Below are 56,841 nucleotides of genomic sequence, written 5' to 3'. Positions count from 1 at the left end.
AACGCCCAGGGTCCGATGTTGAGGGTCTCGAAGCTGCGCATCTCGAGCCCGAAGAGGTTGGTCACCGGGATGCCGCCATCGGCGGTGGCCGAGACGCCGAGGATGCGCGGATCGTCGAGGGTGATCTGCAGGCCGGTCTCGCCATTGGTGATCGGGGTGAGCACCGAGTAGGCGAGGTTGTAGCTCATCTGCGCGAAGGCCAGCGTCAGGATCGAGAAGTAGATTCCCGAGCGGCGCAGCGAGACATAGCCGATCACCACCGCGAACAGGCCCGACACGATCATCGACAGCAGGATCGCCGGGATGACGTTCATGCTCAGCAGCTTGAACATCCACACCGCGGCGTAGGAGCCCACGCCGAGGAAGGCGGCGTGACCGAAGCTGAGATATCCGGTCAGGCCGAACAGGATGTTGAAGCCGATCGCGAGGATGCCGAAGATCACGAAGCGCTGCATCAGGTCGGGATAGCCCGCGTTGAACTGCGCCATGCCGCTGTCGGTGGGGAAGGGGTTGAGGATGAAGGGCGCGAACAGCGCCATCACCGCAACGATGAGAAACAGGGTGAGGTCTCTTTTGCCGAGTCCGAACATGGGTCAGTCCTCCATCACGCCCTTGCGGCCCATCAGGCCCCTCGGACGGGTCAGCAGAATGATGATGGCGACGAGGTAGATGATGATCTGGTCGATGCCGGGAAGAATGGACTTGATCTGGTTCATCGAGGCGAAGCTCTCGAGGATGCCGAGAAGGAAGCCGGCGAGCACGGCGCCCGGAAGCGAGCCCATGCCGCCGACGACCACAACCACGAAACTCAGCACCAGAAAATCCATGCCCATATGGTAGTTGGGCGAGTTGATCGGCGCGTACATCACCCCGGCAAGGCCCGCGACGGCGGCGGCGAGGCCGAACATGATGGTGAAGCGGCGGTCGATGTTGATGCCCAGTAGGCCCACGGTCTCGCGGTCGGCCATGCCGGCGCGGACCACCATGCCGAAGGTGGTGAACTGCAGGAAGGCGAAGACCGCGCCGATGATGATCGCGGCAAAGCCGAAATAGACCAGGCGCCAGTAGGGGTAGATGATCACGTTGGGATCGAAGCCCAGCATGGTGCCGAAATCGAACGAGCCGCGGAACACGTCCGGGGCCGGGGTCGGGATCGGGTTGGCGCCGAAGATCTGCTTGATGATCTCTTGCAGCACGATCGCCAGTCCGAAGGTCACGAGGATCTGGTCCGCATGCGGGCGCTTGTAGAAATGCTTGATCAGGCCGCGTTCCATGATCACGCCGAAGCCGATCATGATCGGGATCGAGAACAGGATCGCCAGCGGCACCGACCAGTCGATGATTGCGGCCCCCGTGGCCTCGCCGAAGATGTCCTGCATGTAGGGCACGTCGACCTTGAGCGGGTTGCCGAGAAAGTCGGTGCGGGTCTCGTCGACGACCTGGTGCGACAGGGTGAGCAGCCGGTTGAGGGTGACGGCGCAGAAGGCGCCGATCATGAACAGCGCGCCGTGGGCGAAGTTCACCACACCGAGCGTGCCGAAGATGAGCGTCAGACCAAGGGCGATCAGCGCATAGGCCGATCCCTTGTCGAGCCCGTTCAGGATTTGAAGGATGATTGCGTCCATGATCCGTGGCCTTCGAGGTCAAAGAATGAGTGTGCGCTCCCGGCGGAAAGCCGGGAACGCTGGGGATACGCCGCTGACAACGCGATCAGCCGACGTATTCTGGGTTTTGGATCAGACGCCCGGGTTGCAGGAGCCGAGCGCACCACCCGCGAACATCGGGTGATCGGGCGCGTATTCCACCTGGCCGCGCGGGGTGATCTCGACCACCTCGAGCAGGTCGAACTCCGAGGTCGGGTTCTCCTTGCCGCGCACCACGAGCACGTCCTTGAAACACTGGTGATCCTCGGCGCGGTAGAGGGTCGGACCGTTGCCCAGACCGTCGAACTCGTAGCCCTCGAGGGCCTCGGCCACGGCGCAGGGATCGAACGATCCCGCACGCTGCACGGCATCTGCATAGAGCAGGGTCTGCACGTAGCAGGTGTGTGCCGCCTGCGAGGGCGGGAAGCCGTACTTGGTGCCGAAGGACTTCACGAAGGCCTTGGTGCCCTCGTCCTGCAGCGACCAGTGCCAGTTGGTCGAGCCAAGGATGCCCTTGATGTTCTCGCCGGCACCTCGGGCCATCAGGCGCGAGAACAGCGGCACGACGATCTCGAAGTTCTTGCCGTTGGCCTGCTTCTCGCGAAGACCGAACTGCACGGCGTTGGTGAGCGAGTTCACCATGTTGCCGCCGTAGTGGTTGAGCACCAGCACGTCGGCGCCCGAGTTCAGAACCGGCGCGATGTAGGACGAGAAGTCGGTCTGCGCGAGCGGGGTCTTCACCGCCTCGACGGTCTCCCAGCCGAGCGCCTCGGTGGCCGCCTTGATCGACTCTTCCTGGGTCCAGCCCCAGGTGTAGTCGGCGGTCAGGTGATAGGCCTTGCGGTCTTCGCCATAGGCCTTGGCCAGCACCGGCGCGAGCGCCGCGCCCGACATGTAGGCGTTGAAGAAGTGGCGGAAACCGTTGGCCTTCTTGTCCTTGCCGGTGGTGTCGTTGGAGTGGGTGAGGCCGGCCATGAAGATCACGCCGGCCTCCTGGCAGAGACCCTGCACGGCCACGGCCACACCGGAGGACGAGCCGCCGGTGATCATGATGGCGCCGTCCTTCTCGATCATCGACTTGGCCGAGGCGCGCGCCGCATCCGATTTGGTCTGGGTGTCGCCGGTGACGTACTCGACCTTCTTGCCAAGGATGCCCGAGCCTTCCAGCGCCTTGGACGAGAAGGTCTGCATCATGCCGCCGTCGCCGCCGCCATTGAGGTGCTCGACCGCGAGCTCGTAGGCGCGCAGTTCGTCGGCGCCCTCGTCGGCATAGGGGCCGGTCTGCGGGACGTTGAAGCCCAGCGTCACCGAGCCGCCGGTGGGCTCGTTGGTGAAGGCCCGGGCCGACGAGGCGGTAAAGATCGTCGGCAGCGCGACACCGGCGCCGGCCACGGCACCCGTTCTCAGCACGCCACGGCGAGTCAGAGTCGTCTTGGACATGAAAATCCTCCCATTTTGTAAAAGTGCGCGGACGGGCTCCTCTTCCCCTCGGCGCGTGCACCCCTGAGTGCAAATTCAGTATTTCTCGGTATAGGTAAACCGATCAACAACTGCCTTGTTGAGAACAATTTTTTTGTCAACGACTGAACAGTATACTACAGTCTTCTGTAAATGAATTGATATTGCAGCGCAGAAACGCGTTGAAAGGACAGGGAAAGGCCCCATGGCGCGCGATACGCTGACCGGCTCCCGAATCCGCGAAAGGCGGATTATTCTCGGAATGAAACAGGCCGAGCTGGCCCGGCGCGTCGATATTTCGGCCTCCTATCTCAATCTGATCGAACACAACAGGCGCAGAATCGGCGGAAAATTGCTGCTCGATCTGGCCGAGATCCTCGGGGTGGAGCCCTCGGTCCTGACCGAAGGCGCCGAGGCCACTCTGATCGGGGCGCTGCGCGAAGCGGCGCTGCGCGAGGCCGATGCCGGGGCCGAGCTCGACCGGCTCGACGAGTTTGCCGGCCGCTTCCCGGGCTGGGCGCGCCTGCTGGCCGAGAGCCGGGCGCGGATCGACACGCTGGAGCGTAGCGTCGAGGCGCTGACCGACCGGCTGGCCCATGACCCGCATCTCGCCGATGCGCTGCACGAGATGCTGTCGACGGTGACCTCGATCCGCTCCACCGCCTCGATCCTCGCCGAGCCGGGCGAGATCGACCCCGACTGGCAGCGCCGCTTCCACCGCAACATCTATGAGGACAGCGCCCGGCTGGCCGAGAGCAGCCGCAGCCTCGCCTCCTATCTCGAGGCCGAGGGCAAGGCGGCGGCCGAGAGCGGCACCCCGCAGGAGGAGGTCGACGCGCTGTTCGAGGCGGCGCAGTACCACATCGCGCCGCTCGATGCGGGCGAGGGGGCCGACGCGGTGGCCGAAGATCTGGGGCACGAGCTCTCGCCGATCGCGCGGGCGCTGCTGCGCCGCGCCTTCCGGCGCTATTCCGAGGATGCGGCACTGATGCCGCTCGACAAGGTGCTGGAAGCGGTGGTGGTGACCGGCACAGACCCGCTGGCACTGGCGCGGCGCTTCGGGACCGATCCGGCCCGCGCCATGCGCCGTCTCGCCACGCTGCCGGCGGATGCGCCTTGCGGCAGCGTCGGGCTGGCGATCTGCGACGCCTCGGGGGTGTTCACCTTCCGCAAGCCGCTGCCGGATTTCCCGATCCCGCGCTTCGGCGCCGATTGCCCGCTGTGGCCGCTCTTTGCCGCGCTCAGCCGGCCGATGTCGGTGCTGAGCCGGGTGCTGCAATCGGCCGGTCGCCAGAGCGGCGCGGTCACCGCCATGGCCTTCGCCCAGCCCTCGGGTCCGCCGCAGGTCAACCGCGAGCCGGTCTTCGAGGCGCATATGATGATCGCGCCCGCCGGCCCGCGCAGTTCCGAGACCCCCGAGGACGTGGGCATCACCTGCCGCATCTGCCCGCGCGCTGCCTGTCCCGCGCGGCGCGAGCCGTCTCTGCTGGGCGATGGGCTGGCGCAGGGCTTTTGATCTTTTGACACCCGCCGCCACATTCGCGATAAGTTTTTTACAGGGGGAGGACGGTTTTGGCTCGGGGAGGGCCGGGCTGCCCGGTGTCGGGAAGGGGACGTCATGTCGAAACGAGTGATGCTGATCGAGGATGAGCCGAATATCATCGAGGCGATCAGCTTCATCCTGTCGCGCGAGGGGCTGTCGGTTGAGACCCATTCCGACGGCACCACCGCCAATGACAAGCTGCGTGCCAGCACGCCGGATCTGCTGATCCTCGACGTGATGCTGCCCGGCAAGAGCGGCTATGACATCCTGCGCGAACTGCGCGAGGAGGCGGGCACCGCCGAACTGCCGGTGCTGATGCTGACCGCCCGTGGCCAGACCCGCGACCGCGAGATGGCCGAGCGCGCCGGGGTATCTGCGTTCATGACCAAGCCGTTCTCCAACGCCGAGATGCTCGACCAGGTCCGCGCATTGATGGCCGAGACTTCATGACCGAGGCCGGGCCGCCGCGCCGGGGCAAGCCTCCGGTGTTTCTTGAACGGCAGTCCTACCGCCGGCGGCGAGTGATCGACGCGGCACGGGTGCTGCCCTTCATCGGCATGCTGCTCTGGGTGATCCCGCTGCTCTGGCGCGAGGATGGCGCGGTCGCGGTGCGCTCGTCGAGCGCGATCCTCTACCTGTTCGGCGTCTGGATCCTGCTGGTTGCGGGCGCCGCCGTGCTCTCGGCCAAGCTCGCCGCGCAGGCCCGTGACGGCACGGCCGAGGTGGAGGCCCGGGGCGAGGGGGCGCCGTGACCATGCTCAACACGCTGGTCTTCGTCTGCAGCGCCTATGCGCTCTTTCTCTTCGCCATCGCCTTCGCCGCCGAGCGCGCGGCGATGCGCGGGCAGGCGCGCTGGCTGCGCTCGCCCATCGTCTACACGCTGTCGCTGTCGATCTACTGCACCGCCTGGACCTTTTACGGCGCGGTCGGCTCGGCGGTGCGCTCGGGCTTCGAGTACCTGACGATCTATCTCGGGCCCTCGCTGGTGCTGATCGGCTGGTGGTGGATCCTGCGCAAGCTGGTGCGCATCGGGCGCTCGCAGCGCATCACCTCGGTGGCGGACCTGATCTCGTCGCGCTACGGCAAGTCGAACCTGCTGGCGGTCGGGGTCACGATCCTCGCGGTGGTCGGCACCACGCCCTATATCGCGCTGCAGCTGCAATCGGTGACGCTGAGCTTCGAGGTCTTCGGCGTCGGCGACATCGCCACTGGCGAGGAGCAGGGCCACACCGCGCTCTGGGTCGCTGCCGGCCTCGCGCTTTTCACGGTGATCTTCGGCACCCGCAATCTCGACGCCAACGAGCGCCACAATGGCGTGGTCATGGCCATCGCCGTCGAGGCGGTGGTCAAGCTCGCGGCGCTTCTGGCGGTGGGGGTGTTCGTGGTCTGGGGGCTGTCGGGCGGAGTCTCGGAGGCGCTGGCCAAGATCGATGCCTCCAGCCTCGGACAATGGCAGATCGACGGCGGGCGCTGGGTCGGGCTGATGATGCTTTCTGCGGCGGCCTTCCTCTGCCTGCCGCGGATCTTCCAGGTGCTGGTGGTCGAGAACGAGAACGAGACCCACCTGCGCACCGCAAGCTGGGCCTTCCCGCTCTATCTCGGGCTGATGAGCCTCTTCGTGGTGCCGATCGCGGTGATCGGGCTCGAGATGCTGCCAGAGGGCTCCAACCCCGACCTCTTCGTGCTCACAGTGCCGCTCAGCCAGGGCCGCGACGGGCTGGCGGTGCTGTCCTTCCTTGGTGGCTTCAGTTCGGCCACCTCGATGGTCATCGTCGCCGCCATCGCGCTCTCGACCATGGTCTCGAACCACGTGGTGATGCCGCTCTGGCTGCGCTACGCCGGCGGCGGCGCCAAGGTCTCGGGTGACGTGCGGGGCGTGGTGCTGCTGGCGCGGCGGTTGTCGATCATCGGCGTGGTGATGCTGGGTTATCTCTACTACCGCCTGTCAGGCGGCGGCGCGGCGCTGGCCTCGATCGGCCTGGTGAGCTTTGCGGGACTGGCGCAGATCCTGCCGGCGATGCTGGGCGGGATCTTCTGGCGCGGCGCCTCCCGGCTGGGCGCGCTCGTGGGGCTGACGCTGGGCTTCGGCTGCTGGGGCTACACGCTGTTCCTGCCGAGCTTCGGCGCGGGCGTGTTCCTGCCGGAGGCCTGGGTGACGGCGGGGCCGTTCGGCATCGGCTGGCTGCGCCCCCACGCGCTTTTCGGGATCGATGCCATCGATCCGCTGCTGCACGCGGTGTTCTGGTCGCTGGCGCTCAATACCGGCGGCTTCGTGCTGGCCTCGCTGGGAAGCTTCCCAGGTCCGCTCGAGCGCCTGCAGGGCGCGCAGTTCGTCAACGTCTTCGAGCATTCCGCCGCGCCGCGCAGCTGGACCGGTCGGGTGGCGCAGGCCGAGGACCTGATGATCATGGCGCAGCGCATCCTTGGCGCGCGCGATGCGCAGCGGTTGTTCGAGCGCGAGGCGCGGCGACAGGGCATGACCGATACCCTGCCGGCGCCGACCCCCAGCTTCCTCGAGACGCTGGAGCGCGAGCTGGCGGGCTCGGTGGGGGCGGCCACGGCGCACGCGATGGTCGGTCAGATCGTCGGCGGGATGTCGGTCTCGGTCGAGGACCTGATGGCGGTGGCCGACGAGACGGCGCAGCTGATGGAATATTCCGCCCGGCTCGAGGCGCAGTCGCAGGAGCTGGCGCGCACCGCTGCGCAGCTGCGCGAGGCCAACGCCAAGCTGACCCGGCTCTCGGTGCAGAAAGATGCCTTTCTCAGCCAGATCAGCCACGAACTGCGCACGCCGATGACCTCGATCCGGGCGTTCTCCGAGATCCTGCGGGACACCACCGGGCTGGCCCCCGAGGATCAGCACAAATATTCCTCGATCATCCATGACGAGGCGATCCGGCTGACCCGTCTGCTCGACGACCTGCTCGATCTGTCGGTGCTCGAGAACGGGCAGGTGAACCTGAACCTGCGCGAGGGGTTGCTCTCGGACGTGCTCGACCGGGCGGTGGCCGCCGCGGCTGCGGACGAGCATGGCGCGCGCCTGCGCATCATCCGCGATCCGGCGGCCGAGCAGGTCCGGCTCAACACCGATCTCGACCGGCTCAGCCAGGTGTTCATCAACCTCGTGGCCAACGCCCGGAAATACTGCGACGCCGCGCGCCCCGCGCTCGAGGTCCGGGTCCATAGCAGCGACCGGCTGGTGATCGACTTCGTCGACAACGGCACCGGGATCTCGCTCGAGGCGCAGGACGTGATCTTCGAAAAGTTCAGCCGGGTCAGCGACCAGAAGGCCGGCGGGGCGGGGCTCGGGCTGGCGATCTGCCGCCAGATCGTCACCCGTCTGGGGGGCGAGATCTCCTATCTGAAAGGGCAGGGCGGAGCGGCGTTCCGGGTTGTGCTGCCGGCAGATATCGCGATGGCCGCAGAGTAGCGGCCGACCCGGTTTCAGGGGCGCTCTAAAGCCCATGGTAACCAAATCCCTCCATACACTTCGCAGAGTCCGCCCGAGAACAGGCTGCCCGCACGATGGGAGATCCCGCAAGACAGGATGAGGTTCTGGCCCAGAAGGCCAGCGCGGCCCGCCGCGCCCTTGAGGCGCGGTCGATGTCGCCGTCCAAGGCGCTGCGCCGTGCGCTGTCGCGCACCGCGGATGTGCTTTGGGATCTCGCGCTGGTGACCCACGGGGTCGAGCAGGCGCATCTAGATCAGGACGGGGTCGTCGCCGCGCTTGGCGGTGATGCGCTGCTGATCCTGCTCGACGGGCCCGATGGCGTGCCCGGAGTGGCCCGGATCGAGCGCCCGGTGATGACCGGGCTCATCGAGGTGCAGACCATCCTGCAGGTCACCCAGATGCCGGTCGAGGAGCGACCGCTGACCCAGACCGACGCGGCGATGATGGCGCCGCTGCTCGACAGCGCACTCGAACGGTTCGAGCGTTATCTCGAGGATCATCCGCTGCAGCCGCAGATTGCCGGATTCCGCTTCGGCGCCATGGTCGAGGATTCGCGCACGGCCGGGCTGCTGCTGGATGCGTCCGGCTATCGCGCCTTTCGGGTGTCTCTCGATCTCGCGCTTGGTCGCCGCACCGGAGAGCTGGCGTTGTTCCTTCCAGACCGTGCCGAGGCCGACGCGGCGGACGAGGCCGGGGCTTCGGGGCAGGAGGGGCCTCACGAGCAGAAAATGAAGCTGCTGCCGGTGCACATGGATGCGGTGCTGCACAGGCTGGTCCTGCCACTGTCGGCGGCGGAGAAACTGCAGCCCGGCGATCTGATCTCGCTGCCGCCCGAAGCGCTCGACGGGGTCGAGCTTCTGGCCGGCGACGGCTCGGGTGTCGCGGGCGGGCGGCTTGGTCAGATCAACGGCATGCGGGCGGTGCGGCTGGCCTGGCCCGAGGGCTGCGGTTTGCCGGATCCGGCAGAGGACGGGAGCACGGCGCCGCCAGCTGCGTTGTCCGAGGGCGCGGCGCCGGCCGCGGCGGAGGTGGCCGCGGCACCAGCGCCCGAACGCGGGCCGGACCTTGCCGAGGATCTGCCCGAGCTGCCGCTGATGGAGTTCGACGCAGGAACCTTCGATACGGGCGCCGCCGACACCGAAGAATTCGGAGGCGATTTTGGCACGGATTTCAGCGGGGAGTTCGGCTCCGGAGAGGATGCCGAGGAAAGCGGCGGGGCGGAGTTCGATTTCGCCGCCGCGCCGTTCGAGCTTGATGAGGACTGAGCCGGGGCTCAGCCCTTCTGGGCTGCCAGCGTCTCGAGCGTTGGGCGGATACCCTCGAGTTGGTAGCCGGCCTTGGCGGTGGTGGCGAGGATCTCGTCCACCGGCATCTCGCCGGCCTTGCCCATCGCCCAGACGATCGAGCAGCGGGTGCCCGAGCGGCAATAGGCCAGCACCGGTCCGTCGGCCTCGGCCAGAAGCTCGGCCTGCTGCGTCACCTGCTCGAGCGTCAGGCTCTCGTTGGTGACCGGGATGTAGACGAACGCCATCCCGGCGGCGCGCGCCGCCTCTTCCATGGCCCGATGCGACAGTTCCGGGGGAACCTCCGCGTCCGGACGGTTGCAGATCACGAGCGTGATGCCCGCGTCGGCGGCGGCCTGCACGTCCTCGAGCGCGATCTGCGGAGAGACGGAATAGCCGGGGGTGAGTTCGATCATAGCCATGCGCGCGATATCACTCGGCAGGAACGGCTTTGTCCAGACGTGATCTTACGAAAGGCGCCACAACCATGCCGGTGAGCATGGCCGCCACGAAGACATACAATCCGCTCCCGCCGAAGCTCAGCGCTGCGATCGACGGCCCCGGGCACAGACCGGCCAGACCCCAGCCGATGCCGAACAGCACCGAGCCGATGATCAGCTTGCGGTCGATCTCGCGCGAGGGGGGCGGTGGAAGCGGCACGCCCAGCACCGAGCTCTGGCGCTTGCGCGCCACCATCCACGCGATCGCCATGGGGATCATCGCACCGCCCATCACGAAGGCCAGCGTCGGGTCCCAGGCGCCGAACACGTCGAGCCAGCCCTGCACCTTGGCGGTGTCGGTCATGCCCGAGATGAACAGACCGCCGCCGAACAGGCCGCCGGCAATGAAGGAGAAGACAAGCCGCATCATCTCAGATCACTCCCAGGATGTGACGGAACAGAACCACGCCGACGCCGCCGGCGAGGATGTAGCAGGCCGTCGCCACGATGCCGCGCACTGACAGGCGCGACATGCCGCAGACGCCGTGTCCCGAGGTGCAGCCATTGGCAAGACGGGTGCCGAGCCCCACCAGCAGGCCGGCGGCGACCAGCACCGCGGTGTTGTCGGTGATGTGGGTGTCGACGGTGCCATAGGCGGGCATCAGCAGCACCGGCAGCAGCACCACGCCAGCGAGGAACACCAGCCGTTCCCATTTCAGGCCGCCGGCCGATCCGTCGACCAGCGAGCCGACGATGCCCGAGGCGCCCATGATGCGCCCGTTGAAGAGCAGATAGACCGCCCCGCCGGAGCCGATCAGCAGGCCGCCGATGAGGCCCCAGATCCAGTCCTGTTCCATGTTGCGCGTTTCCTTTGTGTCGATTTGAGAGTTGTTCCGATGGCCGGAACGCCAAGGCGCCCCCGGTTCGCAGCGGGGGCGCCGGCTTGGGTCGGGGGATGCGGATCAGAGCTTGTTGACCGGCACCTTGAGGAAGACATCGCCCTTCTCGTCCGCCGGCGGCATCTGGCCGGCGCGCATGTTGACCTGCAGCGACGGGATGATCAGCTTAGGCATGGCCAGCGTCGCATCGCGGCTGTCGCGCATCTTGACGAAGTCCTCGGCCGACTTGCCTTCGCCCACGTGGATGTTGAGCGCCTTCTGCTCGCCCACGGTGGTCTCCCACGCGTATTCGTCGCGGCCCGGGGCCTTGTAGTCGTGGCCGACGAAGATCCGGGTCTCGTCGGGCAGGGCGAGGATCTTCTGGATCGAGTTGTAGAGAGTCTCGGACGAGCCGCCGGGGAAGTCGCAGCGCGCGGTGCCGAAATCGGGCATGAACAGCGTGTCGCCGACAAAGGCCGCGTCACCGATCACGTAGGTGAGGCAGGCCGGCGTGTGGCCGGGCGTGTGCAGCACGTCGCCGCGCAGCTGGCCGATATGGAAGCTGTCGCCCTCCTCGAAGAGCTGGTCGAACTGCGAACCGTCGCGCTGGAACTCGGTGCCCTCGTTGAACACCTTGCCGAAGGTGTCCTGCACCACGGTGATGCGCTCGCCGATGCCGATCTTGCCGCCCACTTCCTGCTGGATGTAGGGCGCGGCCGAGAGGTGGTCGGCATGAACGTGGCTCTCGAGCAGCCACTCGACCTTGAGCTCGTGCTCCTTGACGAAGGCGATGATTGCATCCGCCGAGCGGGTGTCGGTGCGGCCAGAGGAATAATCGAAGTCGAGCACGGAATCGACCACGGCGCAGGACGACCCGGACGGATCGCGCACGACGTAGGAAATCGTGTTGGTGGCTTCGTCGAAGAATGCGGTGACGTCTGGTGAGATCATGGGATGGTCCTCCGTTTCGACATTCACATAGGTAAACGTGAATATGTTTGCAAGGATTCTTTCGCGATTGACCTGCGTCAAGGCGCCCATCCGCCGATGGTTTCATCACTATACTCGGAGGAGGCCGAGGGACCGTCATCATGTCGCACGAAACCTACAGAATCATGTTATGCAACAGGCTTGAGGAGCTCGGTGTACGGTTGGAGGAGATCGAGAGCTCTCTCGATGCGCCGCGCCCGAAGGACTGGGAGGACAGTGCCAGCGAACGCGAGGGCGACGAAGTGCTCGAACGTCTTGGCTCCAGCGGCCAGGCCGAGATCGCGCGCATTCGCGCCGCGCTGAGGCGCATGGACGAGGGCGAGTACGGGTTTTGCGTGAAATGCGGTGAGCCGATCCCGGAAGGGCGGCTCGATCTGTTGCCGGACGCGGCGCTCTGCGCGAGCTGCGCGGACGAGGCAAGCCATCAGGCCGGTCACTCCCGGCCGCTGTGAGGAGGAAAGACATCATGATCGAAGCGCTGAAGAACCGGATTGTCAAACTTGCGGCAGCCATCCGCGAGGCAGGAGCCTCTGCCGATGCCGCCGCCGAGAAGGACTTGCTCGAGGATCTCGAGCGCCACATCGAGGAGCTGGAGGCGCGCGGCGGCAAGGTGCCCGAGAGCGCGTTGCATCTGGTCCGACCCGATGGCGACAGCGAGGTCGAGGACCAGTTCGACAACATGCCGATCTGAGCGGCCCGGTTTCCAACCTTGCCTTGAGCCCGTGTTTCCCGTCTAATGCGCCGTGATCGCGCAGATAAGCGCGGCAGGCACAGGCGCCGGCAAACGGGCCGGCAGGCAAGGACGGGCAGATGTCAGAGGCGCGGGATACGGTCGGGTATTCGGTAGGCGACGGAGTCGTACGGATCGGCATCTGCAACCCGCCGGTCAACGCGCTCGTCCGGGATGTGCGCGCCGCGCTGATCGCGGCGTTCGACCGGGCCGCCGACGAAGAGGGCGCGGTCGCGATCGTCCTTTATGGCGAGGGGGCGGCGTTTGCCTCCGGTGCCGAGCTTTCCGAGACCGACGGCACCACTGACGCTCCCACCATGGCAGAGCTCTGCGCGCGGGTCGAGGCCAGCCGGCTGCCGGTGGTGGCAGCGCTGCACGGCACGGTGCTCGGGGCGGGCGTCGAGCTGGCTCTGGCCGCGCATTACCGCGTGGCCGATGCCGAGACCCGCATCGGCTTTCCCGAGGTCAAGCTGGGCCTGATACCGTCCGCCGGCGCGACCCAGCGCCTGCCGCGGCTGGCCGGGGCGGGCGCTGCACTCGAGATGATGCTCACCGGTCAGCTTTGGAGCATCGACGACGCGCCGGCCGAGGCGCTGGCCGATCTGGTGGTCGAGGAGGATGCGCTCGCGGGCGCTACGCAATTCGTCGAGGCGCTGCTCGAGGACGGCGGAGCGGTGCGCCCGACCTCCGGGATCCGCAGCGGTTTTTCCGATCCGATGGCCTACCAGCAGGCGGTGACGCAGCGCCGCGAGGCGCTTGCCAGCGCGCCGGAACTGGCCCCGCGCGAGATCGTGGCGGCGGTCGAGGCCGCCATCCTGCTGCCCTTCGAGGCCGGGCTTGCCTTCGAGGCCGATGCCGCCCAGACCTGCCGCGACTCCGAGCAATCGCGCGCCCTGCGCGCCGCCTTCGTTGCCGAGCACCGGGCGCGGCGGCTGGGGCTGCCCGAGGACGCGCCACTGCCGGACCTGTCCCGGATCGCGGTGCTGGGCGGCGGCCCGCTCGCGATCCAGCTGGTCTTTGCGGCGCTGGTCCGCGGCATCGCGGTGCAATGGGGAACACGCGACCCCGCGGCGCTGCGCGAAGGCGTGCCACGCCTGCGCGACGTGTTCGACGAATTCGTCAGGCGCGGGGCGCTGTCCGAGGACGACGCGCTTGACCGGCTGGCGGATCTGCGCATCGGCGACAGCGCGGCGATGACCGGCGGGGTCGAGATGATCGTGCACGCAGCGCGCGGGCAGGGCGACGTGCCGGCCCCCGAGGGCATTCCCAGGGTCAGCGCCTTGCCCGGCAAGGTGCGGCAGGTCGGGCTGCGCTTCGCCCCGCCGATCCACGCAGCGCGCCTGATTGAGGTGATCGTCGGACCCGCGGCGATGCCCGAGCAGATCGTCGCCGCCCGCGCGCTCGCCAAGGCGCTCGACAAGATCCCGGTGCGGGTGAACTCGCGTGGCGAAAGCATCGCCTCGCGGCTGCTGGCGGCCTGTCAGCGCGCCGCCGACGCACTGGTCGACCTTGGCCAGCATCCCTACGAGATCGACCGCAGCTTCCGCGACTGGGGCTGGCATCGCCCGCCGTTCCTTGCCTCCGACCAGCGCGGCCTGCCGGATCTCGCCACGCGTCCCCGCGCAGAGGGCGCGCGCAACTGGTGCGAGGTGATGGTCGGGCACGACCGCGCCGGCCGCACCGGTGGCGCTGGGTTCTACCTCTGGGACGGAACGCCCCCGGTCCCATCCGAGGATCCCGAGCTGACCGCGCTGCTGAATGCCGAGCGTCCCGCGGCCAAGCCGCTGTCGCATGAGCAGATCCGCCGGCTGATCTTCGGGGCGATGGCCAATGAGGGTGCCCGGATGCTGGCTTCGGGCATGGTGGCCCGGCCCTCCGACATCGACGTGGTGGCGACGCTGGCGCTCGACCTGCCGCGCTGGCGCGGCGGTCCGATGCATCTGGTGGGCGTCTACGGCCTGCTTTCGGTACGTCGCGCCATGGACGGGCTCGACCATCCGGACGCCGCCTTCTGGGCGCCGGAACCGGTCTTCGGCGAGCTGATCAAGAACGGCCGCAGTTTCGAGACGCTGAACCGCTGACGCGGCCCGGCCCGATCTGGCCCGGCCAGGGTCCCCGGATCAGCCGAGGAAGATGCCCATGATGACCATCATCAGCCCCAGCACCGAGAACAGCAGCGCGCCCATGTTCAGCGGCACGACCTTGCGCACCACCTCGCGCAGCGCCTCGTCGTCGAGCCCCTTGCGGCGTGCCCCCCAGACCCGCGCGATGCAGAACAGCAGGCCCAGAAGCCCCAGCACCGAGATCAGCGCACCCAGCCAGATCAGCCATTCCATCGCGATCGTCCTTCACTCCCGGAAAACCCGGCCTGCGGTAATCCATCGCGTGGCATGTCGCAACCCCTTGATGGTCGCGCGCGGGCTGGAGTAATCAGGGCGCCATACCGGCAGGAGACACAACCGATGCAAGACGAAGGTTCGAGCAACAGCTACGGCGTCGCGGCAGGCGAGCTGCGCAGCTTTATAGAGCGCTACGAGCGCCTCGAGGCGGAAAAGAAGGAAGTCGCCGACCAGCAGAAAGAGGTCATGGCCGAGGCCAAGGGCCGCGGCTACGACGTCAAGGTGCTGCGCAAGGTGATCGCGCTGCGCAAGCGCGACAAGGACGACATCGCCGAGGAAGAGGCGGTGCTCGAGATGTACAAGGCCGCGCTCGGCATGGAGTGAGGCTGCGCCGCCCCGCAACGGGCAGCACTCAGCGAAAGCGGCAGGGGCGATCTCGCGTCCCCGCGCCTGCCGCCTCCAGAAGCCGGGCCCAGCCAGTGCCAGCGCACAAGCTTCGCACCTCCCCCCAGCTTCTTCTGGCCGAAAATATCCCGGGGTGAATTGGCGCCTCGCGCCAAGAGGGGCAGCGCCCCTCCACCCCCGGCGGCTCCGCAACGCCCTCAGGGCGTGAGAAGCCGCACCCCCGGCATCTGGCCGATCTGCCAGACATCCTCGTCATAAAGCTCGGTCAGCATGTCGACATAGGCCGCGTCCCAGCCCGGCAGGTCGAGCTCTTCCTCGATCGCCTCGTCGAGCGCGTACTTGTCGAGAAACGCCGTCATCACCCGGCGCTTCTGTGCCTCGTTGACGCCCGGGTTCTCCTTGAGGAAGGCGCGGAAGCGCCGCATGCCTTCGGGGTTGATGATCTCCGAGAACACGTCGAACGAGCCGATGATCTTGCGCTCGAGCGGAATGCCGGCCATCTCGCGCAGGATCTGACCCCAGATCAGCGGCGTGTCCTCGTTGCACCAGACCGTGACCGGCATGCCCGGCACCGCCTCGCGGATGCGCCGGACAAGGTCCGACCAGCGCAGGTGCATCGGGTCGACCCCGCCGAGGAACTCGTCGAAGCTGCCATGCGGCGTGGCCTTGTAGACCGTCGGCAGAAAGGTGGCGAAATCGCGCAGCCCGAGAAACACCCCGATGCGGTCGCGGGGAAACAGCTTCTGCACGCCCTGCAGGCGTTGCTCGGTCTTGCGGTAGAGCCGCCCGCCCGCCAGCGCCAGTTTCGGCACCGAGAGCAGGTTCTCGTGGCTCAGGCAGAGCCGCGAGACGGTCTCGGGATCCTCGCTCAGGATGGTGTCGAGCAGCACCTCGCGGGCCTCCGGCGCGGGCGTGCCGTCGCCAAGCCCGTTGAGCGCGTCCGACAGCAGCGCGCGGTAACGCGAGGGGCCGGGGATCGCCACGCCGTCTTTACGGAAATCGTCGGCATTGCGCAGCATCCCCTTGAGCAGGCGGTCCTCATCCGTGCCGTGGACGCCGATGTGAAGACTGATCTGCATGGCCTGCTCTTTTGAAACGCGCACGGCCGGACTATAAGCGCTTTCGCGCCGAGTAAAACCGCATTCCCCGCGCAGCCCTACCGGAGACCGAGATGAGCCTGGCCGATCACAGCACCGCCAAGACCACCCGTGGACCGCGCTGGCCCAGCCCCTGGTCGGCCGGCGCGGCGCTGATCGCGGCGGTGGTGCTGGGACCGATCCTCGCGGTGCTCTGGATCGCCGCCTTCCCGGCCGAGAACATCTGGCCGCATCTCGTCTCGACCACGCTGCCACGCTACATGAGCAACACGCTGGTGCTGATGTTCGGGGTGGGCGTGCTGGCGGGATGTGCGGGCTCGGGCGCGGCCTGGCTGATCGCGCGCTACGAGTTTCCTTGGCGACGCTGGCTGGAATACCTGCTGCTGCTGCCGCTGGCGATCCCGGCCTATGTGGGCGCCTATGCGCTGGTCGACCTGCTGGAATATGCCGGCCCCGTGCAGACGGCCCTGCGCGGTCTCTTCGGCTGGCAGACCGCGCGCGACTACTGGTTCCCCGAGATCCGCTCCATGGGCGCCGCGATCGTGGTGCTGGCGGCGGCGCTCTATCCATATGTCTACCTGCTGGCGCGCAACGCCTTTCGCGAGCAGTCGGCCTCCTCGGACGAGGTGGCGCAGTCGCTCGGCGCCGGTGTCTTCGGCCGGTTCTGGCGTGTCGGCCTGCCGCTGGCGCGGCCTGCCATCGCCGCGGGCGTGGCCATCGTAATGATGGAATCGGTGAACGACTTCGGCACCGTCGATTATTTCGCGGTGCAGACGCTGACCACCGGGATCTTCTCGGTCTGGCTGCAGAGCAACAATGCCGGCGGCGCGGCCCAGATCGCCGCCACCGTGCTGGCGCTGGTGATCCTCTTGGTGCTGCTCGAGAAGAGCTCGCGCCGCCGCATGCGGTTTTTCAACCTCTCGACCCGTCACCGTCCGGTCGAGCGCAAGCCGCTGCCCGGACGGGCGGCGTGGCTGGCGACCCTGGCCTGCGCCATTCCCTTCCTGATGGGCTTCGTGTTGCCCGCGGGCGTGATCCTGCATCATGCGCTCGGGCACGCCGAGAACTGGTCCGATCCGCGGCTCTGGCAGGCCGGGCTGCACACGCTCACGGTTTGCGGGCTTGCAGCGGTGCTGACGGTGCTGGGCGGCGTGTTCCTGGTCTACGGCGTGCGGCTCTCGGGGCGGGCGCTGCCGCGGCTGCTTCTGCCGGTGACCACCATCGGCTACGCCGCCCCGGGCGCGGTGCTGGGCGTCGGCATCCTGATCCCGCTTGCGGGGCTCGACCACGCGCTGGCCGACGGGATCGAGGCGCTCACCGGCTACGATATCGGCCTTGTCCTGACTGGCTCGGCCTTCGCGCTGGTGCTGGCCTATTTCGTCCGTTTCTTCGCCATCGCGCAGGGCGCGGCGGATGCGGCGATGGGGCGGGTCTCGCCCAACCTCGCACTGGCGGCGCGCTCGCTGGGGCGCAGCCAGGGCCAGACCCTGGCAGAGGTCTACTACCCGCTGATCCGCGCCTCGGTGGCTTCGGCGCTGCTGCTGGTCTTCGTCGACTGCGTCAAGGAGCTTCCCGCGACGTTGCTCCTGCGCCCGTTCAACTACGAGACGCTGGCCACGCGGGTGCACGAGCAGGCCTCTCTGGAGAACCTCGGCGGCGCCGCGCCGGCGGCGATGCTGGTGATCGCGGTTGGGCTGGCGGCGGTCGGTCTTCTGGCCCGCGCAAACCGCTAGATATCGCTTGCACCCACCCCGCCGGCTGGCATATCCCTTGCGCCACGGTGCCCCTATAGCTCAGCTGGTAGAGCAACTGATTTGTAATCAGTAGGTCCGCGGTTCGAGTCCGTGTGGGGGCACCAGTCAAATCAAAGTCTTGAGAGGCGATGGGGCTCAGAGATTGTAGCGGTTGCTCTTCTCGGGTAACGGCTGTGGTATGGTGTGCCCGATAGTCGCTAAGTGCGACACGTGGCCTCACGTGCTGGTCGCTGAGGCAAAATAGTCAGAAAGGGAGTGTGACTAGCTTCTTGCCTCTCTGGACGAGGATTTCCAGCATAGAAGGTGCAGCAAGGATTCGGGTTAGCCGGACCATCTCGCGTCAGCGGAAGATCAGCACGGCCGCGCGGTCTTCGATTGGCATCTTCTGGAAGCCGCGCGCCATGATGAATCCGTGAAGCCCAGCAGCTCGAAGTGCGGTGCGTTCCCTGTCTCATCTCCACTCCTTGGCGGTTACGATGAGCTAGAAACCCTCCTTTCCGAAATCAATTCAGATGTCCCATGGGGGCTGACGCCGGACAGCGACCATTCCGGTCGTTTGCCGAAGCGGCAGGCCGAAGAGCAACTTGATCATCAGGCAGAACTGGATGGCTGCGTCGGAGAAGACCGGCGGACGTCCGGGCTTGCCTGCGTTCGGCGCAAGCCAGTTCATGTCCTGGTCTAGCCAGAAGAGCAGAGATCCGCGCCGCTTCAGCGCGTCATTGTAGGATTTCCAGTTGGTCGTACGGTAGGGGGCAGGTTCGAGCTTGCTCATGGCAGGCGCTTAACCCAACGGATCCACGCAGTGAATCCCGGAAGCCGATGAGTTCTGCAACAACGCCCCTGGGAATCATTGCGCGAGCACCTTTGCTTTCTGGGCGTTGAATTCCTCTTCCGAAATCACGCCCTTGTCCTTCAGCGCGCCGAGCTTCTCGAGTTCGTCGGCGGCGGAAACCTGGGCGATCGAGCGAATGTAGTCACGCTGAGCGTTTTCGATATTGGTCACCGTCTCGGCGCGGTGGGCCTCCATCTTGTCGCCGCGCAGAAGCAGATACGCGAGCACGCCGAGCCATGGGATGAGCATGACGAAGGCGACCCAGGCCGCCTTGGCAAACCCATTCAGATCGCGTGAGCGAAAGACGTCGGTGACGACGCCGATCATCACCCAGAACCAGGCCACCATGAGGAACAGCCAGAATATGGACCAGATGATTTCGAAGAAGCCGATCGTTTCTTCCATGTGTCTCTTCCTTTTCGTTAATCCGAACCGGGGGCCCGGCGCGCCGCGGCGACGCTCAAGCCACGGCCGAGCGTGACCGGAGGCGCAGACCTCCGGCCACCATTACCATTGCGCCGCCGAAGGATTGCGGGCGGCGCGCCACGTCACTCGAGCGTGTTCTTGTAGATCACGCCGTCCTTCATGATGATCCTGAAGTTCGCGCCCGGATCGGCAACGATCTCGATGTCTTCCAGGGGATTGCCATCGACGAGCAGCAGGTCGGCATAGGCGCCTGCCTGCACCACGCCGAGCGGACCTTCCTGATAGGGGTGCCGCGGGCCCGACAGACGGAAGAACTCCTGATTGACGCTTGTCGCCATCTGCAGCGCTTCAACGGACGTGTACCAGTTCGTGAGCTTCACCAGCTGCGCGCCCCAGCGATCGATCATGGCAGGGTTCTGCTGCATGTCGGTGCCGAAGCCGACCTTGAGGTCGTATTCGGCGGCGAGCGTGTAGGCGGTGTCGACGCCCGCGAGCATCAGGTCGTACTTGTAGTTGCTAAACTCGCTGTCGAGCGGGATCCGGTCCTCGTCATCGAGGAACGGCTGCATGCAGACCCAGGCGTCGTTCTCGGCGATCATCTGCGCCGCTTCCTCGTCGATCATCTGGCCGTGCTCGATGCTGGTGACGCCGGCCTCCAGGGCGTGCTTGACGGCCTTCGCGGAATAGGCGTGAACAGCGACGTAGGTATTCCACCTCTTGGCTTCCTCGACAGCCGCACTGAGTTCTTCGGGGCTGAATTGTGCGCCATCCAGGGGGTCCGTTTGCGAGGCGACACCGCCGCCGGCATGGGCCTTGATCTGCGACGCCCCGCGCATCAGGTTTTCGCGCACACGCCTCAGGATCGCGGGCACACCGTCGACGATGAACGTGTGTCCGGCGATCTCCAGATCGATGAGGGCGCGGCCTTCGGGGCGCGGCAGCATGTTGGGCAAGCGCACTTCGCCATGGCCGGAGGTCATCGAGATATTGGCGCCCGACGGCAGAACGCGAGGTCCGACGATGCTCCCCTCGTCGATCAGATCCTTGATGGCGAACAGGTTGCCGCCCATGTCGCGCACGGTGGTGATGCCCTGCATCAAGGTGTGCTCTGTCTTGAGCGCAACCTTGATGATGTTCTTGTAGGGATCGGAGAAATACAGGTCCGGATTGGAGACCGCGATCTGGAGCAAGTGCCAGTGGCAGTCCGAAAGGCCGGGCATCAGCGTCCGGCCATCGCCGGCGATGAGTGTCGCGTCGCCGGCGGCCGTCACGTCGGGGCCGATGGCGGCGATCAGGTTGCCGGTGACGAGAACGTTGGTCGCCTCGCTCAGCTCCGACCCGACCCCGTCGAAGACCCGAACGTTCTCGAACAGGATCTGCGTGTCATCTCCGTCGTCCTGGGCCCCCGCGACCGAAGCCGTGAGGACAGAAGCCGTGAGGACAAGGGATGTCGATATCAGAAATCCGCGCATTGGAATGCTCACTCCATATCGAATTTGTAGATCACGCCGTCCTTCATGATCATGCCGAAGTTTTCCTTCGGGTCGCTGATCAGCTGGAGATCCTCCAGCGGATTGCCGTCGACGAGGATCATGTCGGCATAGGCGCCTTCTTCGATCACGCCGAGCGGGCCGAGGGGATAGGGCGTCACGAGGCCCGACATCTTCAACAATTCTGCATTGTCGCAGGTCGCCATCTTCAGCGTCTCGTAGGGCGTGAACCAGCGTTCCAGCTTTGCCAGCACCGCACCCTGCCGTTCGGCGAGATCGGCACTGAAAAGCGTGTCGGTGCCGAAGGCGATCTTGAGGCCCAGTTCCTTGGCGGTGCGGTAGACGAAATCCGTGCCGTCGGTGACGAACTTGTACTTCGCCTTTTGGAAGTCGTTCAGAGCGGGCGCGTCCTCATCGTCGAGGAAGGGCTGCATGCTGAGCCAGACATCGTTGTCCTTGAACATCTGCAAGGTCTCGCGCGTCGACATATGCGCATGCTCGACGCTTCGCGCGCCGTTCTCGATGGAATGGCGGACGGCATCATCGTTGATCGCATGGGTCGTGACATAGGTGCCCCAGGCCTCGGTCGCCTCCACGGCAGCGCGGAATTCCTCGTCGGTGAATTGCACGGTATGGATTGGGTCGTAGGCCGAGGTGACGCCCCCGCCGGCCATCAGCTTGATCTGCGTCGCGCCCTGCATCAGGTTCTCGCGGGTGCGCTTAAGCACGTCCGGCACGCCATCGGTGATGTAGAACATGTTGCCGCGCTCGAAGCTGTGCAGGTCGCCCGCCGCCTGCGGCACGTCGGTGGTCATGCGGAAATCCTGATGGCCCGCCGTGATCGACAGCGCCGGGCCGGAAGGAAAGATCCGCGGCCCGTCGATCAGCCCCTCGTCCGTCGCCCGGGCGATGTCGAACATCGGCCCGGCAGTGTCGCGCAGGGTCGTGAAACCGCGCGCCAATGCGTTGTTCGACGCGCGCGCCGCCAGCAGGTTCCAGTAGCCCTCGCCGGTGAGCGCCAATTGCCCGATGGTCGCCTCGGCGAAGACGCCATGCCAGTGGTTGTCGATCAGGCCGGGGATGAGCGTGTAGCCCTCGGCGTCGATCTCGAACGCGCCCTCCGGCGTCGCGATGTCCGGCCCAATCTCCGAGATCAGCTGGCCGCTGACCAGTACGTCGGCCTCCGTCACCCCGTCGTCGCAGCCGTTGAAGATCTGCGCGCCGCGGATCACGACATTGTCGAACCGCATCTTGATCATGGTGGTCTCGATCTCGCCGACGACGCCGGCAGGAATGACCGCGTGATTGTCTTCGTGCGCGAGGATCGCTGTGGGCGAAACGGCCATGGTCGTGCAGAGCAGACCGGTCAGTGTGCAGTTCTTCATGGCTTTCTCCAAAATGAGAATTGAAGTGGCTTCGGTTTCTTGGTGCGGTTCTGGATGAATGTCGTCCAGGCCACTTTGCTGGGCGGCAGGCCCGGGGTCATATGCCCGAACCGCCAGGGATCGCCGCTGAGCGGCTCGATCTTGATGACCTCCGCCCCGAGATCGGCAAGGATCACGGTCGCGTTCGGCGCGGCCGCCATCGAGGCGACCTCGATCACTCTTATTCCTTCAAGAATTGCGGCCATTGTCTTTCATCCCTTCTTGCAGCGGTCGCAGGAATTCTGCCCGCGTCTTTCGTGTGAGGTGTTCGAGCAATTCGTCCTGAAGTCGGTCGAAGATCGCCGCGTACTCGTCCGCGCGTTCGGGTAGGTCGCGCCACCGGGCACGCGCAGCGTCGGCCACTTCCATCTCTTCGCAGATGGCCCTGAACTCCGGATCTTTTCGATAAAGCCTGGTGATGCTGAGCTCGAGGCGCGGAAATCGTGAGATCAACGTCTGCAGATATGCGTCAGCCATGTGCCCCCTCCTTGGGGAATCCTAGCTGGTCACGCGTCCGACGTGCACGTTGGAACATGTTGCAACTCGGGAGCGCGCTTCTCGGTCAGGCTATCAACCATCCGTGATCCCGTGCTAACTTCGGATCAGTCTGCGACTCATCACCTTTCGTTCAATGGCCTATCCGGACGTCAACGATCAGCCCTGTCTTGATGACATCGACATTCGTCGGCAACTTGACCGCATCCTCGCTTACCCCGAATTCCAGGCCAGCGATCGGCGCCGTGACCTGCTGAGGTATATCGTCGAAGAGGCACTCGCGGGCCGGCCTTCGCAGATCAAGGCGACCACCATCGCTATGGCGGTATTCGGCCGGGGGCCCGATTTTGATCAGCAGTCCGATCCCGTCGTCCGGCTGGAAGCCCGCAAACTTCGCCGGGATCTGGACAATTACTATGCCGGCGCAGGTCGGGACGACCCGATCCTGATTGCTGTCCCGAAAGGGGGCTATGTTCCGGTTTTCTCTCCTATGATAGGCGCGCAGCCGGACCAGGACGTCCCGCAGGAAACGGTCGACACCGGCATCCCCGGGCAGGCGACGGCCCCCGAACCAGCCTACGGCGGATGGCGATCCCGGACAGTCTTCTGGCGTGCCGCGCTGACAGTGACCGTCATCGCTCTTCTCGTCGGTGCGCTGGTCTGGGTGACGCGTCCCGAGGAGCAAGGAGAGGTTGTGGCGCTCGCCATGCCCTCTCGAGGTGTGACGATCTTGGTCGAGGACTTTGAACTGGGCAGTGTCGATGAACTGGCAACACTTCTCGCTCAGGGGCTGACTCATGCGGTCGCCGCGGCTCTGATCCGCTTCCCGGATCTGCGGATCTTCAGGTCCTCCGCTCAGGTAAAGACGGGCGCAGGGTCGCCTTCAATCGAGGAGATATCACGCCAGGTGGAATTTGTTGTCGCAGGCTCTGTCTGGCGCGAAGCCGATGAGCTCTTCGTGCGCGCCGAATTGATCCGCCAGGCAGATCAGCAGATCCTCTGGAGCGAGCGCTATGCAGAAGGTGCCAAGGGCCGCAGCCTTACGGAGATCGAGGATGAGATTTCATCCCGGATCGCCTCGGTCGTCGGTCAGCAATACGGTCTGGCCATGCAGGATCACCGGGACGGTCTGAAAGTTGCTCGAAGCGATCCGAGCGTCCAGGGCTTCGCCTGCGTCGCCCGGGCTCAGATCTATCGTCGGACCTATCGCACGGAGGAATACCAAGCCGCGCGGGATTGCCTGGAGGAAACCGTACGCAAGGACCCCGACTACGTGCGGGCGTGGGCCATGCTGGCCTATCTGCGCAACGATGCCACCAGGTTCGGCCATGATACCGCGCGCACGCGGGAGGCCGGCTTCGACCACGCGCGCGAGGCTGCGCTGAGGGCGCTCGACCTGGATCCGAACGATACCGATGCCTTGCAGGCGATGTCGCATATCGAGCAATATTCCGGCGATATGGACCGGTCGATCGACTATGCGCGCCGGGCCGTCGAGGTGAACCCGAACGATCCCGCAGCCGTCGCCAATCTGGGCATCCGCTATCACATCCACGGTCGCTACGATCTGGCGGTCCCGCTCATGCAGCAAGCGATCGAGCTGTCCGTGTCTCCCCCACCTTTCTATTTCCATGTGCTGGCCGCGGACCACCTGATCAAGCAGGAATGGGACGACATGCTGAGCGCGGCCCAAAGGGCATCCCTTGACGGCTGGTCCTTCGGTCAGGCCATGCTCGCCATCGCCCATAACGAGCTTTCTCATGGACGAGCCGCCGCGGCGGCCCTTGGGAAGCTGGCCGAATTGGATCCGGTTCTGTCCGAAACCCCCAGAGTATGGCTCGACAGCCATCAGGCGAGTCCCGCCCTCCTGGAGGCGGTCGTCGCCGGCCTGAAGAGGGCAAATGCAGCTCAGAGGAACGGTTTGCCGCAACCATGACGGCATCAATGCCGGTCCGCCGCCGCCTAGCGCCCTGCTGGCGGCGCGGGTTGGGCGGGGTCCGACTTCAGCTCGGCCAGCGTGGCTCTGGCCCAGGCGCGGGCGGCTTCGGAATAGGGTGCGTCGGGCGCGGTCTTGGCGCGCATCTGTTCCTTGGCGTCGGCCCGCAGGGCGTCGAGCTTGACGGCGACGCGGCGGTCAAAGTCTCGGTCTGAGGCGGGGCGCGTCGTTTCCTCGGCCCGCTCGCGGAGGTCCATCGCCAGCTCGCCCAGCGACACCACCAGCCGGTGCAGGAAGGCCATGTCGCGCATCACCCGGGTGCGGGCCTGCACAAGGCCGGTGCGGTTCAGGCCGTAGACCTGAATCGAGACCGCTCCCATCGGGCTCAGCCCGGCCTCGGCGGCGGCACGCACCATCGGGCCGGTCTCCTCCAGCGCCGGCAGCGCTCCGGCGGCATCCGTACGCCCGGGATCGGGCCGGTCGGGATCCGGGCGCGCGTAGATCAGCCCCAGAGGGGCGGCGAGATCGACATCGAACGCGAGGTGCAGGGCCGGGTCGTCGCGGGTCGGGTCGAGCAGCAGACGGCCTTCGCCCGAGCCGTCGTCCTCGCCCTGTGCGGCGCTGTCTGCCCACCGCCTCGTCGGGTCGCGCAGGGGAAACAGCGTCTGCTTGCCGGCATTGACGTCGGTCGCGCCGGCCGGGCCCGCGATGCGCTGGCCGCGGCGGCGGTTGCAGTCGATGCAGGAGGGCAGCAGGTTGCGCCAGTCCATCGCCAGCCACCAGTAGCCGTCATGGCCCTCGGCGCCGTCGACCGCGCCCTTGGGGCGGTAGTGCTCCACGTCGACCGGCTGGACGATGTCATAGGCGCTTTCGCAATAGGCGCACTTGCGGAAGAACAGCGCCTCGAGCGCCTCGGTGACCGCATCTTCCTTGTAGCGCAGGAAGGTGTAGGATCCGGTCGCCTCACCAGCCTCCTTGCGCGCCATGAAATCGGTGACGTCGTCAAGCTCGGACCGGCCCTTCTTCCTGCCTCGGGTGAAGGGGGCCTGCAGGATCTCGGGCTCGGCCACGGCCTTGCGGTCGACGAACCTCATCGCAACAGCTCCTCGAGAAACGAGCGGATCTCCTGCTCGACCGCCGCCCGGCGCTTGCCGCGGGCGGTCGCGTCCAGCGTGCGGCGATCCCGGAGAAAATCGGCGACCGCCTTCTGCACCAGCGTGGTGACCTCGCTCACACCGGCGGGCATGCCCTCGGCGACCTCCTCGTGAAAGGCGCGCAGCTGGTCGCGTTCGATGGCGGTGAGGCCGGCATCCGGGTTCCCGGAAGCCTCGGCCTTCGCCTGTTGCCCAAGCAACCGGGCGACCTCAGCGTAGCGTCGCTCGGCGCGGGGATCATCGACGGACACCAGCTGGAACATGTCCGAGGTCAGCAGCTGCTCGATGGTCAGCCGCTCGAAAGCGCCGAAATCCGAAACCCGCTCCACCACCTCCATCTCGGAGGGGCCATCGCCCACGGCATCGGGATCACGCAGGTGACGGTTCAGCATCAGAACCTCGCCCGGTCGCATGCCACGCACGCAGAGCGGGTCATGCGAGGTGAGCAGGAACGTGGCCCGGGGCAGGGCGCGGCGCAGGCCCGAGATGATCTGGAGCTTCCAGCGCGGGTGCAGATGCGCCTCGATCTCGTCGATCAGGACAAGGGCGTTCGAGGTCCGCGCCTCGTAGACCGAGGCGCCGTCCGCCATCAGCCCCTGCAGCACGTCGCAGACCAGCGCCAGCACCGCCCGGTAGCCCGAGGAGGCGAAGGCAAGGCGCTGGCGCACGCTGCTCTTGCGGCCCTCCGGCCCGTTGCGGGTGAGGTGGATCCAGGCGCAGAGCGCGTCGCCTTCGAGCGGATCCGGGGCAATCTCGATGGTCTCGAAGCGCCCGTCGATCTGGATGATGTGGCGCAGCGCGGCCACGACCATGTCGAGGGCGCCGTCATCGCGTTGCGCCAGCTCGACCAGCCAGGCTTCCGGGTTCGACAGCCGGCGGCCGGATTCGAAGAGCGTGTCGTAGTGGCGCCAGGGCGTGTCCAGCGTCTCGCTGCCATAGATGCGGTTGGGACCGTAGGCGAAAACGAAAGGGCGCGGACCGGGCAGGTCGTCGCGTTCGTCGAAGACACCGCCGCGGGCGTCGCGCCGCGCGGTGAGGGCAAGGTGGCGACCGGTCTCATCGGGCTCTTCGGGGTGAAAGAGGATCTCGACGCTGGCACGGTCTCGCGGCTCTTGCTCCGGGGCGCCCATGTAGCGCGGATCGAGCGTGAGGCGGCGGGGGCTCAGGCCCACGCTCTCGGCCAGCGCGGCGCGGGCCGGGGCGTCGAGGCAGGCGAGCGCCACGCCCTCGAGGATCGAGCTCTTGCCGGTGGCATTCTCGCCGAGGATCAGGAGGCAGGGGGCCGAGGGCGGCTCCATGCTGGTCTCTGTCAGAATCTCGTCGCTCTCGGTATCGAGTGCTGCGGGCAGCTTCAGGTCGATGGCCTCGAGCGACTTGAAGTCGCGCAATGCGATCTGCGCGATGCGTGGATGGGCGCGCCGGGCGGCGGGGTCGTCGGAGGGAGGCGCCGGCTGCGGTGCCTCGGGGGCCTGCGCTCCGGTGCCGGCAGTGCCCTCATCCTCGGCCTGGAACGCCGCGAGCGACTCGGTCAGGGCGCGGGGGAAATCGACGTCGCGTTCGAGAGAGAGCGTGCTGCGCATGATCTGGGAGAGCGAGAGCGGGCGCTCGAGCCCCATGCGCCCGAGCGCGTCCGCAAGCAATTGCCTGAAGACGAGATAGGCGAAGCCGGGGAACTGCAGGCCCTCGGGAATTGGGTGGGCTTCATCGGTCCGCAACCCGGTCAGCCGATGAAGGGTCTCGCTCGCGCGGTCCGGCGCTTTTTCAAGACGAAGTAGCAGCTCGCGCGCGACCCGGCTCCGGACGGCGACGAGCTCCGCGCGGTCGAGGCGGTAGGTCTTCACCGTCTCCCGGGCGCGGCGGTTGAGGGGGATCAGCGCGCCATCGAGGGTCGCGCGGAAGGCGCTGGCGGGCTGTGCGGGTTCGCCCGGGTGATAGAGGATGGCTTCTTCGTCGGGCGAGCGCCCCGGTGCCTGCCCGGGCCCGATGATGGTCTGGTGCACATCACCAGAGAGCGGAAGCCGCCAGAAGCTGCCGGTCGAGCTGCTGCTCTTGTCGGGCGCGGGACGGGGCGGAGGGCCCTCGCGAGGACCGTCGACCGGGAAATAGGTTTGCGGCGAGGGGGTGCAGTCACGACAGATCGGGAAGAAATTCGGCCACTCGAAGCTGCGCCAGAGATAGGCGATCCGCTCATCTGGGGCGGCCATCGGCATGGCATGGGCCGGCGGGCGAAACCGCCAGGCCCCGAGCCGGGCGCGCTGCTCGCAAAAGGCACAGAGCCCCATCGAACGATGCTCCAGCGCGTCCAGCACATCCCGACCCACGGGGAGCTTCCAGACCGGCGGCGGGTCGGTCTGGGCACGCTCACGTGCTCCCAGCGACAGGAAAGTGTCGATCTGGCGGAGCGCCTCCTCGACCTCGCGCGAGGCGAACCATTCGGGCGCGTCGCGCTCCCGGTCGGCATGATCGAAGAAGATCATGCGGAGCCCTCCCTGGCCGCGCCCGAGCGAGACTTCGGCCGGCGGTCGGCATCCGCCAGCAGCCGCAGCGAGGCATCCTGCCCCGGTCGCGGGCCCTCCTGCACGGTCTTCTTTTCCCCGGCCGCGTGCGCTTTGGCGACCTCTTCGCCGATCTCGGCGAGCCTGTCGGCAAACGGGGCGAGCACCTCGCGCCGCCACCTTTTCGAGGCATTCTTGATTGTGGCCTGGTCGTACTCGGTCAACAGCGTCTCGTAGGGCATGGCATCGGTGCCGACGGGTGCCTCGCGATAGGCGCGGGCGAAGCCTTCGAGATTGCTCTCGATCTCTCCCATCAGCGACATGGCGCGGCGCCAGCGGTTCTCCTCGAAGTCGAACTCGTCAACCAACATCCGCCCGGCCTGACGGCCCAGCCCGATCAGGCTCTCGATCGTGTCCTTGTTCATCGAGAGGTTCAATCCGCCTTCCTTGGTTTCGTCGAGGCGGATCTCGACGGTGCGCTCGGCAAAGCCGGGCAGCGCGGTCTGCAGCGTGTCCTGCCAGTCCTTCGCAGTGTTGAGGACAGACGACAGGAAGGCGCCGAGGCCGCCCAACTCCTGGGTCGGCAGATCCGTGCTCTGCCCGGATTGCCTGGGCAGGTGCACCCGCTCCCTGCCATGGCGTTCCGGATCCCACGAGGCGAGCGAGATCGCGAAGGTCGGGCGGCGCGGCAGCCATGCGTCGAAGAGGTGGATCGGCAGGTTCGACGAGATGCCGCCGTCGGAGAACAGGCAGCGGCGCCAAAGCCCGTTCTCTCCTGCCGGCGTCTTGAGTTCGTAGTCCTTGCGCCACAGCGGTACCGCCTGAAACAGCCCGGGAAAGCTCAGCGACAGGCGCGCGACGAGCAGAAGCGGAAAATCCTCGTCGATGCGCATCGGATAGAGATCGCTGGGGCCGCCGGCGGCACTGGCGTCGAACGGCGTCGCCTCGCCAATGAGATAGGCCATGATGCGCGGCGGAAACAGCGCCTCGAACTCTTGGGCCGAGAAGAAGTGATGGCCCGAGCGCAGCGGCAACTGGAAGGGCCGCTTCGAGGTCAGATCGGTGGTCATCGCGGCAAGCTCGATATCGCGCTCGTCCAGCGCGCCGACGGTCAGCGGGGTCCCCGGTTTGCCGTCGACGCCGAGATTGCCCGCCACGATGTCGATCTTGTCGGCCAGCCAGTCGGTCAGGCCCGGGCCCTCGCCACCGGGCTGCGTGGTGCCGGGCAGCAGGCCGAAGCGGTTGGCGGGCAGATCCCTCACAACCAGCCGGCGCAGGTCGAGCGCGATGAGGCCGACCGTCAGCACCAGACCGAAGAGAGCCCCGAAAAACAGCCAGCCGAGATCGCACAGCACCGCCGCCGCGATCAGCCCTGCCAGCGCGGTGCCGGCCCCGAGCAAGATCGGGCGCTTCCAGAGGCCGGTGGCGGCGGACAGCAGGCCCCTGATCTTCGAGCGGCCTCCCGCCGGGTCCGAGACCGCTGCGAGTAGGAGCTTGAACAGCCCGGCGAAGGGGGGCGCCGGCTGCAGCAACTTGCCGAGGTCCTCGGCAAGTTCGCCGGCGATCTTCTCGATCTCGTCGAAGCCGCCCATGTCGTCCTTCTGGGGCGACGACTGACGCCGGTATTCGGCGGCTGCGGCGAGGGCCGCGGCGATGGCTCCGGCCGAAGATCCGCCGATGCTGCGCAGGCGGTAGCTGCGCGCCAGCTCGGTGATGGCATAGGGATAGACCACCCCGGAGGTGATCCCGCCTTTCATGATCAGATCGCAGTCCTTCATCCCGGCTTCTCTCCCGCAAGCGGTGCCGCCACAGGGGCGCATCAAGGAGAGGCGTTGGCGCCTTCCCCGGCGTCAAGCATCAACACGCAAGGCGTGTGCGTCAACGAATTGCTTTCGCGAAGGGGGAGGGAAGAGAGAGGGTGCCGGGTCCGGCGGGCCTGTGAATCCGGCAGGCCGAGGCGCCTTGGGCGCAGTCACAGGCGGCACGTTGGTGTCCGCCTGCGACAGTCTTTGCGGGACGGCGGGGCTCAGAAATCCCAGTCGTCGTCCTCGGTCGCGACGGCGCGGCCGATGACATAGCTCGAGCCCGAGCCGGAGAAGAAGTCGTGGTTCTCGCTGTCGGGGCTGAGGGCCGCGAGGATCGCCGGGTTGACCTCGGCCGCCTCTGGGGGAAACAGCGCCTCGAAGCCGAGGTTCTGCAGCGCCTTGTTGGCGTTGTAATGCAGGAAGGCCTTGACCTCTTCGGTCAGCCCGATGCCGTCATAGAGCTCCTCGGTGTAGCGCGCCTCGATGTCATAGAGCTCGAAGAGCAGGCCGAAGGCGTAGTCCTTCAGTTCCTGCCGGCGTTCGGGGCTTTCCAACTCCAGACCGCGCTGGAACTTGTAGCCAATGTAATAGCCATGCACCGCCTCGTCGCGGATGATCAGGCGGATCAGGTCGGCGGTGTTGGTCAGCTTGGCGCGGCTCGACCAGTACATCGGCAGGTAGAAGCCCGAGTAGAACAGGAAGCTCTCGAGGAACACGCTGGCGATCTTGCGCTTCAGCGGGTCGGCCTCGGGGGCATAGGTCTCGAGCACGGCGCGGGCCTTGGCCTGCAAGTGCGGGTTCTCGTCCGACCAGCGGAATGCCTCGTCGACCTCGCGGGTCGAGCACAGCGTCGAGAAGATCGACGAGTAGCTGCGCGCGTGTACCGCCTCCATGAAGGCGATGTTGGTCAGCACCGATTCCTCGTGCGGCGTGAGGCAGTCAGGCATCATCGCCGGCGCGCCGACCGAGTTCTGGATCGTGTCGAGCAGGGTCAGGCCGGTGAACACGCGGATGGTGAGCTGGCGCTCCTCCTCGGTCAGCGTGGCCCAGCTCTGCACGTCGTTCGACAGCGGCACCTTCTCGGGGAGCCAGAAATTCACCGTCAGGCGGTTCCAGACCTCGAGGTCCTTCTCGTCCTGCAGGCGGTTCCAGTTGATCGCGCGGGGCACGGCGCGGGCGGAGGCGGGGGCATTGTCCTTCATGGCGGATCTCTTCCTAAGCGTTTCGGGAGGGGCTCAGAGCGTGCAGGACACGCAGCCCTCGACCTCGGTGCCTTCCAGCGCGGTCTGGCGCAGGCGCACGTAGTAGATCGTCTTGATGCCCTTCTTCCAGGCAAGGATCTGGGCGCGGTTGATGTCGCGCGTTGTGGCCTCGGCGGGGAAGAACAGGGTCAGCGACAGGCCCTGATCGACATGCTCGGTGGCGGCGGCATAGGTCTCGATCAGCGCCTCGGGGCCGATCTCGTAGGCGTCGCGGTAATACTCGAGGTTGTCGTTGTTCATGAACGCCGCCGGGTAGTAGACGCGGCCGATCTTGCCTTCCTTGCGGATCTCGATCTTCGACACGATCGGGTGGATCGAAGAGGTCGAGTTGTTGATGTAGCTGATCGAGCCGGTGGGCGGCACCGCCTGAAGGTTGCGGTTGTAGAGCCCGTGCTCCATCACATCCGCCTTCAGCGCGGCCCAGTCGGCGCGCGAGGGCAGGGCGATGCCGTCGAAAAGCTGCGCCACGCGGTCGCTCTCGGGCAGCCAGTCGCGCTCGGTGTACTTGTCGAAGAACACGCCCGAGGCATAGTCCGAGGCCGCGAAGCCCTTGAAGCTCTCGCCGCGCTCCTTGGCCAGCGCGCAGGAGGCGCGGATGGCGTGGTAGGCCACGGTGGCGAAATAGACCGAGGTGAATTCGACCCCCTCGGGGCTGCCATAATGGATGTGCTCGCGGGCGAGGAAACCGTGCAGGTTCATCTGGCCGAGGCCGATGGCGTGGCTCTCGTCGTTGCCCTTGCGGATCGACGGTACCGAGTCGATGGCCGACATTTCCGACACCGCGGTCAGCGCCCGGATCGCCGCCTCGACGGTGGCGCCGAGATCGCGGCCATCCATGGACTTGGCGATGTTGAGCGAGCCGAGGTTGCACGAGATGTCGGTGCCCATGCGGGCATAGCTCAGGTCCTCGTTGTATTCCGAGGCCTCGTTGACCTGCAGGATCTCAGAGCAAAGGTTCGACATGGTGATCCGCCCGTCGATCGGGTTCATCCGGTTCACCGTGTCTTCGAACATGATGTAGGGATAGCCGCTCTCGAACTGGATCTCGGCCAGCGTCTGGAAGAACGAGCGAGCGTTGATCTTGGTCTTGCGGATGCGCTTGTCCTCGACCATCTCGTCGTATTTCTCGGTGACCGAGATTTCCGAGAACGGCACGCCGTAGATCTTTTCCACGTCATGCGGCGAGAACAGGTACATCGGCTCGTTGCGCTTGGCGAGCTCGAAGGTCACGTCGGGGATCACCACGCCGAGGGACAGCGTCTTGATGCGGATCTTCTCGTCGGCGTTTTCGCGCTTGGTGTCGAGGAAGCGCAGGATGTCGGGGTGGTGGGCGTTGAGATAGACCGCCCCCGCGCCCTGACGGGCCCCGAGCTGGTTGGCGTAGGAGAAGCTGTCTTCGAGCAGCTTCATGATCGGGATCACCCCCGAGGACTGGTTCTCGATGCCCTTGATGGGCGCGCCGTGCTCGCGGATGTTGGTCAGCATGAGGGCGACGCCGCCGCCGCGCTTCGACAGTTGCAGCGCCGAGTTGATGCCGCGGCCGATGCTTTCCATGTTGTCTTCGAGCCGGAGCAGGAAGCACGAGATCAGCTCGCCGCGGCTCTTCTTGCCGGCGTTGAGGAAAGTGGGCGTGGCCGGCTGGAAGCGGCCCGACAGGATCTCTTCCATGAACGACATGGCAAGGTCCTGATCGCCGCGCGCCAGCGCCAGCGCCACCATCACGACACGGTCCTCGTAGCGCTCGAGGAAGCGTTTCCCGTCGCGGGTCTTGAGCGTGTAGGAGGTGTAGTACTTGAACGCGCCGAGGAAGGTCGGGAAGCGGAACTTCTTCTTGAAGGCGGCGTCCCAGATCTGCTGCAGGAAGGCGCGCGGATAGGCCTCGAGCACCTCGGCCTCGTAGTAGCCCTCCTCGACGAGGTAATCGAGCTTCTCGTCGAGCGAGTGGAAGAACACCGTGTTCTGGTTGACGTGCTGCAGAAAGTACTGCCGCGCGGCCATGCGGTCGGCGTCAAAACGGATGTGGCCCTCGTCATCGTAGAGGTTCAGCATCGCATTCAGCGCGTGGTAATCGAGCGTCTCGCTCATGCGGTCAAGCATTCGGTCCCCCAGAAGGCGTGCAGCCCGTCTTTGACGCGGGCAATGTCGGTGAGCGTGCCAGCGAGCTCGAACTTGTAGAGCAGGGGCACGGAGCATTTCTTGGCGATGACATCGGCGGCGAGGCCATAGGTGGCCCCGAAGTTCCGGTTGCCGCCGCCGATGACGCCGCGCAGGCGGCGGCGGTGGTCGGGATCGTTCAGGAAGCGGATGACCTGTTTGGGCACCGCGCCGCGGCCTTCACCGTCGGCATAGGTGGGGCAGATCAGCACGAACTCCTCGGGAATGCGTCCCAGCACCGCCTTGGGCGAGACCGGGATGCGGCTGGCCAGCATCCCGAGCCCGTCCACGAAGCGCGCGGTGTTGCCGCTGGCCGAGGAGAAGTAGACGATCCCCGGCATGGCTCAGGAGGCGAGCGCGCCGATCATGTCGGGGCGGAAGCCCGACCAGTGGTCCTCACCGGCGATCACCACGGGCGCCTGGCGGTAGCCGAGCTCGGTCACGCGGGCCATCGCGTCGGCATCCTCGGTGAGGTCCACCACGTCATAGGGCAGGCCACGGGCGTCGAGCGCACGGGTGGTGGCGGTGCACTGCACGCAGGCGGGCTTGGAATAGACGATGATCGACATGGGCGGCGTCCTCTTTGTGGCTGGCGGGCAGGGACGCGACCGGACGGCGCGGCCTGTGCCGCTCCGGTCCTGTGACACGCCCCGAACCCACCGTTCGTGGTCAAATCCTGTTGCTTCCGGCAGGTCTCCTGACTCACGGCGGGTCCCGCTTGGCCGGCCTTCCCGGGGTGGCAGCCCCAGTGGCATGATCGGCCTCGCGCGCCGCTTACAGTTGCGGGGGCAGTGCCGGCTTTTCACCGGCTTCCCTCTTGCCGGCGGATGATTCCGCCGAGCACCTGAAGCACCTATATCTAGATCATGCGGCCCAAGGTGCGTCAATATGCAGTTGTGCAACGGTTCCGGGCACAAGAGCTTGTGTGGCCTTGCAGGGCTGGGATTCGGGTGATTTGGGGGCGGATTTTTTCGCTCCGGACGTGGAGATCGGGTGCCTTATTTATGGGCGGGCATGGGGCCGGGTCTCGTGTCTCCGGCGCGTCGCATTGTTTGAGTCCCGCTCTGGCGCGGAACACAGGCCGAAGGCAGTCGCGCCATCGCCTGCCTGCCTCGACGGGCTGGCGATTTGGGGAGGCCGGGTCTGCAGGATATAGGTCTTTCGGACTTGACCGGGATAAATCGAGAGGCTCGGAAGGGGGATCGTCCCCCCCCGCGGGCAGGCGATGGCGCGGCGGCGTCCAAAAGCTGCCACCGAGGCGCATTGCCCGGCACCTTCCGATCCTGTAGATTTGCGCCATCCGCTGTGAAGGATGCCGACATGGCCAGCCCCGCCAAGATCCCTGCCAAGCGTCTGAGCGTCGCCTTCGTTCTGGCCGACCGCTTCACCCTCTCGGCCTTCGCCAACTTCGTTGATGTGCTCCGCCTTGCCGCCGACGAGGCCGACCACTCGCGCCCGATCCTCTGCGACTGGGTGGTGCTGTCGGACAGTCTCGAGGCGGTGCGCTCCTCCTGTGGCGTGCGGGTGCAGCCGGAAAAGCGCCTGCGCCATGCCGGGCGCTACGATTATGTCGTCGTGGTGGGCGGGCTGATCGGCGACAGTGCCGCGCTGGGGGGCGAGGCGCAGGCCTTCCTGCAGCGGCAGGCCGCAGCCGGGGTGCCGCTGGTTGGGCTTTGTACCGGCGTGTTCATCCTGCAAAGGCTCGGTCTGCTCAAGGGCTACCGCTGCTGTGTAAGCTGGTTCCACCACCAGGACTTTCTCGACCAGTTCGAGGCCGAGACGCCGATCTCGGACCAGATTTTCGTGGTCGACCGCGACCGGCTGACCTGCTCCGGCGGGCACGGGGCGGCGCATCTCGCGGCCTTCCTCGTGCAGCGCCATGTCGGGCAGAACGCCGCGATCAAGAGCCTCAACATCATGATGATCGAGGAAGCGATGAGCGGCGAGCGCCCGCAGCCCGGACAGGCCACGGCGCGGCGCGCCGGCGATGCGCTGGTGAAGCGTGCGGTGCTCAGGATGCAGCAGAACCTCGAGCATCCGAAGACCGTCGAAGAGCTGTCGCGCGAGCTTGGCGTCGGGCGGCGCACGCTCGAGCGGCGCTTCCTCGCGGATCTGGGACAGACGCCGCTCAAGGTTTATCTCGACCTGCGGCTGGAGCGGGCGTTGCAGCGGCTGAGGGGTTCGGAGGCCTCGATCACCGAGGTGGCGTTGGCCTGTGGCTTCTGCGACGGGCCGCACCTGTCGCGCACTCTCAAGGCCGAGCGGGGCGTGACCCCGGCGGAATACCGCAAGGCGCAGGCCGGGCAGGGGCGGGCGGAGGATCAGCCGCCGGTGGGGGTGCTGATGCGCGGCGCGGAGTGACCGCGCCACGCGTGTCTCAGATGAGCGAGATCAGAGCTCGACGGTGACCTTGCCGCGTGGGTTCGAGCAGCAGGCGAGGATGTAGCCTTCCTCGATCTCCTCCTCGGTGATGCCGCCGTTGTGCACCATGTGCACTTCGCCCTCGAGCTTCTTGACCTTGCAGGTGCCGCAGACCCCGAAGGTGCAGCCCGACGGGATCGCCACGCCGGCACCGCGCGCCGCGGCGAGCACGGTGTCGGTCTCGGGGCAGGAGGCGCTGACGCCGGAGATGTCGAAGAGGATCTCGGCCTGCACGTCCTCTTCCGGCAGATCGTCTTCCGGCAGCGGCGCTTCGACCAGTTCGGGGCCGGGGGTGCCGGGCGCCTGGAAGCTCTCCTGGTGGTAATGCTCCATGTCGAAGCCGAGGCCTGCCAGCGCTTCGCGCACCGCGGTCATGAAGCCCTCGGGGCCGCAGCAGAACACCTCGCGCTCGAGGTAGTCCGGTGCCATCAGACCCAGCATGAGCTGGTTGAACTGGCCCTGGTAGCCGGTCCAGGGCTTGTACTTGTCACGCTCGGCCACGACCCAGCGCAGGTCGAGCCCCTCGATGCGCGAGGCCATGTGCTCGAGCCGCTCACGGAAGATGATCTCAGACGGCTTGCGGGCGCAGTTGACGAAGACGATGTCGCAGGTGCGGCCGCGGTCGTAGAAATCCGTCACCATCGACATCATCGGGGTGATGCCCGAGCCTGCGGAGATGAGCAGGTACTTTTCCGCCGGGTGATCGGCCGCGGTGAAGCGCCCGCCCGGGCCGAGCGCGCGCAGCGTCATGCCCGGCTTGAGGTTGTCCATCATCCAGCGCGTCCCGATGCTGTCGGACTGCGCCTTCATGGTCAGGGTCAGCGACATCGGACGCGAGGGCGAGGACGAGATCGTGTAGGTCCGGTAGAGCGGCCCGCCGGGCACCGGCAGTTCCAGCGTCAGGAACTGACCGGCCTTGAAGTCGAAGGGCCGGCCCGAGGGCGACTGGAAGCACACGGTGATGACGTTCGGTGTCTCGGGCAGGATGGAGACGCATTCCAGCGCCTCGTCGTCGGTCCAGTGCCCCGATGCGGCGACGAGGGAGGTGGTCATGGGCAGTTACTCCGCTGCAAGGGTGGCGGGGGCGTGCGCAGAGCGCATGCGGCCGAGATACCAGTTCACGAACTGGATCACGCCGTCTTCGTGGGTCTTCGAGTAGGGGCCAGGCTCGAAGGCGGGCGAGTTGATGCCCTGCTGGTTGTCCTCGACCACGCGGCGATCCTCGTCGTTGGTGTGCTCCCAGACCGTGGTCAGGTTCTTGAGGTCGTAATCCACGCCCTCGACCGCGTCCTTGTTGACCAGCCAGGTGGTCTGCACCTCGGTCTCCTGCGGCCCGATGGGGGTGACGCGGAAGGTGATCGAGTGATCGGTCAGGAAGTGGTTCCAGGTGGTCGGGTAGTGGAACAGCAGCAGCGTGCCGGCGTCGAGATAGGGGATGTTGCCGAGGCGCTTCTGCACCGCGATCTTGCCCGAGACGGTGTAGCTCTCGGCGCCGTCGAGCAGCGGCATGCGCGCGACGCGGTACTGGCCGCCTTCGTCAACCTTGAAACGCGACGGCGCGCCGGCGGCCTCGAGACGGTTGAAGTGGCTCTCGACCTTCTCGGGGAAGGTGCCGTCGGCGCTGACACCGGTAATGGTGGGATCCTCGGGGTAGGTGCGGCACAGATCGGGGTGGTTGCCGGCGCAGTGATAGCACTCGCGGTTGTTCTCCCAAACCAGCTTCCAGTTGCCCTTCTCGATGATGGTCGACTGGAACGCCACCTTGGCGTTCGACAGGTCGTGCACGCCAAGATAGGGGCTCACGGTCTGCGCGAAGGGCTCGAAATCGGGGGCCTCGGCGGCGAGGCAGATGTAGACGAGCCCGGCGTTGGTGCGGCAGTGCACCGGCTTCAGGCCGTGCTTCGAGGGGTCGAAATCGGGGCCCATGTCGCGCGCCCAGAGCAGCTTGCCGTCGAGGTCGTAGGTCCACTGGTGGTAGGGGCAGGTGAGCTTGGCGACGCGGCCCTGTGCGGCCGAGCAGAGCACCGAGCCGCGGTGGCGGCAGGAGTTGTGGAAGGCGACGATCTCGCCCTTGCCGTCGCGGATCACGATGACGTCGTAGGCGCCGATGCGCAGGCGCTGATAGGCGCCGGTCTTGTCCAGCATGCAGGCCGGGAAGGCAAACAGCCACTCGCGGTACCAGATCGTCTCGAGGTCGGCCTCGTAGATCTCGGGCGAGGTGTAGAACGGCTGCGAGAGCGCATGGCCGGGACGGTGCTGGCTGAGCAGTTCGGAAAGCGGGGCGGTCGGGCTGGCCATGGCGAAACTCCTGTCGCGGGAGGGCTATTTCGGCGCACAGAGCCATCCTAGCCGGAATTTGGCAATTGGCAAAATCCTCATGTGGGTTTAGTTGAATTAATGTCATGATCGGTTTTCGCTTGTTTGCGACATCCGGAGCACGAAAGCGACGCCCTTATGTCCAAGCCCTATGATCTACCCTCCCTCGGAGACCTTGCTTGTTTCGAAGCCGCTGCCCGAAATTTGAGCTTCAAGCTGGCCTCAACCGAGTTGAACGTCACGCCTGCGGCGGTGAGCCACCGCATCAAGGCGCTGGAACATGAGCTGGGGCAGGCGCTTTTCAACCGTCAGTACCGAGGAGTCGAGCTGACCGAGGCCGGAGCGCTGCTCTTCGTCTCGTTGCAGAGGGGATTCGAAACGATCTCGGAGAGTGTCACGCGTATTCGCAGCCGGCATGATCGCACCGGCGTGTCGATCGCGGCCACGACGGCGATGAGCGGACTTTGGCTGACCCCGCGGCTGGCCGCCTTCTGGAAGGCACATCCGGGCGTCGCAATATCCCAGCTCATCCAGGACGACCAGAAGGCGCAGGGGGTCGACCTGTCGATCCACTACGGCGACCCGGAGGCGGAGGATGACGAGACGCGGGTGCTGTTCCACGACCGCATCCTCGCGCTGGGCACCGAGCAGTTCGCCAGGAGCTACGGCATTGCGCGGCTGGCCGATCTCTCGGACGTGCCGCTGATCCACACCCAGTCCGGGGTGAACCCCTATACCGAGTGGCCGGAATGGTTCGCCTATCTCGACCGTCCGGCGCCGCGGGGACCGGGATTCTTCCTCAACAACTACCTTATCTCGCTGCAGGCGGCGGAGGATCACGTCGGCGCGGTGCTGGGCTGGGAGGGGCTGCTCGGGAGCCATCTGGGCAGCCGCCGACTGGTGCCGCTGGTGCCCGACGAGATGCCCTCGCCACATCCGTTCTACCTGCGCATCCACGGCCGCGCCTCGGCCAACGCGCGTCTCTTCGCGGACTGGCTGGCAGAGCACTGAGGGGGCGGCGCGTGCCGCGCCTGGAGTTCGCGCCTGCGCACGAGGCTCGGCCCATGTGCACCCGGCCCAAAACAAAACCGGCAGGCCGAAGCCCGCCGGTCAGTCGTGCCTCCTGGTGCCGCGTCAGCTGCGCGGCTTGAGGTTCTCGGGATCGTAGAGCGGCGCGTAGCCGACGCCCGCCACCTCGACCTCGAAGGGCTCGTCGAAATAGGTCACCTGCAGCTTGCGGCCGACCTCGCAATACTCCTGCGGCAGGTAGGCCAGCATGATGTTCTTGCCGACGGTCGGGCCGAAGGCCTGCGAGGAGGTGTAGGAGCGGCGGCCGAGGCTGTCGACCAGCACCTCGCCGGTCTCCGGGTCCATCACCGGCATGGTGTTCACCGGGTAGCGGGCCACGCCCTGGCTGTCGGTGTTGTCATGCATGACCAGCGTGCAGAGCATCGCCGGCTGCTTGTCGCGGGCGCGGTACTCGAGATGCTTCTCCTTGCCGCGGAAGTCGGCTTCCTTGACTTTCGGACGCGCGAGATCCGCCTCGTAGAGGTTGTACTGCGTGTGCAGGTCGGCGTTCTGCAGGCGCAGCGACTTCTCGAGGCGGCGCGAGTTGGCATAGGTCTCGACCCCCACCGCCATGACGCCGGCATCGCGCAGCGCGTCCCAGACGGCGAGGCCGTCCTCGTAGGGCATGTGAAGCTCCCAGCCTTGCTCGCCGACATAGGAGATGCGGAAGGCCATGACGGTCTTGCCCGCGATCTCGATCGGCTTGATCGCCGCGAAGGGGAAGTTCTCGATGTCGAGCGCGTCCGGATCCGCGACCACCTTCTTGAGGTTCTCGCGGGCGTTCGGGCCCCAGATGCCGATGGTGGTGAACTTCTCGGTCACGTCCTCGATGGTCACGTCGAGGCCGCGATCCTGCGCCATGCGCTTCATGTACATCAGGTCGCGCGGTCCGGCATCGGCGCCGTTCACGAGACGGCAGCGGTCGCCCATGCGGAACACGGTGAAGTCCGCGCGCACGTTGCCCTCGTCATCGAGCATGTGGGTGTAGATACCCTTGCCGACCATGTTGTCGCCACCGATCTTGGCGGCGCAGAGATACTCCATCAGCGCCACGTGATCCGGACCGGAGATGTCGGTCATGTGGAAGTGCGACAGGTTGATGATGCCGCAATCGGCGCTCATCTCGAGCTGCTCGGCGTTCGACACGCGCCAGAAGTGGCGGTTGTCCCACTCGTTCTCGCGCACCGGCACCTGGTCGGCGTATTTCTCGAGCAGGTGCTCGTTGGCGGCGTAGCCATGCGCCCGCTCCCAGCCGCCGAGCTCCATGAAGTGGCCACCCAGCTCGACCTCACGCTCATAGAACGGCGAGCGGCGGATGCCGCGGGCGTTTGCGAAGGGCTCGCGCGGGTGAACCGGCGGGTTGTAGATCTTCTTGGCGGTCTCTTCGCAGCGGCCCCAGATGAAGTCCTCGGTGAGCTGGTAGTCCTGGAAGCGCGCGTAATCGATGCTGTTGTGATCGATATGGGTGCGTCCGTCGGTCATCCAGTCGACGATGAGCTTGGCCATGCCGGGCGCGTCCTTGACCCAGATCGCCACGGCGTACCACAGGCCGCGCACCTTGCGGCTCTCGCCCATCGAGGGGCCGCCATCGGTGGTGGTCTGAAGCAGGCCGTTGAACGAGTGGCTCTCGTTGAAGCCCAGCTCGGCCAGGATCGGCGTCAGTTCCATCGCCTTTTCCAGCGGCTCGATCACGTCCTCGAGCTCGAGGTCGCGCATCGACGGTCCAAGGCGGGCCTGGCCCTTCTCGAGAATGTCGCGCGGGTGCACCATGCGCGGCTCTTTCTCGTAGTAGTAGCCCCACTCGATCTGGCCACCCTCGGTGGTGTTGGGATCGCCGGTGTCGCGCAGGTAGGCGGAGTTGCCCTGGTCGCGCAGCAGCGGACGGCCGATCTCGAGGCCGGTGCCGGCAAACTCATCGTAGGGGCCGAAGAAGGTCAGCGGGTGATCGACCGGCATCACCGGCAGGTCTTCGCCCACCATGTCGGCGATCAGGCGGCCCCAGAGACCGGCGCAGACCACGACGTGATCGGCCATGATGGTGCCGCGGTGGGTCTTCACGCCGGTGACGCGACCGTTCTCCTGGATCAGCTCGAGCGCCGGGGTGTTGGCGAAGGCGCGCAGCTTGCCGGCCTTCTCGCCGGCATCCACCAGCTTGCCCGCGACGGTCTGCGAACGCGGCACAACGAGGCCGGCATCCGGGTCCCACATGGCGCCCTGGATCTGGTCTTCCTCGAGCAGCGGGAACTTCTCCTTGGCCTCGGCGGCGGAGATCATCTTCACGCGGGTGCCGAAGGCGCGGCCCGAGTCGCAGCGGCGCTTGAGCTCCTGCATGCGTTCGTCATCGCCGACGCGGGCCACTTCGAGACCGCCGATGCGCGAGTAATGGCCCAGCTTCTCGTAGAAATCGACCGAGTAGGTCGAGGTGTAGGTGCTCAGCAGGTCGTGGCTGGTGACGTAGCAGAAATCCGAGGCGTGGCCGGTCGAGCCGATATCGGTCGGGATGGCGGATTTGTCGATGCCGACGATGTCGGTCCAGCCGCGCTCGATCAGGTGGTGCGCGACAGACGCGCCGACGATGCCTCCGAGGCCGACGATAACGACGTTTGCGCGTTCAGGAAACGAAGACATGGTGCGTTCCACTTGTCTTTGAGGGGTGTCGAAACTGTCCGATGCGCAGGCATCGGTGGCTAGCGCTCGACCGGCATTCACCGGACCGAAAACGACGACCCGCGGGCCGGGTCGGCGAAGGGCGGGGCAGGCCGCCAAGGGGGCAGGGCAGACGCGTCGCGGGAGCAAGGGGGGTGCGTCGTGTCTGCCCTGCGGATGCGCCCTGGGAGGCGGGCGCGAAACATGGAGGGCAGACTTGCAGCAAAGCGCTCGCGAAAAACAGGATGATTGCGTCAATGCGGGATGAGCGCTACGACACCGTATCAGGAATCCTTCGCGCCGCAGGACTGTGCCCATGGACCAAGTCGCCCGCACCCCCTCTGTCCCCGCCCGAAACGCCTCTGCGCGTGCGCTCAGGCCGCGCAAGGACAGTGCCCGCCTGTCGGTGGGCTTCATCCTGTCGCGCAAGTTCACCCTCTGCGCCTTTGCCAATTTCGTCGACGTGCTGCGTCTGGCGGCGGACGAGGGCGACCGCTCGCGCCCGATCCTGTGCAACTGGACGGTTCTGTCGGACAGTATGGATGCGGTGATGTCGAGCAGTGGCATCACGGTGCAGCCCAAGGAGCGCCTCGGAGATCCCGGGCGCTTCGACTACATCGTCGTGGTCGGCGGCCTGATGGACGAGCTTCCGAGCCTGAGCGCCGGGCAGACCCGATTCCTGCAGGAGGCGGCCTCGCAGGGGGTGCCTCTGGTCGGGGTCTGCTCTGGCGCGTTTCTCCTGCATCAGGCCGGGCTGATGGATGGCTACCGCTGCTGCGTGAGCTGGTTCCACCATTCCGAGTTCCTGTCGCAGTTCGAGGGGCTGAACCCGGTCTCGGACCAGATCTTCGTGGTCGACCGCGACCGGCTCACCTGTTCCGGGGGCGCCAGCTCGGCGCATCTGGCGGCCCATCTGGTCGACAAGCACGTGGGTCAGGCGCAGGCCAGCAAGAGCCTGCATATCATGATCATCGATGACCAGTTGCAGGCCGAGAAGCCGCAGCCCGGCATCAGCATGGATTTCAAGACCCGTGACCCGATCGTGCTGCGGGCGCTGCTCCTGATGCAGCAGAACATCGACACACCGCTCTCGGTCGCCGAGGTCGCCAAGCGTATCGGCCACAGCAAGCGCCAGCTCGAGCGGCATTTCCGCGTCGCGCTCGATACCTCGCCGCAGGCCGCCTTTCTCAGCATCCGCCTGTCGCTGGCGCATCACCTCATCGAGACCAGCGAGAAATCGGTGGCGCAGATCGCCCTCGACTGCGGCTTCTGCGACAGCTCGCACCTGAGCCGCATGTTCCGCCGCCAGTTCGGCTGTACGCCGCTGGCGCTGCGCCAGAGCCGCGAGGCGCAGGCAGGCTGACGCATCGATCCTGCGCTTGGCGCGGATCTCCATCCCGGCTGTCGCAAACGTTCACGCTTGAGGCGGCATCTCAGGCTACCCCACTGCGATCATCTCTGCAGCCGGGGGCCGACTCATGACGCGCTTCAACGCCTTTTCCCTCCTCAAGAACGCCCTGAGCGGCCACAAGAACTGGACCGAGCAGTGGCCGGACAGCCAGCCGAAAGACGAGTACGACGTGATCATCGTCGGCGCTGGCGGTCACGGCCTCGGTGCGGCCTACTACCTTGCCACCCAGCACGGCATCACCAACATCGCGGTGATCGACAAGGGCTGGCTCGGCGGCGGCAACACCGGCCGCAACACCACGATCATCCGCTCGAACTATCTCTACGACGAGAGCGCGCGGCTGTTCGATCACGCGGTGGACCTGTGGCAGGGGCTGAGCCAGGAGCTCAACTACAACGTCATGTATTCCAACCGTGGCGTGCTGATGCTGGCGCACAACGTGCACGACGTGCAGAGCTTCAAGCGCCACGTCCACGCGAACCGGCTGAACGGCGTCGACAACCGCTGGCTGACCACCGAAGAGTGCAAGGAATACTGCCCGCCGCTCAACGTCTCGCCCAATGCCCGCTACCCGGTGATGGGCGGTGCGCTGCAGCAGCGCGCCGGCACCGCGCGCCATGACGCGGTCGCTTGGGGCTATGCCCGTGGCGCGGCGATGCGCGGCGTCGACATCATCCAGAACTGCCCGGTCACCGCGATCCGCCGCAACGCCGACGGCTCGGTGGCAGGGGTCGAGACCGGCAAGGGCTTCATCAAGGCCAAGAAGGTCGCGGTGTCCGCCGCCGGCCACACCTCGGTGGTGATGGAGACCGCCGGTGTGCGCCTGCCGCTCGAGAGCTACCCGCTGCAGGCTCTGGTCTCTGAGCCGGTCAAGCCGATCTTCCCCTGCGTGGTGATGTCGAACGCGGTGCACGCCTATATCAGCCAGTCCGACAAGGGCGAGCTGGTGATCGGCTCTGGCACTGACCAGTACACCTCCTACAGCCAGCGCGGCGGCCTGCCGCTGATCGAGCACACCGTGGCCGCGATCACCGAGGTGTTCCCGATCTTCAACCGCATGCGGATGCTGCGCAAATGGGGTGGTATCGTCGACGTGACCCCGGACCGCTCGGCGATCATCTCGAAGACGCCCGTCTCGGGGCTCTACGTCAACTGCGGCTGGGGGACCGGCGGCTTCAAGGCGACGCCGGGTGCTGCCCACACCTTCGCCTGGACCATCGCCAAGGACGAACCGCACCCGATCAACGCGCCCTTCACCATCGAGCGCTTCCGCACCGGCCGCCTGATCGACGAGGCCGCCGCCGCGGCCGTCGCCCACTAAGAACGAGGTCTCTTCCGATGCTTCTGATCCATTGCCCCTATTGCAACGAGACCCTGCCCGAGGCCGAGTTCACCTATGCCGGTCAGGCCCACATCGTTCGCGCCGAGGATCCGTCCAGCCAGAGCGATGACCAGTGGGAGGAATTCCTCTTCATCCGCGCCAACGTGAAGGGCCCGCATTACGAACGCTGGCGGCACTTCCACGGCTGTGGCCGTTATTTCAACGCGGTGCGCGACACCGTGTCGGACAAGTTCCTCACCACCTACGAGGCGGGCGCCCCGCGTCCCGATCTCGCCAGCCTCACGGAGGGTCTGAAATGAGCCAGTATCGCGTTTCCGGCCGCGGTCGCGTCGACACCTCGCGCCCCGTCACCTTCACCTTCGACGGCAAGCGCTATACCGGCGGGCGCGGCGACACCGTCGCCTCGGCGCTGCTGGCCAACGGCGTGCACCTTATGGGCCGCTCGTTCAAGTATCACCGCCCGCGCGGTGCCGTGGCCGCAGGCAGCGAAGAGCCCAACGCGCTGATCGGCACCCGCCGCGGCGCCGGTCGTTTCGAGCCCAACACCCGCGCCACGGTGCAGGAGATCTGGGAAGGCCTCGAGACCAGCTCGCAGAACAAGTACCCGAGCCTCAAGTTCGACGTGGGGGCGGTGAACGATGCCGCCTACATGCTGTTCTCGGCCGGCTTCTACTACAAGACCTTCATGTGGCCGAAGAGCTTCTGGGACAAGGTCTACGAGCCCTTCATCCGGGCGGCTGCCGGTCTCGGCGTGTCGCCCACCGAGGAAGACCCCGACCACTACGCTTCGCGCTACCTGCATTGCGACGTGCTGATCGTCGGTGCGGGCCCCACGGGCCTTGCCGCGGCGCGCGCTGCCGCCGTCGACGGGCTCAAGGTCGTGGTCGTCGACGAGAACCCGGAAGCGGGCGGCACGCTGCTGTCCGAGCCGCAGGCCGAGATCTCGGGCCGCCCCGCCTGGGACTGGCTTGCCGCCGAGGTCGCCGAACTCGAGGCGCTGGGCGTGACCATCATGACCCGCACCACCGCCATCGGCTACTACCACCAGAACATGATCGGCCTTGTGCAGAAGCTCACCGATCACCTGCCGAAGCTGCCCGACGACACTCCGCGCGAGCGCATGTGGCGCGTGCGGGCCGGTCAGGTCGTGCTGGCGCAGGGTGCACTCGAGAAGCCGCTGGTGTTCCACGGCAACGACCGCCCCGGCGTGATGCTGGCGGGCTCGGCGCAGACCTTCCTCAACCGCTACGGCGTGCTGGTGGGCAAGTCGCCGGTCGTGCTGACTTCGCATGACAGCGCGTGGTACGCCGCCTTCGATCTCGCCGATGCCGGTGCCAAGGTGCAGGCCATCGTCGACACCCGCGAGGGCGTCCGCGAGGAACTGCAGGCCGAGGCGCGCAAGCGCAACATTCCGGTGAAGCTCTCGCACACCGGCACCGCCACCAGCGGTCGCCTGCGCGTGTCGTCGCTGCGGGTGAACCCGGTCTCCGGCGGCACCGTCGGCGCCGGGACGGAGATCAAGTGCGACGCGGTGCTGATGTCGGGCGGCTGGACGCCCTCGCTGCACCTCTTCTCGCACACCAAGGGCTCGCTCGCCTGGGACGACGACCGCACCACCTTCCTGCCCGAGAAGACGCCGGAGGATTGCGTCATCGCCGGCGCGAGCCGTGGTCTCTGGGGCATCGAGGCGGCGCTCAAGGACGGTGCCGAGAAGGGCCGCGAGATCGTCGCCGCGCTGGGCAAGACCGGCGCAGAGGTGAGCTATTCGGTCGCCAATGACCGCCCGGGCTCCGGCGTGTCGCACAAGGAGCTGCCGACCGACCGTAGCCCCGGCAAGGCCAAGGCCTTTGTCGACTACCAGAACGACGTGACCGCCAAGGACCTGCGCCTTGCTGTGCGCGAGGGGATGCGCTCGATCGAGCACGTCAAGCGCTACACCACCAACGGCATGGCCACCGACCAGGGCAAGATGTCCAACATCAACGGCCTGAACATCGCCGCCGATGCGCTGGGCAAGGCGCCGCCGCAGGTCGGTCTGACGACCTTCCGTCCGCCCTACACGCCGACCTCCTTCGGCGCCTTCGCGGGCTACCATCGCGGTGCGCATTTCGAAGTCACGCGCAAGACCCAGATCGACCCCTGGGCCGAGGAGAACGGCGCGGTGTTCGAGCCGGTCGGCCAGTGGCGCCGGGCGTGGTACTTCCCCAAGGCAGGCGAGAGCATGGATGACGCGGTGCGCCGCGAATGCGCCGCCACCCGCGAGAGCGTCGGTATCTTCGATGCCTCGACGCTGGGCAAGATCGAGGTCGTGGGGCCGGATGCGGTCGAGTTCATGAACCGCATGTACACCAACCCCTGGACCAAGCTCGGCATCGGCCGCTGCCGCTATGGCCTGCTGCTGGGCGATGACGGCTACATCCGCGACGACGGCGTGATCGGTCGCATGGGGCAGGACCTGTTCCATGTCACCACCACCACCGGCGGGGCGGCCCGGGTGCTCAACATGATGGAGGACTACCTTCAGACCGAGTGGCCCGACCTCAACGTCTGGCTCACCTCGACCACCGAGCAGTGGTCCACCGTGGCGCTGAACGGCCCCAACGCCGCCAAGCTGCTGGCGCCGCTGGTCGAGGGCGTCGAACTGACCGAAGAGACCTTCCCGCACATGTCCTGCGTGGAATGCACCGTCGCCGGGATGCCGGCACGGCTGTTCCGCGTCAGCTTCACCGGCGAGATCGGCTTCGAGGTCAACGTGCCGGCGCCCATGGGCCGCAAGCTCTGGGAGACGCTCTGGGAGGCGGGCCAGCAATACGGCATCACCGCCTATGGCACCGAGACCATGCACGTGCTGCGCGCCGAGAAGGGCTACATCATCGTCGGTCAGGACACCGACGGCACCGTCACGCCCTTCGATGCGGGCATGGGCTGGGCCGTGGGCAAGAAGAAGCCCGACTTCGTCGGCAAGCGCGGTCTGGCCCGTCCCGACCTCGTGGCCGAGGGCCGCAAGCAACTCGTGGGCCTGCTGACCGAGGACAACTCGAAGCTCGAGGAGGGGGCGCAGATCGTCTTCGACCCGAACCAGCCGGTGCCGATGAAGATGGTCGGCCACGTGACCTCGTCCTACGACGTGGGCACCTCCGGCCGGCCCATCGCGCTGGCGCTGGTCGAGGGCGGGCAGTCCCGCATGGGCGAGATCGTCCACATCCCGATGCCCGACCGCACCATTGCCGCCAAGATCACCTCGACGATCTTCGTCGATCCCGAAAACGCCCGTCTGAAGATCTGAGGAGAAGAGCATGAACGCACCCGTATCGTCCTTCACCCCCGGCACGCTGGTCGAGACCTCGGCCGCCAGCGTCTCGGCTGCGATGCCCTGCACGCGCCTGTCGCTGCGCGCCCGTGGTGATCTCGCGCCCTTCGAGGCGGCGCTTGGCCTGTCGCTCGGCGGTCACATCGGCAGCCGCTCCTCCTCCGACGCGCTCGAGGCGATGCGCCTCGGCCCGGACGAGTGGATCCTGCACAGCCGCAGCGGCGATGTCGCGGACGTGGTTGCAGCCATGTCGGCGCTCTACGACAGCCACCCGCACAGCCTTGTCGACGTGTCGGGCCGCGAAGTCACCCTCGTGATCAAGGGCGAGCGCGCGGCCGAGCTGCTGACGCTGGGCTGCCCGCGCAACATCGACACCATCCCGCCCGGGGCCGGGCGCCGCACAGCCTTTGACGGCGTGACGGTCGTGCTGTGGCGCGACGGCGAGACCAGCTTCCGCATGGATGTCTGGAACACCTTTGCACCGCATGTCTACGATCTGCTGGCGATCGGCTGTCGCGAGCTTGCGGCGGAAAGCCACTGATCCGGTAGACGCGCAGTCTGGACGGGATAGTGTTCATCCCGTCCGGCACCCTTGGCCTTCGGCCTCTTTCCGTTCCCGCCGGCGCAAGCCATGCAAGGAGAGCAGCGATGTTCCTGTCGGTCTTCGACGTCTTCAAGATCGGTATCGGCCCCTCGTCGTCTCACACGATGGGGCCGATGGTTGCCGCGGCGCGCTTTCTCGACGACCTGCGGGGCGGGGCCGAAAAGATCCCCGGCGCCGGCACTGTGCACCGGCTGGCCGCGAGCCTGCACGGCTCACTGGCCTGGACGGGCAAGGGCCACGCAACCGACCGCGCGGTGATCCTCGGCTTCTGCGGCCTGTCGCCCGAGACCCTCGATCCCGACAAGGCGGAAGCGCTGGAAGAGACCGTGCGCCGGGAGGGCATGGTGCATCCTGACGGGCTCGAGCCGCTGGCCTTCGACACCCAGAACGACCTGGTCTTCGATTTCGGCCCGCCGCTGCCGGGCCATGCCAACGGCATGGTGCTCAAGGCCTATGACGAGGCCGGCAACACCTATCACCAGCAGACCTATTACTCGGTGGGAGGCGGCTTCGTCCTCACCGCCGCCGAGCTCGAGGCGCAGCGCGCCGGGGCGCACGATCTGCACGAGGAAAAGGTCTCGCACGCCTTTCCCTATCCCTTTGGCACCGCTGCGGAGATGCTCGAGATGGGCGTGACCTCCGGGCTCAGCATTGCGCAGATGAAGCGCGCCAATGAGCAGGTGCTGCATGGCGCGGGGCTCGACGACCGCATCGACCGCATCCTCGACACGATGGACGACTGCGTCGCCCGCGGCCTGACGCAGGAGGGCATCCTGCCGGGCGGGCTCAAGGTCCGCCGGCGGGCCAAGGCGATCCACGATCAGCTGCAGGCCGAGCGCGGCATGAACCTCGCGCAGCCGCATCAGGCCAATGACTGGATGAGCGTCTACGCCATGGCGGTGAACGAGGAGAACGCCGCCGGCGGTCGGGTGGTGACGTCGCCGACCAACGGTGCGGCGGGCGTGGTGCCGGCGGTGCTGCGCTACTACCGCGATCACTGCGTCGGCGCGACCCGCGCGGGCTGCCGCGACCTGCTGTTGACCGCGGCGGCGATCGGCGGGCTGATCAAGCACAACGCCTCGATCTCGGGCGCTGAGGCCGGCTGCCAGGCCGAGGTCGGCAGTGCCGCGGCGATGGCCGCCGCCGGGCTTTGCGCGGTGCTGGGCGGCAACAACGAGCAGGTCGAGAACGCCGCCGAGATCGCGCTGGAGCATCATCTTGGCATGACCTGCGATCCCGCCGCCGGGCTGGTGCAGGTGCCTTGCATCGAGCGCAACGCGCTCGGCGCCATCAAGGCGGTCTCCGCCGCCTCCCTCGCCCTGCGCGGCGACGGTCAGCATTTCATGCCGCTCGACAACTGCATCCGCGTGATGCTGCAGACGGGGCAGGACATGAACGAGAAATACAAGGAAACCTCCACCGGCGGAATTGCAGTCAACCTGCCGGAATGCTGAGACAACGAAAGGTCCAACAGGAATGTCCCAGATTATCCTGACCGTCGCCTGCCCGGTGCGCTCCGGCATCGTCGCCGCGATCTCCACCTTCCTCGCCGAGCAGGGCTGCAACATCCATGACAGCTCGCAATTCTCGGATATCGGCAATGACCGCTTCTTCATGCGGCTGAGCTTCGAGAGCGAGCAGGGCAGGAGCCGCGAGGCGCTGGCCGAAGGGTTTGCTGCCACCGCACAGAGCTTTGGCATGGAGTTCGCCTTCCACGATCCGAGCGAGAAGATGAAGGTCATCATCATGGTCTCGCGCTTCGGGCATTGCCTCAACGACCTGCTGTACCGCTGGCGCATCGGGGCGCTTCCGATCGACATCGTGGCGGTGATCTCGAACCATATGGACTACCAGAAGGTGGTGGTGAACCACGACATCCCGTTCCACTGCATCAAGGTGACCAAGGCCAACAAGCCCGAGGCCGAGGCCGAGCAGATGCGCATCGTGCGCGAGACCGGCGCCGAGCTGATCGTGCTGGCGCGCTACATGCAGATCCTCTCGGACGAGATGTGCACCGAGATGTCGGGGCGGATCATCAACATCCATCACTCGTTCCTGCCGTCCTTCAAGGGGGCCAACCCCTACAAGCAGGCTTTCGAGCGCGGCGTGAAGCTGATCGGGGCGACCTCGCATTACGTCACCGCCGATCTGGATGAAGGCCCGATCATCGAGCAGGACACGGTGCGCGTGACCCACGCGCAAAGCCCGTCCGACTACGTCTCGCTCGGGCGCGACGTGGAAAGCCAGGTGCTGTCCCGCGCCATCCACGCGCACATGCACCGCCGCGTGTTCCTCAACGGCGACAAGACCGTGGTCTTCCCGGCCTCGCCCGGGGAATACGCCTCCGAGCGCATGGGCTGACACCGGCCAACCGGGGGCTCTGCCCCCGTCCGCGTGCCGCGGACTCCCCCGAGGTATTTTGAAACCAGAGAAGCCAGGAGCGCTGCGCTCCTGGCTTCTCTTCGTCAAAAATACTCCCGCCGGAGGCGTCCGTCAGAGCCGCCTGAACTTGCGTGGGCTTGCGTGCGGAGAAGGGGGCCGCTCTCGAGCATACGCGACCGATGCAAAATGCGATGGCCGCGGGTCCGCTACACGCGGTAGAAGCTTGCGCCCACCGGGGCGGTCCCCGCGGGGTGGGCGGCCTCTTCTTGGCGGCGGTCAGTGCGCCGGGCTGGCGGAGCAGACCTTCTGCAACGCGTGTTGCAGGCGCTTGGTGTCGATGGGCTTGTGACAGCACATGGCGTTGCCGTATTTCTCGGCGATGTCGGAGTCCTGCACATGGCCGGAATGGAACACCAGCCCGACACCCAGCTCGTTGAGCTTGTCGGCCAGCGGGAAGACCTCGCCATCGCGCAGTCGCACATCAAGCACCGCCATGTCGGGGCGGACCTCGTTCAGCGCCTTCAGACCCTTGGAGAAACTGTCGAACGGACCGATGACCTCGTAGCCGAACTCCTCGAGCAGCAGCTGCAGGTCGAGGGCGACGATATACTCGTCCTCGCAGAGCAGCACAGTGGGCTTCGAGCCATCGCCATCAGTCATTCCGCAGTAGGGGCCCATAGGTCAAGGTCATCCTTCGTTCGTGTTCACCAAACTCCACCGAGACCGACCCGTTGAGCTGGACAGCAGACAGCTGCACAAGCGTCGAGCCGAAGCCGGACGCACCATTGTCCGGCTCAACTTCGGCAGTGTGGATTTCGTTCCACGTGAGAATAACCCCGCCGTCGGTTTTTCGTTCCCAAAGCACTTCGAGCCGTCCTTCGCACGGTCCGAGCACGCCGTATTTGGCCGCGTTGGTGGCCCATTCATGGAGCAGCAGCGACAGCGCCGTGAGGTCCTGATCCTCAACCTCGACCGTCGGTCCGGCAACGTGATAGCCCGCCTGACCGGCATAGGGTTCGAGCGAGGCGCGCACCGTGTCCTCGAGCGTCAGCGAACGGCTGCCGGGGCGGCGCTGGGTCAGGTCGTGCGAACGCGCCAGCGCATTCACCCGGGTCTGGATGCCGTCGACCAGATCCTCGACCGAGTCGGTCGCGCGCCCGGCGATGCGCACCATCCCCGAGATGATCGAGAACATGTTCTTCACCCGGTGGTTCATCTCACGCAGCATCATCTCGCGGATGTCGCGGGCCTCCTGCTCGGCGGTGATGTCGAACAGAACGCCCAGAACCCGGGCCGCGCGCTTGCTGTGCACGCGCCGGCCGACCACCCGCACCGAGCGGTACTTCGGCCCGGTGCCTGCGCGCTTGAACGTCAGGTCGATGGCATCGCCCTCGCTTGTCAGGCCGGCGATGGCCGCCTTGACGCTGTCGGCGTCGTCGGGATGCACGGTGTCGAGCAGGCTCTCGAGCGACAGCGCATTGGCGTCGACGCCAAGCACGCCGCAGCCGGTCTCGTCGAGCCGCAGGCTGCTCAGGATCGGGTCGAACTCCCACACCCCCAGCGACGACACGTCGAGCGCCAGCCGCAGCCGCTCACCCTCGTGCTTGAGCGCCTCCTCGAGACGGATGGCGTCGGTCAGCTCGGTGAACACCAGCGTGGCGCCGTCGATCTCGCCCTCGCGGGTGCGGTAGGGGGTGATGACAAGCGACCAGGTGCGCTCTTCCTCCTCGCGGTCGCTCACCCGCATGTGGCGCACTTCGCCATCGCGCACGGTCTGCGAGATGGCGTCGAGCACATCGTCGTTGCGGCGCAGCTTGCTGGTCACCTCCGACAGCGGACGGCCGCGATCGGTGGCGCGGAACGGGTAGATGCCCTGGATCGCGTCGGTGAAGTTGCGGATCGTCAGCGTCGAGTCGACCACCACCAGCGGCAGGGCAGTGGAGGCGAAGAAGTTGCTGAGGTCGGCATTGGCGACCGACAGCTCGTCGACCTTGCCCTTGAGCTCGTCATTGACGGTCGAGAGCTCCTCGTTGGTCGACTGGAGCTCCTCGTTCATCGACATCATTTCTTCGTTGGAGCTCTTCAGCTCCTCGTTCGCGGTCTCGAGCTCCTCGACGGTGGTGTGCAGCCGCACGCGGGTGCTGCGCAGTTCGTCCTCGAGGCTCTGCACGTGGCTGTCGATGCTGTCGATATCGTCGAGATCGGCATCGTCGAGCGGCTCGAAGCTCTCGCGTTCGCGGAACACCACGAGGATTGTACCGTCCTTGAGCGGCTCGGCGATGAGGTCGAAGGCCTGCCGACCGAATTCCGACCGCGCCGTGAGATCACGGGAAATCGTGCGCCGTTTGTTCTCGCTGACCTGCCGGATGATTGCCGAGAGCGACTCGCGCGCGCCGGGCCGCGCAACCGATGGCGCGAAACGGTTGGTCTCGTCACCGGGGGAGAAATCGAGGTATTTGCCGAGCCGCCCGGTCGAGGCGAGGATTTCCCCCGCAGTGGTGACGCGCAGCGTGGCCGGCGCATAGGTCGACAGGATGCGGTCGGTCGCCCCCCCGTCGGTCCATTCACGCCGTGGCGAAGGCTCGCTCTGGCGGGCCTGGCTGTCACGGTTGGCGGTGTTGGCGGTGTCCTTGCCACGCAGGTGCAGCGGGTATTCCGGGCGGCCGTCATTGCGCCGGAAGATACGCGAGCTCTGGTCGATGGCATGGAAGGCGTGGTCATGGCGTCCCACCGTCTCGGACGGGCCAAGGAACAGCGTGCCGCCCGGCTTGATGGCGTAGTGGAAGATCGGCAGGGCCGAGTTCTGCAGCGTGTCACCGAAATAGATCAGCAGGTTGCGGCAGGACAGCAGGTCGATATTCGAGAAGGGCGGATCGCGCACGACGCTGTGCACCGAGAAGCGGATCATGTCGCGGATCTTGGCCGAGATCTTGAAGCGGCCATCGCGCGCCACCGTGTAGAGATCGCGCATCGTCTCGGGGATATCGACCAGCGCCGCCTGCGGGTACGAGGCCTCGCGCGCGATGCGCAGCATCTGCTCGTCGATGTCGGTGGCGAAGATCTGCACGTTGACCGAGCGTTTGCGGATCCGCGCCTCCTCGGCGAACATCATCGCCATGGAATAGGCTTCCTCGCCGCTCGAGCAGCCCGGCACCCAGACGCGGATCTCGTCCTCGTTGCCGGCATTGGCCACCAGAGGCTTGATCACCATTTCGCGCAGCAGGTCGAAATGCTCGGTGTCGCGGAAGAACCGCGTGACGTTGATCAGCAGCTCGCGGAACAGGATCTCACATTCCTTGGGTTCCGCCTTGATGTATTGCAGGTAGGCGTGCGCATCCGAGAGGTCGAGCACCTGGATGCGGCGCTGCACGCGGCGGATCAGGGTGGATTTCTTGTAGCCCGAGAAATCGTGGCCGACGAAGTTGCGCACCACCGTGAAGATGCCTTCGAGGTTTTCCTCGACGGTGACCGCAAGCTTCTCGCTCTTGGTCTCGCGCAGGGCATGAGCATAGAACTGGTGGATCGCCTGAACGATTTCGGAGGGGCGGCGGACGAAATCCACCAGCCCGGTGGATTGCGCCGAGGTGGGCATGCCGTCGTATCGCGCGGTGCGCGGATCCTGCACGATGCACAGCCCGCCATGCTCCTTGATGGCGCGCAGCCCGGCGCTGCCATCGGCGCCGGTGCCGGAGAGGATCACGCAGGCGCCGAAGCGGCCCTGATCGAGCGCGAGGCTCTCGAAGAAATCGTCGATCGGCCGGCGCAGCCCGCGCGGCTGGGCGAACTCGGTGAGGTTCAGAACGCCGTCCGTGATCGACAAGCCAAAGCCCGGCGGGATGATGTAGACATTTCCCGCCTCGACCTTTTCACCTCCCGAGGCCTGCGTCACGCTGAGCGAGGTGTGCCGGCCCAGAAGCTCGGCCAGCAGGCTTTCGTGGTTGGGATCGAGATGCTGGATCACAACGTAGGAGAGGTTGCTGTCCGGCTTGGCCTCGGTCAGCATCTCGCGGATCGCCTCGAGCCCGCCTGCCGAGGCGCCGACGCCGATGATGCAGAGCCGTTCGCTGTCGCGGGTTGCGTCGTCCTCGAGGGACTTGTTGGTCTTGTCGTCTTTCATCGTCCGCCTGATCAAGGGCCTAGCGCTGGCTGTCGTCGAAGGTCAATTTTGCCATCAGGGCGATCGAATCCGCAAGAAGCCCTGCCGACCCCATCATGGCGAGACCGAATTCGCGTCCGATCTGACCGACATCCGAAAGCACATCCTGCAGTTTCTCGTCATTGAGCGAGATCTGCGAGCGCTTGAGGGCAGTGGTCATGTCGAACTGCGACGCGAGAATAAACTGGGGCTGACCCCCGGTGTCTTTTAACCGTGACATAAAAACGTAGTTATGAAACGCAGACCCGTCCTTGCGATAATTGAGGATCGGAAAGCGCCCGCTGTCGCCGCCGTTTCCATGCACGAAGTCATGCAGCGGCTGACGGGCGGAGTCGGTCGTGTCGGGGCCCTGCAGGAAGCGGCAGTTATGGCCAACCACCTCGTCCTCGGAATAGCCGGTCATGTCGCAGAACGCCTTGTTCACCACCAGAAGCGGCGCGTCGTCCTCAATGGCAGACAAGGCAAGCGCGACGCCCGACTTCTTGATGTAGTCGTGCAGCGCCGGGGGAAGGTCGAGCTGATTGATCATGGCCGTATGATGGTACCGACGGAACGCGTCTTCAAGAAGATGACGCGGCGTTCCTTGGAGGCAAGGGGAATAATCGCGTAGAGCCGTTTCTTGTCGGTTTCCCCGGCCCCGATGTCAACCGAGCTCGAGCGTCGCCACCGCGTAGAGCATATCGGATTCGAAGATCGGCGCGCCGCGATACATGCGCGCGGTCTCGAAGCCGGGCGCGAGGCCCAGCTCGCGGCAGATGCCGGTCAGGGTGCGGTCCGAGGCGGGCACGTCAATCGACACGTCGGCCTCGCCCGAGATCGCGGCAGCGGCCTGCAGCAGGTTGCGCGCCTGCACGTCCGAGCGCGCCACCAAGGGGCCGATCTTGTAGCCGTCGCGGCATTCGCGGATCACCACCATGCCGGTGCCATCAGCGGTGATGAAGCCGTGCCGGGTCGGGGCGGGCCGGAACCACTGGGTCAGGAAGCGCGGCTTGGCGACGCCCGAGGCCACCGCCTCGAGCTCGGTCATGCGCCCGATATCGGCGGCGTTGGCGGGGCGGGTGTCGGCGGCGGGGCCGGAGGCCAGCGGGCCGGTGTGGCGCACGGTGGAGCCCACCAGTTCGAAGCCGCTCTTGATGTAGTTCTCCTGCTGCTCGGGCACCCCGTCGAGCCCGACGGTGCGCTCGCCCGCATGCGCCATCGCTGTTTGCCAGAGCTCGTAGGCGATGCCGCGGCCGCGCGCTTCGGGCGCGCAGATGTAGAGGCCGAGGAAGGCGTAGTCGTCGGTGTGGTTGACCACCGAGATCGCGGCGAGGATCTTTTCGTCCTCGACGGCGATGAAAAAGCCGTCCGGGTCGGCGGCGTGGAACGGGGCGGTATCGTCGAGCCCGGGGTTCCAGCCTTCGGCGGCGGCCCAGTCCAGCACAAGGCCGAGGTCAGCCTTTGTCATGCGGCGGTGCGTGACGCTCATGCAAGCGCATCCTTCAGTGAGAGTGAGCCCGGAGGCGTCTGGCGCAGATCGAGCAGCGACAGAAGGTCAACGAGATGACTGGACATCAGTTCTTCGGCGGCAATGCCATCGCCGCGGGCCAGCGCCTCGATCAGCGCGTCGTGAGCGTGGCTTTCGCACAACGCGTTCTGCCGCCGCCAGTAGAGCGCGATCACCAGTGACGAACGCGAGATCAGCTGTCGGATGAAATCCTC

The 56,841-nt window shown here is 66.4% G+C and carries 49 protein-coding genes, 1 tRNA gene, 1 pseudogene and 1 riboswitch (2 of these 52 running past the window's edge); of the genes and pseudogenes, 21 read left to right on the top strand and 30 right to left on the bottom strand.

From position 1 onward, the window contains the following. The 3 genes from JF542_RS20795 to JF542_RS20785 all read right to left on the bottom strand — a co-directional run. Nucleotides 1–590 carry the start of a branched-chain amino acid ABC transporter permease gene (locus JF542_RS20795; protein WP_207077256.1) on the bottom strand. The gene continues 613 nt to the left of window position 1, outside the view, so the window shows 590 of its 1,203 coding nt (coding positions 1–590); the start codon lies at nt 588–590; the stop codon falls past the left edge of the window. A gap of 3 nt (nt 591–593) precedes the next feature. Then, nucleotides 594–1,625: a branched-chain amino acid ABC transporter permease gene (locus JF542_RS20790; RefSeq protein ID WP_207077255.1), complete on the bottom strand. Its 1,032-nt coding sequence runs from the start codon at nt 1,623–1,625 to the stop codon at nt 594–596. Between the two features lie 111 nt (nt 1,626–1,736). Continuing rightward, the gene (locus JF542_RS20785) at nt 1,737–3,083 is read right to left on the bottom strand and encodes a substrate-binding protein (RefSeq protein ID WP_007797793.1); all 1,347 of its coding nucleotides are present in this window, start codon (nt 3,081–3,083) and stop codon (nt 1,737–1,739) included. Between the two features lie 223 nt (nt 3,084–3,306). On the opposite strand from JF542_RS20785, the gene JF542_RS20780 reads away from it, so the two are divergent. The 5 genes from JF542_RS20780 to JF542_RS20760 all read left to right on the top strand — a co-directional run bounded on the left by JF542_RS20780 (nt 3,307) and on the right by JF542_RS20760 (nt 9,360). Continuing rightward, nucleotides 3,307–4,617, top strand: a complete 1,311-nt coding sequence (locus JF542_RS20780; protein ID WP_207077254.1) for a helix-turn-helix domain-containing protein — start codon at nt 3,307–3,309, stop codon at nt 4,615–4,617. Between the two features lie 102 nt (nt 4,618–4,719). After that, nucleotides 4,720–5,094, top strand: coding sequence for a response regulator transcription factor (locus JF542_RS20775; protein WP_040544601.1), 375 nt, complete (start codon nt 4,720–4,722; stop codon nt 5,092–5,094). Then, nucleotides 5,091–5,396: a hypothetical protein gene (locus JF542_RS20770; RefSeq protein ID WP_207077253.1), complete on the top strand. Its 306-nt coding sequence runs from the start codon at nt 5,091–5,093 to the stop codon at nt 5,394–5,396. Before JF542_RS20775 ends, JF542_RS20770 begins: the two co-directional genes overlap by 4 nt. Then, nucleotides 5,393–8,074: an ATP-binding protein gene (locus JF542_RS20765; protein ID WP_207077252.1), complete on the top strand. Its 2,682-nt coding sequence runs from the start codon at nt 5,393–5,395 to the stop codon at nt 8,072–8,074. The genes JF542_RS20770 and JF542_RS20765 overlap by 4 nt, the downstream gene beginning before the upstream one ends. Before the next feature lie 173 nt (nt 8,075–8,247). Continuing rightward, nucleotides 8,248–9,360, top strand: a complete 1,113-nt coding sequence (locus JF542_RS20760; protein WP_242533868.1) for a flagellar motor switch protein FliM — start codon at nt 8,248–8,250, stop codon at nt 9,358–9,360. Nucleotides 9,361–9,368: 8 nt separating this feature from the next. Here the strand turns inward: JF542_RS20760 and JF542_RS20755 are convergent, their stop codons facing one another. The 4 genes from JF542_RS20755 to JF542_RS20740 all read right to left on the bottom strand — a co-directional run bounded on the left by JF542_RS20755 (nt 9,369) and on the right by JF542_RS20740 (nt 11,644). Next, on the bottom strand, nt 9,369–9,794 hold the full coding sequence (locus JF542_RS20755) for a protein tyrosine phosphatase family protein (protein WP_007797814.1): 426 nt from the start codon (nt 9,792–9,794) through the stop codon (nt 9,369–9,371). Between the two features lie 16 nt (nt 9,795–9,810). Further along, the gene (locus JF542_RS20750; protein ID WP_007797816.1) at nt 9,811–10,248 is read right to left on the bottom strand and encodes a DUF6691 family protein; all 438 of its coding nucleotides are present in this window, start codon (nt 10,246–10,248) and stop codon (nt 9,811–9,813) included. 1 nt (nt 10,249) lies between these two features. Beyond that, complete coding sequence (locus tag JF542_RS20745) at nt 10,250–10,675, bottom strand: YeeE/YedE family protein (RefSeq protein WP_007797819.1); 426 nt, start codon at nt 10,673–10,675, stop codon at nt 10,250–10,252. A 105-nt stretch (nt 10,676–10,780) separates the two neighbouring features. Further along, nucleotides 10,781–11,644 (bottom strand): MBL fold metallo-hydrolase, encoded by an 864-nt coding sequence (locus JF542_RS20740; protein WP_207077265.1) that lies wholly within the window; start codon nt 11,642–11,644, stop codon nt 10,781–10,783. 143 nt (nt 11,645–11,787) lie between these two features. Here JF542_RS20740 and JF542_RS20735 point away from each other — a divergent pair, with 143 nt between their 5' ends. The 3 genes from JF542_RS20735 (at nt 11,788) to JF542_RS20725 (ending at nt 14,497) form a co-directional block, all read left to right on the top strand. Next, a complete protein-coding gene (locus JF542_RS20735) occupies nt 11,788–12,138 on the top strand; it encodes a TraR/DksA family transcriptional regulator (protein WP_007797825.1) in 351 nt (116 codons plus the stop codon). Between the two features lie 14 nt (nt 12,139–12,152). Continuing rightward, the gene (locus tag JF542_RS20730) at nt 12,153–12,377 is read left to right on the top strand and encodes a hypothetical protein (protein WP_207077250.1); all 225 of its coding nucleotides are present in this window, start codon (nt 12,153–12,155) and stop codon (nt 12,375–12,377) included. A gap of 119 nt (nt 12,378–12,496) precedes the next feature. Next, the gene (locus tag JF542_RS20725) at nt 12,497–14,497 is read left to right on the top strand and encodes an enoyl-CoA hydratase-related protein (protein ID WP_207077249.1); all 2,001 of its coding nucleotides are present in this window, start codon (nt 12,497–12,499) and stop codon (nt 14,495–14,497) included. Nucleotides 14,498–14,536: 39 nt separating this feature from the next. Here JF542_RS20725 and JF542_RS20720 read toward each other — a convergent pair whose 3' ends face one another. Then, on the bottom strand, nt 14,537–14,752 hold the full coding sequence (locus tag JF542_RS20720; RefSeq protein WP_007797836.1) for a hypothetical protein: 216 nt from the start codon (nt 14,750–14,752) through the stop codon (nt 14,537–14,539). Nucleotides 14,753–14,878: 126 nt separating this feature from the next. Here JF542_RS20720 and JF542_RS20715 point away from each other — a divergent pair, with 126 nt between their 5' ends. Then, a complete protein-coding gene (locus tag JF542_RS20715) occupies nt 14,879–15,139 on the top strand; it encodes a DUF2312 domain-containing protein (RefSeq protein ID WP_007797838.1) in 261 nt (86 codons plus the stop codon). 218 nt (nt 15,140–15,357) lie between these two features. On the opposite strand, the gene JF542_RS20710 is transcribed toward JF542_RS20715, so the two are convergent. Further along, on the bottom strand, nt 15,358–16,239 hold the full coding sequence (locus JF542_RS20710) for a hypothetical protein (RefSeq protein ID WP_207077248.1): 882 nt from the start codon (nt 16,237–16,239) through the stop codon (nt 15,358–15,360). A gap of 92 nt (nt 16,240–16,331) precedes the next feature. On the opposite strand from JF542_RS20710, the gene JF542_RS20705 reads away from it, so the two are divergent. Together JF542_RS20705 and JF542_RS20700 are read left to right on the top strand one after the other, a co-directional pair. Continuing rightward, the gene (locus JF542_RS20705; protein ID WP_207077247.1) at nt 16,332–17,990 is read left to right on the top strand and encodes an ABC transporter permease; all 1,659 of its coding nucleotides are present in this window, start codon (nt 16,332–16,334) and stop codon (nt 17,988–17,990) included. A gap of 49 nt (nt 17,991–18,039) precedes the next feature. Beyond that, nucleotides 18,040–18,115, top strand: a tRNA-Thr gene (locus tag JF542_RS20700). Nucleotides 18,116–18,549: 434 nt separating this feature from the next. Here JF542_RS20700 and JF542_RS20695 read toward each other — a convergent pair. The 6 genes and pseudogenes from JF542_RS20695 to JF542_RS20670 all read right to left on the bottom strand — a co-directional run. Further along, nucleotides 18,550–18,783: pseudogene (locus JF542_RS20695) on the bottom strand (transposase); the annotation flags it as partial. Nucleotides 18,784–18,858: 75 nt separating this feature from the next. Continuing rightward, nucleotides 18,859–19,248 carry an SHOCT domain-containing protein gene (locus tag JF542_RS20690; protein ID WP_207077264.1) on the bottom strand — a complete coding sequence of 130 codons (390 nt, stop codon included), beginning with the start codon at nt 19,246–19,248 and terminating at the stop codon, nt 18,859–18,861. 143 nt (nt 19,249–19,391) lie between these two features. Beyond that, nucleotides 19,392–20,741 carry a metal-dependent hydrolase family protein gene (locus JF542_RS20685; protein ID WP_207077246.1) on the bottom strand — a complete coding sequence of 450 codons (1,350 nt, stop codon included), beginning with the start codon at nt 20,739–20,741 and terminating at the stop codon, nt 19,392–19,394. Nucleotides 20,742–20,749: 8 nt separating this feature from the next. Continuing rightward, nucleotides 20,750–22,144 (bottom strand): metal-dependent hydrolase family protein, encoded by a 1,395-nt coding sequence (locus JF542_RS20680; RefSeq protein ID WP_207077245.1) that lies wholly within the window; start codon nt 22,142–22,144, stop codon nt 20,750–20,752. Next, nucleotides 22,141–22,362, bottom strand: coding sequence for a CoA transferase (locus JF542_RS20675; protein ID WP_340689172.1), 222 nt, complete (start codon nt 22,360–22,362; stop codon nt 22,141–22,143). The genes JF542_RS20680 and JF542_RS20675 overlap by 4 nt, the downstream gene beginning before the upstream one ends. 10 nt (nt 22,363–22,372) lie before the next feature. Further along, nucleotides 22,373–22,660: a hypothetical protein gene (locus JF542_RS20670; protein WP_207077243.1), complete on the bottom strand. Its 288-nt coding sequence runs from the start codon at nt 22,658–22,660 to the stop codon at nt 22,373–22,375. Nucleotides 22,661–22,814: 154 nt separating this feature from the next. On the opposite strand from JF542_RS20670, the gene JF542_RS20665 reads away from it, so the two are divergent. Further along, entirely contained in the window at nt 22,815–24,614 is a 1,800-nt protein-coding gene (locus tag JF542_RS20665) for a tetratricopeptide repeat protein (protein WP_207077242.1), read from the top strand. Nucleotides 24,615–24,640: 26 nt separating this feature from the next. Here the strand turns inward: JF542_RS20665 and JF542_RS20660 are convergent, their stop codons facing one another. From JF542_RS20660 to nrdH, 7 genes are all read right to left on the bottom strand, one after another. Continuing rightward, nucleotides 24,641–25,708, bottom strand: a complete 1,068-nt coding sequence (locus JF542_RS20660; protein ID WP_207077241.1) for an HNH endonuclease family protein — start codon at nt 25,706–25,708, stop codon at nt 24,641–24,643. Beyond that, nucleotides 25,705–28,245: an AAA family ATPase gene (locus JF542_RS20655; protein ID WP_207077240.1), complete on the bottom strand. Its 2,541-nt coding sequence runs from the start codon at nt 28,243–28,245 to the stop codon at nt 25,705–25,707. Before JF542_RS20655 ends, JF542_RS20660 begins: the two co-directional genes overlap by 4 nt. Then, nucleotides 28,242–30,041 carry a patatin-like phospholipase family protein gene (locus JF542_RS20650; RefSeq protein ID WP_207077239.1) on the bottom strand — a complete coding sequence of 600 codons (1,800 nt, stop codon included), beginning with the start codon at nt 30,039–30,041 and terminating at the stop codon, nt 28,242–28,244. Before JF542_RS20650 ends, JF542_RS20655 begins: the two co-directional genes overlap by 4 nt. Nucleotides 30,042–30,289: 248 nt before the next feature. Next, complete coding sequence (gene nrdF / locus JF542_RS20645; RefSeq protein ID WP_007797871.1) at nt 30,290–31,270, bottom strand: class 1b ribonucleoside-diphosphate reductase subunit beta; 981 nt, start codon at nt 31,268–31,270, stop codon at nt 30,290–30,292. A 33-nt stretch (nt 31,271–31,303) separates the two neighbouring features. Further along, entirely contained in the window at nt 31,304–33,427 is a 2,124-nt protein-coding gene (gene nrdE / locus JF542_RS20640; protein WP_207077238.1) for a class 1b ribonucleoside-diphosphate reductase subunit alpha, read from the bottom strand. Further along, nucleotides 33,412–33,825, bottom strand: coding sequence for a class Ib ribonucleoside-diphosphate reductase assembly flavoprotein NrdI (gene nrdI / locus JF542_RS20635; protein WP_007797876.1), 414 nt, complete (start codon nt 33,823–33,825; stop codon nt 33,412–33,414). Before nrdI ends, nrdE begins: the two co-directional genes overlap by 16 nt. Before the next feature lie 3 nt (nt 33,826–33,828). Then, complete coding sequence (gene nrdH / locus JF542_RS20630; protein WP_207077237.1) at nt 33,829–34,053, bottom strand: glutaredoxin-like protein NrdH; 225 nt, start codon at nt 34,051–34,053, stop codon at nt 33,829–33,831. Nucleotides 34,054–34,154: 101 nt separating this feature from the next. Further along, a riboswitch (cobalamin riboswitch) is annotated at nt 34,155–34,347 on the bottom strand. Nucleotides 34,348–34,804: 457 nt separating this feature from the next. Between nrdH and JF542_RS20625 the strand changes: the two genes are divergently transcribed. Continuing rightward, nucleotides 34,805–35,845 (top strand): GlxA family transcriptional regulator, encoded by a 1,041-nt coding sequence (locus JF542_RS20625; protein WP_207077236.1) that lies wholly within the window; start codon nt 34,805–34,807, stop codon nt 35,843–35,845. A 30-nt stretch (nt 35,846–35,875) separates the two neighbouring features. Here the strand turns inward: JF542_RS20625 and JF542_RS20620 are convergent, their stop codons facing one another. Both JF542_RS20620 and JF542_RS20615 read right to left on the bottom strand, forming a co-directional pair. Beyond that, nucleotides 35,876–36,958 (bottom strand): FAD-binding oxidoreductase, encoded by a 1,083-nt coding sequence (locus JF542_RS20620; protein WP_007797884.1) that lies wholly within the window; start codon nt 36,956–36,958, stop codon nt 35,876–35,878. 6 nt (nt 36,959–36,964) lie between these two features. After that, nucleotides 36,965–38,203: an aromatic ring-hydroxylating oxygenase subunit alpha gene (locus JF542_RS20615; protein ID WP_007797887.1), complete on the bottom strand. Its 1,239-nt coding sequence runs from the start codon at nt 38,201–38,203 to the stop codon at nt 36,965–36,967. A gap of 156 nt (nt 38,204–38,359) precedes the next feature. Between JF542_RS20615 and JF542_RS20610 the strand changes: the two genes are divergently transcribed. Continuing rightward, on the top strand, nt 38,360–39,232 hold the full coding sequence (locus JF542_RS20610) for a LysR family transcriptional regulator (protein WP_007797890.1): 873 nt from the start codon (nt 38,360–38,362) through the stop codon (nt 39,230–39,232). Nucleotides 39,233–39,355: 123 nt separating this feature from the next. Here the strand turns inward: JF542_RS20610 and JF542_RS20605 are convergent, their stop codons facing one another. Beyond that, a complete protein-coding gene (locus JF542_RS20605) occupies nt 39,356–41,917 on the bottom strand; it encodes a GcvT family protein (protein ID WP_207077235.1) in 2,562 nt (853 codons plus the stop codon). 334 nt (nt 41,918–42,251) lie between these two features. On the opposite strand from JF542_RS20605, the gene JF542_RS20600 reads away from it, so the two are divergent. The 7 genes from JF542_RS20600 (at nt 42,252) to purU (ending at nt 50,963) form a co-directional block, all read left to right on the top strand. Next, nucleotides 42,252–43,298 carry a GlxA family transcriptional regulator gene (locus JF542_RS20600; RefSeq protein WP_207077234.1) on the top strand — a complete coding sequence of 349 codons (1,047 nt, stop codon included), beginning with the start codon at nt 42,252–42,254 and terminating at the stop codon, nt 43,296–43,298. A gap of 115 nt (nt 43,299–43,413) precedes the next feature. Continuing rightward, entirely contained in the window at nt 43,414–44,667 is a 1,254-nt protein-coding gene (locus JF542_RS20595; RefSeq protein WP_207077233.1) for a sarcosine oxidase subunit beta family protein, read from the top strand. 17 nt (nt 44,668–44,684) lie between these two features. Beyond that, nucleotides 44,685–44,987, top strand: a complete 303-nt coding sequence (locus JF542_RS20590) for a sarcosine oxidase subunit delta (protein ID WP_207077232.1) — start codon at nt 44,685–44,687, stop codon at nt 44,985–44,987. Next, the gene (locus JF542_RS20585; protein WP_207077231.1) at nt 44,984–47,974 is read left to right on the top strand and encodes a sarcosine oxidase subunit alpha; all 2,991 of its coding nucleotides are present in this window, start codon (nt 44,984–44,986) and stop codon (nt 47,972–47,974) included. The genes JF542_RS20590 and JF542_RS20585 overlap by 4 nt, the downstream gene beginning before the upstream one ends. 10 nt (nt 47,975–47,984) lie before the next feature. After that, a complete protein-coding gene (locus JF542_RS20580; protein WP_207077230.1) occupies nt 47,985–48,539 on the top strand; it encodes an aminomethyltransferase family protein in 555 nt (184 codons plus the stop codon). Between the two features lie 107 nt (nt 48,540–48,646). Next, nucleotides 48,647–50,056 (top strand): L-serine ammonia-lyase, encoded by a 1,410-nt coding sequence (locus tag JF542_RS20575; RefSeq protein WP_207077229.1) that lies wholly within the window; start codon nt 48,647–48,649, stop codon nt 50,054–50,056. 22 nt (nt 50,057–50,078) lie between these two features. Then, entirely contained in the window at nt 50,079–50,963 is an 885-nt protein-coding gene (gene purU / locus JF542_RS20570; protein WP_007797911.1) for a formyltetrahydrofolate deformylase, read from the top strand. Between the two features lie 297 nt (nt 50,964–51,260). Here purU and JF542_RS20565 read toward each other — a convergent pair whose 3' ends face one another. The 5 genes from JF542_RS20565 to JF542_RS20545 form a co-directional block, all read right to left on the bottom strand. Then, on the bottom strand, nt 51,261–51,644 hold the full coding sequence (locus tag JF542_RS20565) for a response regulator (protein WP_007797914.1): 384 nt from the start codon (nt 51,642–51,644) through the stop codon (nt 51,261–51,263). Further along, on the bottom strand, nt 51,637–55,101 hold the full coding sequence (locus tag JF542_RS20560; RefSeq protein WP_207077228.1) for a CheR family methyltransferase: 3,465 nt from the start codon (nt 55,099–55,101) through the stop codon (nt 51,637–51,639). Before JF542_RS20560 ends, JF542_RS20565 begins: the two co-directional genes overlap by 8 nt. Before the next feature lie 19 nt (nt 55,102–55,120). Next, complete coding sequence (locus JF542_RS20555) at nt 55,121–55,669, bottom strand: PAS domain-containing protein (protein WP_007797918.1); 549 nt, start codon at nt 55,667–55,669, stop codon at nt 55,121–55,123. A gap of 114 nt (nt 55,670–55,783) precedes the next feature. Continuing rightward, nucleotides 55,784–56,608, bottom strand: coding sequence for a GNAT family N-acetyltransferase (locus JF542_RS20550; protein WP_242533866.1), 825 nt, complete (start codon nt 56,606–56,608; stop codon nt 55,784–55,786). Further along, on the bottom strand, nt 56,605–56,841 hold the end of the coding sequence (locus JF542_RS20545; RefSeq protein ID WP_007797924.1) for a GntR family transcriptional regulator. The gene runs 456 nt beyond the window's last position; only the last 237 of its 693 coding nucleotides appear in the window; its start codon lies beyond the right edge, outside the window; the stop codon is at nt 56,605–56,607. The genes JF542_RS20550 and JF542_RS20545 overlap by 4 nt, the downstream gene beginning before the upstream one ends.

The organism is Salipiger bermudensis (assembly GCF_017309175.1).
GTDB classification, from domain to species: Bacteria; Pseudomonadota; Alphaproteobacteria; order Rhodobacterales; family Rhodobacteraceae; genus Salipiger; species Salipiger bermudensis.
This window is presented reverse-complemented; position numbering and strand designations above follow the sequence as displayed.

Coding starts and splice junctions, on each gene's coding strand:
- JF542_RS20790 (WP_207077255.1), bottom strand. CDS start 1,625: ATGGACGCAATCATCCTTCAAATCCTGAACGGGCTCGACAAGGGATCG.
- JF542_RS20785 (WP_007797793.1), bottom strand. CDS start 3,083: ATGTCCAAGACGACTCTGACTCGCCGTGGCGTGCTGAGAACGGGTGCC.
- JF542_RS20780 (WP_207077254.1), top strand. CDS start 3,307: ATGGCGCGCGATACGCTGACCGGCTCCCGAATCCGCGAAAGGCGGATT.
- JF542_RS20775 (WP_040544601.1), top strand. CDS start 4,720: ATGTCGAAACGAGTGATGCTGATCGAGGATGAGCCGAATATCATCGAG.
- JF542_RS20770 (WP_207077253.1), top strand. CDS start 5,091: ATGACCGAGGCCGGGCCGCCGCGCCGGGGCAAGCCTCCGGTGTTTCTT.
- JF542_RS20760 (WP_242533868.1), top strand. CDS start 8,248: ATGTCGCCGTCCAAGGCGCTGCGCCGTGCGCTGTCGCGCACCGCGGAT.
- JF542_RS20755 (WP_007797814.1), bottom strand. CDS start 9,794: ATGATCGAACTCACCCCCGGCTATTCCGTCTCTCCGCAGATCGCGCTC.
- JF542_RS20750 (WP_007797816.1), bottom strand. CDS start 10,248: ATGATGCGGCTTGTCTTCTCCTTCATTGCCGGCGGCCTGTTCGGCGGC.
- JF542_RS20745 (WP_007797819.1), bottom strand. CDS start 10,675: ATGGAACAGGACTGGATCTGGGGCCTCATCGGCGGCCTGCTGATCGGC.
- JF542_RS20735 (WP_007797825.1), top strand. CDS start 11,788: ATGTCGCACGAAACCTACAGAATCATGTTATGCAACAGGCTTGAGGAG.
- JF542_RS20730 (WP_207077250.1), top strand. CDS start 12,153: ATGATCGAAGCGCTGAAGAACCGGATTGTCAAACTTGCGGCAGCCATC.
- JF542_RS20725 (WP_207077249.1), top strand. CDS start 12,497: ATGTCAGAGGCGCGGGATACGGTCGGGTATTCGGTAGGCGACGGAGTC.
- JF542_RS20720 (WP_007797836.1), bottom strand. CDS start 14,752: ATGGAATGGCTGATCTGGCTGGGTGCGCTGATCTCGGTGCTGGGGCTT.
- JF542_RS20715 (WP_007797838.1), top strand. CDS start 14,879: ATGCAAGACGAAGGTTCGAGCAACAGCTACGGCGTCGCGGCAGGCGAG.
- JF542_RS20710 (WP_207077248.1), bottom strand. CDS start 16,239: ATGCAGATCAGTCTTCACATCGGCGTCCACGGCACGGATGAGGACCGC.
- JF542_RS20705 (WP_207077247.1), top strand. CDS start 16,332: ATGAGCCTGGCCGATCACAGCACCGCCAAGACCACCCGTGGACCGCGC.
- JF542_RS20690 (WP_207077264.1), bottom strand. CDS start 19,248: ATGGAAGAAACGATCGGCTTCTTCGAAATCATCTGGTCCATATTCTGG.
- JF542_RS20685 (WP_207077246.1), bottom strand. CDS start 20,741: ATGCGCGGATTTCTGATATCGACATCCCTTGTCCTCACGGCTTCTGTC.
- JF542_RS20680 (WP_207077245.1), bottom strand. CDS start 22,144: ATGAAGAACTGCACACTGACCGGTCTGCTCTGCACGACCATGGCCGTT.
- JF542_RS20670 (WP_207077243.1), bottom strand. CDS start 22,660: ATGGCTGACGCATATCTGCAGACGTTGATCTCACGATTTCCGCGCCTC.
- JF542_RS20665 (WP_207077242.1), top strand. CDS start 22,815: ATGGCCTATCCGGACGTCAACGATCAGCCCTGTCTTGATGACATCGAC.
- JF542_RS20660 (WP_207077241.1), bottom strand. CDS start 25,708: ATGAGGTTCGTCGACCGCAAGGCCGTGGCCGAGCCCGAGATCCTGCAG.
- JF542_RS20655 (WP_207077240.1), bottom strand. CDS start 28,245: ATGATCTTCTTCGATCATGCCGACCGGGAGCGCGACGCGCCCGAATGG.
- JF542_RS20650 (WP_207077239.1), bottom strand. CDS start 30,041: ATGAAGGACTGCGATCTGATCATGAAAGGCGGGATCACCTCCGGGGTG.
- nrdF (WP_007797871.1), bottom strand. CDS start 31,270: ATGAAGGACAATGCCCCCGCCTCCGCCCGCGCCGTGCCCCGCGCGATC.
- nrdE (WP_207077238.1), bottom strand. CDS start 33,427: ATGCTTGACCGCATGAGCGAGACGCTCGATTACCACGCGCTGAATGCG.
- nrdI (WP_007797876.1), bottom strand. CDS start 33,825: ATGCCGGGGATCGTCTACTTCTCCTCGGCCAGCGGCAACACCGCGCGC.
- nrdH (WP_207077237.1), bottom strand. CDS start 34,053: ATGTCGATCATCGTCTATTCCAAGCCCGCCTGCGTGCAGTGCACCGCC.
- JF542_RS20625 (WP_207077236.1), top strand. CDS start 34,805: ATGGCCAGCCCCGCCAAGATCCCTGCCAAGCGTCTGAGCGTCGCCTTC.
- JF542_RS20620 (WP_007797884.1), bottom strand. CDS start 36,958: ATGACCACCTCCCTCGTCGCCGCATCGGGGCACTGGACCGACGACGAG.
- JF542_RS20615 (WP_007797887.1), bottom strand. CDS start 38,203: ATGGCCAGCCCGACCGCCCCGCTTTCCGAACTGCTCAGCCAGCACCGT.
- JF542_RS20610 (WP_007797890.1), top strand. CDS start 38,360: ATGTCCAAGCCCTATGATCTACCCTCCCTCGGAGACCTTGCTTGTTTC.
- JF542_RS20605 (WP_207077235.1), bottom strand. CDS start 41,917: ATGTCTTCGTTTCCTGAACGCGCAAACGTCGTTATCGTCGGCCTCGGA.
- JF542_RS20600 (WP_207077234.1), top strand. CDS start 42,252: ATGGACCAAGTCGCCCGCACCCCCTCTGTCCCCGCCCGAAACGCCTCT.
- JF542_RS20595 (WP_207077233.1), top strand. CDS start 43,414: ATGACGCGCTTCAACGCCTTTTCCCTCCTCAAGAACGCCCTGAGCGGC.
- JF542_RS20590 (WP_207077232.1), top strand. CDS start 44,685: ATGCTTCTGATCCATTGCCCCTATTGCAACGAGACCCTGCCCGAGGCC.
- JF542_RS20585 (WP_207077231.1), top strand. CDS start 44,984: ATGAGCCAGTATCGCGTTTCCGGCCGCGGTCGCGTCGACACCTCGCGC.
- JF542_RS20580 (WP_207077230.1), top strand. CDS start 47,985: ATGAACGCACCCGTATCGTCCTTCACCCCCGGCACGCTGGTCGAGACC.
- JF542_RS20575 (WP_207077229.1), top strand. CDS start 48,647: ATGTTCCTGTCGGTCTTCGACGTCTTCAAGATCGGTATCGGCCCCTCG.
- purU (WP_007797911.1), top strand. CDS start 50,079: ATGTCCCAGATTATCCTGACCGTCGCCTGCCCGGTGCGCTCCGGCATC.
- JF542_RS20565 (WP_007797914.1), bottom strand. CDS start 51,644: ATGACTGATGGCGATGGCTCGAAGCCCACTGTGCTGCTCTGCGAGGAC.
- JF542_RS20560 (WP_207077228.1), bottom strand. CDS start 55,101: ATGAAAGACGACAAGACCAACAAGTCCCTCGAGGACGACGCAACCCGC.
- JF542_RS20555 (WP_007797918.1), bottom strand. CDS start 55,669: ATGATCAATCAGCTCGACCTTCCCCCGGCGCTGCACGACTACATCAAG.
- JF542_RS20550 (WP_242533866.1), bottom strand. CDS start 56,608: ATGAGCGTCACGCACCGCCGCATGACAAAGGCTGACCTCGGCCTTGTG.